This is a genomic window from Acinetobacter sp. Colony158, assembly GCF_019264745.1.
GTDB lineage: Bacteria > Pseudomonadota > Gammaproteobacteria > Pseudomonadales > Moraxellaceae > Acinetobacter > Acinetobacter ursingii.
In genome coordinates, this window is record NZ_CP078523.1 from 978015 (window position 1) to 1025223 (window position 47209).

At 41.3% G+C, this 47209-nt stretch carries 39 protein-coding genes and 3 tRNA genes; 20 read left to right on the plus strand and 22 right to left on the minus strand.

Annotated elements, in window-relative coordinates:
• From JR005_RS03870 to JR005_RS03885, 4 genes are all read right to left on the minus strand, one after another.
• Positions 1-2735, minus strand: a 2735-nt coding sequence (locus JR005_RS03870; RefSeq protein ID WP_218665585.1) for an efflux RND transporter permease subunit, incomplete at its 3' end; no start/stop codon positions are given.
• On the minus strand, positions 2725-3954 hold the full coding sequence (locus JR005_RS03875; RefSeq protein ID WP_004991790.1) for an efflux RND transporter periplasmic adaptor subunit: 1230 nt from the start codon (positions 3952-3954) through the stop codon (positions 2725-2727). The genes JR005_RS03875 and JR005_RS03870, both read right to left, overlap by 11 nt.
• A complete protein-coding gene (locus JR005_RS03880; protein WP_218665586.1) occupies positions 3954-5357 on the minus strand; it encodes a TolC family protein in 1404 nt (467 codons plus the stop codon). The genes JR005_RS03875 and JR005_RS03880 overlap by 1 nt, the downstream gene beginning before the upstream one ends.
• A 68-nt stretch (positions 5358-5425) precedes the next feature.
• The gene (locus JR005_RS03885; protein ID WP_218665587.1) at positions 5426-5839 is read right to left on the minus strand and encodes a cation efflux protein, CzcI-like; all 414 of its coding nucleotides are present in this window, start codon (positions 5837-5839) and stop codon (positions 5426-5428) included.
• A gap of 249 nt (positions 5840-6088) precedes the next feature.
• Between JR005_RS03885 and JR005_RS03890 the strand changes: the two genes are divergently transcribed.
• The gene (locus JR005_RS03890; RefSeq protein ID WP_004994409.1) at positions 6089-6532 is read left to right on the plus strand and encodes an SEL1-like repeat protein; all 444 of its coding nucleotides are present in this window, start codon (positions 6089-6091) and stop codon (positions 6530-6532) included.
• Positions 6533-6598: 66 nt separating this feature from the next.
• On the opposite strand, the gene ettA is transcribed toward JR005_RS03890, so the two are convergent.
• Together ettA and JR005_RS03900 are read right to left on the minus strand one after the other, a co-directional pair.
• Positions 6599-8260 (minus strand): energy-dependent translational throttle protein EttA, encoded by a 1662-nt coding sequence (gene ettA / locus JR005_RS03895; protein WP_004991802.1) that lies wholly within the window; start codon positions 8258-8260, stop codon positions 6599-6601.
• Between the two features lie 210 nt (positions 8261-8470).
• The gene (locus tag JR005_RS03900) at positions 8471-10192 is read right to left on the minus strand and encodes a thiamine pyrophosphate-dependent enzyme (protein ID WP_004994416.1); all 1722 of its coding nucleotides are present in this window, start codon (positions 10190-10192) and stop codon (positions 8471-8473) included.
• A gap of 305 nt (positions 10193-10497) precedes the next feature.
• On the opposite strand from JR005_RS03900, the gene JR005_RS03905 reads away from it, so the two are divergent.
• From JR005_RS03905 to JR005_RS03920, 4 genes are all read left to right on the plus strand, one after another.
• A complete protein-coding gene (locus JR005_RS03905) occupies positions 10498-11781 on the plus strand; it encodes an O-acetylhomoserine aminocarboxypropyltransferase/cysteine synthase family protein (protein ID WP_218665588.1) in 1284 nt (427 codons plus the stop codon).
• Between the two features lie 282 nt (positions 11782-12063).
• Entirely contained in the window at positions 12064-12954 is an 891-nt protein-coding gene (locus JR005_RS03910; protein WP_004991809.1) for an SDR family NAD(P)-dependent oxidoreductase, read from the plus strand.
• A 163-nt stretch (positions 12955-13117) separates the two neighbouring features.
• Positions 13118-14017: a DUF2167 domain-containing protein gene (locus JR005_RS03915; protein ID WP_218665589.1), complete on the plus strand. Its 900-nt coding sequence runs from the start codon at positions 13118-13120 to the stop codon at positions 14015-14017.
• Positions 14018-14767 (plus strand): hypothetical protein, encoded by a 750-nt coding sequence (locus JR005_RS03920; protein ID WP_218665590.1) that lies wholly within the window; start codon positions 14018-14020, stop codon positions 14765-14767. It begins immediately after the preceding gene.
• Between the two features lie 83 nt (positions 14768-14850).
• Here JR005_RS03920 and JR005_RS03925 read toward each other — a convergent pair whose 3' ends face one another.
• Positions 14851-17205: a Tex family protein gene (locus tag JR005_RS03925; RefSeq protein ID WP_218665591.1), complete on the minus strand. Its 2355-nt coding sequence runs from the start codon at positions 17203-17205 to the stop codon at positions 14851-14853.
• Between the two features lie 580 nt (positions 17206-17785).
• Between JR005_RS03925 and ompR the strand changes: the two genes are divergently transcribed.
• The 5 genes from ompR (at position 17786) to JR005_RS03950 (ending at position 22883) form a co-directional block, all read left to right on the plus strand.
• A complete protein-coding gene (gene ompR, locus JR005_RS03930; RefSeq protein WP_004991813.1) occupies positions 17786-18550 on the plus strand; it encodes a two-component system response regulator OmpR in 765 nt (254 codons plus the stop codon).
• Positions 18551-18572: 22 nt separating this feature from the next.
• A complete protein-coding gene (locus JR005_RS03935) occupies positions 18573-20030 on the plus strand; it encodes an ATP-binding protein (RefSeq protein ID WP_004991819.1) in 1458 nt (485 codons plus the stop codon).
• 207 nt (positions 20031-20237) lie between these two features.
• Positions 20238-21752, plus strand: coding sequence for an acetyl-CoA hydrolase/transferase family protein (locus tag JR005_RS03940; protein ID WP_004994424.1), 1515 nt, complete (start codon positions 20238-20240; stop codon positions 21750-21752).
• Between the two features lie 148 nt (positions 21753-21900).
• Positions 21901-22320: a GNAT family acetyltransferase gene (locus JR005_RS03945; RefSeq protein WP_151831665.1), complete on the plus strand. Its 420-nt coding sequence runs from the start codon at positions 21901-21903 to the stop codon at positions 22318-22320.
• 134 nt (positions 22321-22454) lie between these two features.
• Positions 22455-22883, plus strand: coding sequence for a hypothetical protein (locus tag JR005_RS03950; RefSeq protein ID WP_004991828.1), 429 nt, complete (start codon positions 22455-22457; stop codon positions 22881-22883).
• Positions 22884-23026: 143 nt separating this feature from the next.
• Here JR005_RS03950 and JR005_RS03955 read toward each other — a convergent pair whose 3' ends face one another.
• The 4 genes from JR005_RS03955 to JR005_RS03970 form a co-directional block, all read right to left on the minus strand.
• Positions 23027-23755 carry a class I SAM-dependent methyltransferase gene (locus JR005_RS03955; protein ID WP_218665592.1) on the minus strand — a complete coding sequence of 243 codons (729 nt, stop codon included), beginning with the start codon at positions 23753-23755 and terminating at the stop codon, positions 23027-23029.
• A 117-nt stretch (positions 23756-23872) separates the two neighbouring features.
• Positions 23873-23948: transfer RNA gene (locus tag JR005_RS03960), tRNA-Phe, on the minus strand.
• A gap of 137 nt (positions 23949-24085) precedes the next feature.
• Positions 24086-24161, minus strand: a tRNA-Phe gene (locus tag JR005_RS03965).
• A 98-nt stretch (positions 24162-24259) separates the two neighbouring features.
• A complete protein-coding gene (locus JR005_RS03970) occupies positions 24260-24649 on the minus strand; it encodes a GNAT family N-acetyltransferase (RefSeq protein WP_004991836.1) in 390 nt (129 codons plus the stop codon).
• Between the two features lie 97 nt (positions 24650-24746).
• Between JR005_RS03970 and hisB the strand changes: the two genes are divergently transcribed.
• The 4 genes from hisB (at position 24747) to hisA (ending at position 27505) form a co-directional block, all read left to right on the plus strand.
• Positions 24747-25340 carry an imidazoleglycerol-phosphate dehydratase HisB gene (gene hisB, locus JR005_RS03975; protein ID WP_004991837.1) on the plus strand — a complete coding sequence of 198 codons (594 nt, stop codon included), beginning with the start codon at positions 24747-24749 and terminating at the stop codon, positions 25338-25340.
• Entirely contained in the window at positions 25340-25957 is a 618-nt protein-coding gene (hisH, locus tag JR005_RS03980; protein ID WP_004991840.1) for an imidazole glycerol phosphate synthase subunit HisH, read from the plus strand. Before hisB ends, hisH begins: the two co-directional genes overlap by 1 nt.
• Before the next feature lie 168 nt (positions 25958-26125).
• Positions 26126-26641: a DUF805 domain-containing protein gene (locus JR005_RS03985; protein WP_119686175.1), complete on the plus strand. Its 516-nt coding sequence runs from the start codon at positions 26126-26128 to the stop codon at positions 26639-26641.
• A gap of 132 nt (positions 26642-26773) precedes the next feature.
• Entirely contained in the window at positions 26774-27505 is a 732-nt protein-coding gene (hisA, locus tag JR005_RS03990; protein ID WP_005001063.1) for a 1-(5-phosphoribosyl)-5-[(5-phosphoribosylamino)methylideneamino]imidazole-4-carboxamide isomerase, read from the plus strand.
• 64 nt (positions 27506-27569) lie between these two features.
• Here the strand turns inward: hisA and JR005_RS03995 are convergent, their stop codons facing one another.
• The 4 genes from JR005_RS03995 to JR005_RS04010 form a co-directional block, all read right to left on the minus strand.
• Positions 27570-31559, minus strand: coding sequence for a Pls/PosA family non-ribosomal peptide synthetase (locus JR005_RS03995; protein WP_218665593.1), 3990 nt, complete (start codon positions 31557-31559; stop codon positions 27570-27572).
• A 409-nt stretch (positions 31560-31968) separates the two neighbouring features.
• Positions 31969-33666, minus strand: coding sequence for an ATP-binding cassette domain-containing protein (locus JR005_RS04000; RefSeq protein WP_218665594.1), 1698 nt, complete (start codon positions 33664-33666; stop codon positions 31969-31971).
• Positions 33667-33813: 147 nt separating this feature from the next.
• A complete protein-coding gene (locus JR005_RS04005) occupies positions 33814-35232 on the minus strand; it encodes an NAD(P)/FAD-dependent oxidoreductase (RefSeq protein ID WP_218665595.1) in 1419 nt (472 codons plus the stop codon).
• Between the two features lie 30 nt (positions 35233-35262).
• Positions 35263-36591, minus strand: coding sequence for an APC family permease (locus tag JR005_RS04010; protein WP_218665596.1), 1329 nt, complete (start codon positions 36589-36591; stop codon positions 35263-35265).
• A 99-nt stretch (positions 36592-36690) separates the two neighbouring features.
• Between JR005_RS04010 and JR005_RS04015 the strand changes: the two genes are divergently transcribed.
• A complete protein-coding gene (locus tag JR005_RS04015; RefSeq protein ID WP_004991869.1) occupies positions 36691-37050 on the plus strand; it encodes a helix-turn-helix domain-containing protein in 360 nt (119 codons plus the stop codon).
• Between the two features lie 323 nt (positions 37051-37373).
• On the opposite strand, the gene JR005_RS04020 is transcribed toward JR005_RS04015, so the two are convergent.
• From JR005_RS04020 to JR005_RS04030, 3 genes are read right to left on the minus strand one after another with little or no spacing between them, the layout of a single operon-like run.
• Positions 37374-37769 (minus strand): DUF4870 family protein, encoded by a 396-nt coding sequence (locus tag JR005_RS04020; RefSeq protein WP_004994447.1) that lies wholly within the window; start codon positions 37767-37769, stop codon positions 37374-37376.
• A 32-nt stretch (positions 37770-37801) separates the two neighbouring features.
• Entirely contained in the window at positions 37802-38431 is a 630-nt protein-coding gene (locus tag JR005_RS04025) for a DUF1294 domain-containing protein (RefSeq protein WP_218665795.1), read from the minus strand.
• A 12-nt stretch (positions 38432-38443) separates the two neighbouring features.
• Complete coding sequence (locus JR005_RS04030; protein WP_218665597.1) at positions 38444-39394, minus strand: homoserine kinase; 951 nt, start codon at positions 39392-39394, stop codon at positions 38444-38446.
• A gap of 113 nt (positions 39395-39507) precedes the next feature.
• Between JR005_RS04030 and hisF the strand changes: the two genes are divergently transcribed.
• A complete protein-coding gene (gene hisF / locus JR005_RS04035; protein ID WP_005001040.1) occupies positions 39508-40266 on the plus strand; it encodes an imidazole glycerol phosphate synthase subunit HisF in 759 nt (252 codons plus the stop codon).
• 63 nt (positions 40267-40329) lie between these two features.
• On the opposite strand, the gene JR005_RS04040 is transcribed toward hisF, so the two are convergent.
• Entirely contained in the window at positions 40330-40977 is a 648-nt protein-coding gene (locus JR005_RS04040; protein ID WP_218665598.1) for a sterol desaturase family protein, read from the minus strand.
• Between the two features lie 105 nt (positions 40978-41082).
• On the opposite strand from JR005_RS04040, the gene JR005_RS04045 reads away from it, so the two are divergent.
• Both JR005_RS04045 and aqpZ read left to right on the plus strand, forming a co-directional pair.
• On the plus strand, positions 41083-42084 hold the full coding sequence (locus tag JR005_RS04045; RefSeq protein ID WP_218665599.1) for a helix-turn-helix transcriptional regulator: 1002 nt from the start codon (positions 41083-41085) through the stop codon (positions 42082-42084).
• Between the two features lie 139 nt (positions 42085-42223).
• The gene (aqpZ, locus tag JR005_RS04050) at positions 42224-42913 is read left to right on the plus strand and encodes an aquaporin Z (protein ID WP_218665600.1); all 690 of its coding nucleotides are present in this window, start codon (positions 42224-42226) and stop codon (positions 42911-42913) included.
• A 50-nt stretch (positions 42914-42963) separates the two neighbouring features.
• Here the strand turns inward: aqpZ and JR005_RS04055 are convergent, their stop codons facing one another.
• Together JR005_RS04055 and JR005_RS04060 are read right to left on the minus strand one after the other, a co-directional pair.
• Positions 42964-43206, minus strand: coding sequence for a hypothetical protein (locus JR005_RS04055; RefSeq protein WP_004994464.1), 243 nt, complete (start codon positions 43204-43206; stop codon positions 42964-42966).
• Between the two features lie 69 nt (positions 43207-43275).
• Positions 43276-44349 (minus strand): DNA/RNA non-specific endonuclease, encoded by a 1074-nt coding sequence (locus tag JR005_RS04060; protein WP_218665796.1) that lies wholly within the window; start codon positions 44347-44349, stop codon positions 43276-43278.
• 259 nt (positions 44350-44608) lie between these two features.
• On the opposite strand from JR005_RS04060, the gene JR005_RS04065 reads away from it, so the two are divergent.
• On the plus strand, positions 44609-45046 hold the full coding sequence (locus JR005_RS04065) for a hypothetical protein (protein WP_049174006.1): 438 nt from the start codon (positions 44609-44611) through the stop codon (positions 45044-45046).
• Positions 45047-45111: 65 nt separating this feature from the next.
• On the opposite strand, the gene JR005_RS04070 is transcribed toward JR005_RS04065, so the two are convergent.
• Positions 45112-46992, minus strand: coding sequence for a potassium transporter Kup (locus tag JR005_RS04070; RefSeq protein WP_004991903.1), 1881 nt, complete (start codon positions 46990-46992; stop codon positions 45112-45114).
• A gap of 123 nt (positions 46993-47115) precedes the next feature.
• On the opposite strand from JR005_RS04070, the gene JR005_RS04075 reads away from it, so the two are divergent.
• A tRNA-Ser gene (locus JR005_RS04075) sits at positions 47116-47205 on the plus strand.
• Positions 47206-47209 lie beyond the last annotated feature (4 nt).

Here is a 47209-nt window from a genome sequence, read left to right on the forward strand (position 1 = left end):
TCTTTAAAATTATGAAACACAGCCATTAACAGCACAAAGATCATGATTAAAGCCAAAGGCACCACGATTTGCATTCGCGCTTTAGCAGAAGCTAGATTTTCAAACTGTCCACCAAAGCCTAACCAGTATCCACTTGGCAGTTTTTGCTGCGCCAGTTCTGTCTGCATTTCTTTGACAAAAGAGCCTAAATCACGATCACGTACATTGGCCGTCACCACCACGCGACGTTTCCCATTTTCACGGCTCACCTGTGCCAACCCCAAAATATTTTCGACTTTTGCAATATCTTGTAATTGGATCAAGCCGCCATTGGGAAGTTGAATCGGTAATTGCGCCAATTGCTGAGGGGTACGCATTTCATCATTTAAACGAATGACAAAATCAAAACGTCGGTCACCCTGTAATATCTGCCCAACTGCCTGTCCACCAATACTTGCCGCGACAAGATCCTGAATAGACCTGACAGACAGACCATATTGCGCAGCTAAAGCATGATCAATGTCGACATTCAACAAAGGTAAGCCATCGGTTTGCTCGACCTTAACCTCAGTTGCACCCTCAATTCTTCTCAGTTTTTGCGCAATTTTTTCAGCTTCCTGATTTAAGACTTGTAAATCATCGCCAAAAATTTTTACTCCAATATCGCTACGTATACCTGAAATCAATTCATTAAAACGCAGTTCAATCGGCTGGGAGAACTCACTGTTATTACCTGGAATATGTTCAACATATGCCTGCATCCGACCACGCAACCCATCAATGCTTTCTTTCGGATTAGGCCATTGTTCATGCGGTTTTAGTAATACAATCGCATCAGAAATATTCGGTGGCATGACATCGGTTGCAACTTCAGCTGTTCCTGTTCTGGCAAATATCGCTTTCACCTCAGGAAAATCCTGAAGTAATTGTTTCTCAACCTGTTCCTGTATTTTTAAAGATTCTTCAATCCCCGTACTCGGCGCCCGCATGAGTTGTAAGGCAAAATCCCCTTCACTCAATTGAGGGGCAAACTCACTCCCTACTCGAGTAAAAATAGCAGCACTCATGATTAAAATACCCACTGCCAAAGTCGCAACAACATATTTAAACTGATACGCCCAATTCAACACATCGGCATACTTGTTTTTTAGCGCAAACATCCAGCGGCTTTCTTTTTCTTTGACTTCACCAGTAACCCATAACGCCACAGCGGCAGGCACAAAAGTGACGGATAAAATCATCGCACCCACCAATGCTAAGACTACTGCCATTGCCATTGGGTGAAACATTTTGGCTTCCACACCAGAAAGTGCAAAAATAGGTAAATACACCACCATGATGATCAATTGACCAAAAATCAGTGGTCGTCGTGCTTGTTGAGCCGCCAGAAAAACTTCTGTAAAACGTTCTTGGCGGGTGAGTAGACGACCTTTGGCGTGTTGAGCTTCAGCCAAACGTCGAATGCAGTTCTCCACAATCACCACTGCACCATCGACAATAATGCCAAAATCCAGCGCGCCTAAACTCATCAAATTGGCACTGATATTCTGCTCCGCCATGCCTGTAATGGTAAACAACATCGATAGAGGAATAATACAAGCCGTAATTAGAGCTGCTCTAAAATTCCCCAGAAAGATAAATAGGATGACGATGACTAGAATTGCACCTTCAATCAGATTTTTGGCCACCGTTTTGATGGCTTTATCCACCAGTGAACTGCGGTTATACACTGTTTCGACCACAACGCCTGTGGGTAAAGAACGCTTTACTTCCTGCATCTTACGATCAAGCGCTTGAGCAACGGTTTTACTGTTCTCGCCCATCATCATCATGGCAATACCGAGTACTGTCTCTTCACCGTTATAGGTCGCACCTCCAGTTCTGAGATCATGTCCAATCAAGACAGTTGCAACATCTGCAACCCGAATCGGCAGACCATTTTTTTGACTCAGCATTACATTTTCGATGTCCTGAATCGTATCTAATGTGCCAGGGACGCGAACAGTCAACTGCTGACCATTTTGTTCCAAAAATCCTGCACCACGATTTTCATTATTTTCAGTTAAAGCCGTTTGTAGATCTGTGACTGGAATCTGTAATTGCTGTAACCGCTTTAGATCTGGTGAAACAATATAAGTTTTATTGTAGCCACCGATACTATTGACCTCAGCCACACCTGCCACACGCTGTAATTGAGGACGCACGATCCAATCCTGAATTTCACGTAAATCCATCGCCGTATAAGCACTGCCGTCTGCTTTTTTGGCATTCGGTTCTGCCTTAATGACCCATTGGTAAATCTCGCCTAATCCAGTTGAAATCGGTGACATTTGCGGATCAATATCGTCAGGTAAAGCACTTTGAGCTTCTTGTAAGCGCTGATTAATCAGCTGTCTTGCCCAATAAATGTCCGTACCCTCTTTAAAAATAATGGTCACCTGAGATAAACCATAACGTGAAATAGAACGGGTTTGCTCAAGATTTGGCATCCCTGACATCGCATTTTCAATTGGGTAGGTAATGCGTTGCTCGACTTCAGCCGCAGTAAAACCATTGGCCTGAGAGTTAATTTGTACCTGTACATTGGTAATATCAGGAACAGCATCAATAGATAATTTTTGATAGCTATAGAGTCCTACCGCGATCCATGTCAGGGTAAATAACATCACCCAAATGGCATTGCGAATAGAAAACTGAATGATACGGTCAAATAAACTTTGTGCAGATGGCAAAGCAATTTCTGGTTTAGTGTCCATGTTCAGCCTCTCCTTTTTCCATTTCTGATTTCAAAAGGAAACTGCCTTGACTGACATATTGCTGTTGATTGCTTAGACCAGATTTGATCTCGATCCATTGACCATCACTTGAATAATTACCGACCTCAACCGCTACGGGCTGAAAATGAACACTATTTTTTTCATTTTTTGCAACAAACACCACCGACTTACCATCGATTTGCTGAAGAGCGTTGCGAGTCACTCGAAGTACAGGCTGACTGTCCTTCGCCTCTAATAAAACATTCACCATCAAATTTGGACGTAATTCCTGTGCAGGTGTGAGTACTTTGGCACGGACTTGCAAACGTCCCGTCTGGCTATCTGCTTCAGCACTTAAAGTCTGAACCTGCGCCTTAAAGCGATTCTGAGTTTGTAATGACTTAAAATGAATCTGTTGATGAGGTTGTATGCTGATACTCTTTTCACTTGGCATGATAAATTCCAGCCACAGTTGATCAAGTTGATCGATCACAAACAATTGTTTATCTGAAGTAATGTATTCCCCTACCACGATATCTTTTTGACTGATCACACCACTTAAAGGCGCTTTTAAAGCATAACGTCCCTGACTTCCTGCATTTGCACCCAAAGCTGAAAGGCGACTACGTGCGGCCTGTACCTGAATTTGCGCCTGACGATAGGTGTTATAGGCTTTTTGATAATCCTGACGTGCCGAAATCCCTTGATCAAACAACTGCTTTTCACGTTGGTAATCCTGCTGTGCCAAGGTCAATGCTTCCTGAGCAATACTCAAATTTGCTTGTTGATCGACCAGTTCTGGAATAAATACAGTCGCCAAAACTTGCCCTTTTTTCACCTGCTGCCCCAACATGGCATTGACACTTTCTACGCGTCCCGTAAAAGTTGAAGCAACATGCGCTTGCTGATCGGTATTGGCAACCAGTTTGGCAGGATATTCCAAAGATTGAGAAACCTGCCCCTGCTCAACCTGTGCCAGCTTCACACCAAACTCTAGCATCTGCTGCGAGGTTAACGTGAGTTTTTGACTCTCTTCAGAATGCTCCGCTTCGCCTGCCTCATCAGCATGTGTGGATTCTGCTTTGCTGTGTTCGCCTTCATCGTGTGAATCTGTTTTGCTCGATGAATCCTTAAACACAATCCATGCACTCAATAAAACGCAAATGCCGATGACCAACCCTGCCCAGAGCCATTGTTTTTGAATATTTTTAGTTGACATTATTCAGCTCCTGAAATGGCATTAAAATTACGCGTGTTTTGCCAAAGTGTTTGATTGATTTGATTCAGTGCATCGCTGGACATGACTTGCTCAGGCGCAACACCCAGTGCCAAGCTTTCGGTTTCTATGGCTTTTTGCCATGCACTTTTAAGAAGTTGAACCTTTTTTAAGCGCTGTTCCTGCAACTGTGCAGTGGCTTGTTGTACATCGGTAATTGCATATTTCCCCACTTTAAAACCGATCAACATTTTGCGTTGCACATCTTCAGACAAAGGAATTTGCTGATCATTCATCAAGTCATATTGCTGCTTTAATCCAGCCAGTTCACTCTGTAAAGTTTCAATGCTATTCAGGTTTTGCTGGGTATAAAAACCTTGTTGCTGCGCTAGAAAATCTTGCTGTGTCTGTGCAATTTGTAATGAATACTGCTGTCGATCAAAAATATTCAGCGGAATGTCCAGTCCAACTCGAAACTGTTGTTCACTATTATTCGTCTCCGCACTTTTATTCGTCACCATGCCGACATTCAACGTGGGATTTGGACGGCGTTTTGCCTTGAGATAATTCACATTGGAACGTTGCTGCTGTAACTGGAGTTGAATCGAACGTTGCAGTAAATTCTGCTGTAAATGTGCTGCGACATCTGCCTTGCTTTGACTAGGCCATGCGTTTGCACGATTGAAACCTAAATGATCAGGATAGGCCGTTTCTCCCCATAAATTGGCCAAACGTTTTCTGGCAATATTCAGATTGAGTTCGACTTCTTGAGCAGCACGCTGATTTTCAATATGCGCCATCAGTGTACGATCCTGATCAAGTTGGGCAATACTTCCCGCCCGATAACGTAGTCGTGTAGCGTCTAAAATATCCTGACTATTGGCCAGTTGCTGTTGTGCAATTTGATTTTCCATTTCAAACACAGCAACTTGTGACCATAGATACTTCACCACCAGTTCAAGTTGTGCTTCATACAAGCTTTGATTTAAATCAACTTGCTGACGCTGAACCTGCGCGAGTTGAGTCGCCGCTTTACGCTCACCAAACACATCTAATTTTTGTGAAATACCAAATTCCAGTTCACGATCCTGATCCGACTTAAAACCCGTTTGCTGAATAGAAAAAATGGGATTTTCCCAAAGATGACTTTGTTGAATATGTGCATCAGCGATGCTCTGTTGCACTTTCCAGACACCTAGTTTCGATTGATATTGCCGTACTTTTTCGAGTACCTGAGCAAAACTCATGGAAGATTGTTCGAGTGCAGAAATGTTTTTGTGCTGAGTTATCTCAGTGTCAGCCATAGTGATGGCTGAATATGGCAATAATGCTGTGAATACGACAATCGACATTACTTTTTTGGCTAATATCGCACGTCTTGCCTGTTGAATGATATGTACATACATAAAATAACCCTTTCGCTTTAATCTTGTTTTGATCATTGAAAAGGTGGGTTATTTTTCGGCTACCCCACCTATAGCGGGGTTAAAACAGGAGGTGGATTTAATCCAATAAGATGCGGCGACTGATAGGAATTCGCCCAATCGTAGACTGAGCGAGTTAGGTGACCCGTTCTGGAGGGTTCCAGTGCATTTTGTTCAGTTTCAGCCACTACGATATGCAGACAGCTAGGTAAATGATCATGATGATCCATCCAGATCGCAGTAGGGTGTGTGGTGGTTTTGAAATTCGCAGTTTCTGTTTTTAGCTGATGATGGTCAGATACCTGCCCGACACTGATATCAAGATGATGCCCAAAATGATATGGAATCGCATTATATTCAGAACCCGAAGCCGTTTCATGCGCGCAAAAAGCCGCTGCCACGTTCCATAAACTCTGAAACATGAACAAACTCAGCAAAATTGCCATCAATAACGAACGCTTCATAAGCACCATAAACTCGAAATGCGCCCTAATATAACAATAGCAGTCGGTGTAATAGAATTACATTTCACCAAAATACTTAATGTTTTATAACCAAACCACGTCACTTTGAACGCTATTTATGTGAAGTGTAATACTTTTTAAAAGTTGACCAACAAACTCATTGCTTGTTACACGAAATTTATGCATTCATTAAAAAACTGGATTATATTGAAAGTGTTAGCTTAATTGATGAGCAACAAGGAGCGTATTATGAAGTTTGATTATCTAAAAACAGTATGGACACTGTTGTTTCAAGCACAAGACTCTAAAAATGATGTATTTTTACTTTTAGATACTGATGCAGAGCAAGAATATCAACAGGGTCTCTATTTTGAACAATTGGCACTAAACGACCAGTATCAGCAGTACATGCGTCATCAGATTTATCGTCGTGTCCACGATCATGTTTCAGCTCATGCAACCAGCTTTGCTTATCTCAATGAACGCAATGCCATCTGGTGTTTTTTACGATCTGCTTTACGTGGTCATCCAGAAGCTGAGTATAAAATGGGGCTTGGTTATTTAAATGGTCAACTGGGTCTGGATCGCGATTATCGTAAAGCTGAAACATGGCTGAAACGTGCCGCCAAAGATGGTCATCCTGATGCCAAACGCTGCTTGTACGATGCTTATAGCCAACTTGCCTTTTCTTAGTTCTTTTCAAAAAAAACTTTAAGCAAAAAAAACCAGCTCGAAAGCTGGTTTTTTATTGATAGGCAATTAACCTGTAATTTTTCGATATTTACTACGCTTTTGTACCGCATCGTCGCCTAAACGCGATTGGCGATAAGCTTCGTATTCAGCGTAGTTACCTGTATAAAATTCAGGTTGTTCATTTTCGAATGACAAAATATGGGTCGCAATACGGTCAAGGAACCAACGGTCATGCGAGACCACCATCACTGTACCCGGGAATACCAAAATAGCATCCTCAAGCGCACGTAAAGTTTCGATATCCAAATCGTTCGATGGCTCATCCAGCAAGATCACGTTAGCACCCATCTGTAGGATTTTGGCCAGTTGTAAACGGTTACGCTCACCACCCGACAATTCACCTACACGTTTTTGCTGATCCTGCCCTTTAAAGTTAAAGCGACCGATATAAGCACGTGAGGCAATTTCGTAATCACCGATTTTTAAGATATCCAAACCGCCAGAAACTTCTTCCCAAACGGTTTTGTCATTATCCAAAGTGTCACGAATCTGACCCACATAGGCCACTTTCACCGAGTCACCCAGTGTTACCGTACCTGTATCAGGTTGCTGTTCACCCGTCATCATACGAAATAGTGTGGTTTTACCCGCACCGTTTGGCCCCACAATCCCCACAATCGCAGTCGGTGGCACAGTAAAGGTCAGATTTTCGTACAGTAAACGACCATCAAATGACTTACTGATCCCTTCCACTTCCACCACTTTGTTACCCAAACGTGGGCCAGGTGGAATGTAGATTTCAGAGGTTTCATTACGTTGCTGGAATTCTTTCGAGTTCAACTCTTCAAAGCGTTCCATACGTGCTTTGTTTTTCTTTTGCTGACCCTTGGCATTTGAACGAACCCATTCAAGTTCTTTCTTCAATGCCTTGGCAAAAGATTCTTCTTGTTTTTGTTCCTGCTCTAAACGGGCATTCTTTTGTTCCAGCCAAGAAGAATAGTTGCCTTGATAAGGAATACCATGTCCACGGTCAAGCTCCAGAATCCACTCGGCCACGTTATCTAGGAAATAACGGTCATGCGTAATCGCCACGATGGTGCCAGGGAAATCTTTCAAGAAACGTTCTAACCAAGAGACAGATTCGGCATCCAAATGGTTAGTTGGTTCGTCGAGAAGCAACATATCTGGCTTAGACAAAAGCAAACGACACAATGCTACACGACGGCGCTCACCACCAGAAAGCAAAGAAACGTCGGCATCCCATGCTGGAAGATTCAAAGCATTCGCTGCAATTTCCAGTTGGTTATTGAGATTGTGTGCATCCCAAGTCTGGATAATCGCTTCCAGTTTTTCTTGTTCTTTGGCCAGTTTGTCAAAGTCTGCATCGGGATCTGCATATTCTGCAAAGACCTGATCTAAACGCTCTAAAGCATCTAGCGCTTCACGTACGCCATCTTCTACGTTGCCACGCACGTCTTTATTTGGATCGAGTGGTGGCTCTTGCTCAAGATAGCCAATTTTAATACCCGGCTGTGCACGAGCTTCACCTGAGAAATCTTTGTCCACGCCCGCCATAATACGGAGCAAAGTCGATTTACCTGCACCGTTTAAGCCGAGCACACCAATTTTAGCACCCGGAAAAAATGATAATGAGATATCCTTGAGGATTTCGCGTTTCGGCGGCACCATCTTAGATACTCGGTTCATCGTATAAATATATTGGGCCACTTAGGACTCCTCAATAGAAAAACCAATACATCGCAGTGAGCGAAAAATAGCAGTTATTATATGCTGAATACGGCAAAAAAATAAGGCGTGATTGAGTTTAATCCGACTTTATGACTGAGAAATGTCGACGAAGTTGTTTCCTGATATAAAAATGCATGACTCAAAAATCATGCATTTTTAATGAATCGCGAGACTGTTTCTACTCAGCCTTTATTTGACAAAATTATTGACCAATAAATTTTTGACATCATCGACGCGACCAGACATCAACGCCTTAATGGCATAGAGAGAGGTTGAAGAGACCTGATTCAAATTTGGATCGGGTGGCATCACCAATTCCATCGGATTGGTATGTACATCCAGTAAGGCGGGGCCATCATGTTTTAAGAAATTTTCCACTGCCTGCTCCAAACCATCCCCGTGGGTCACAGTTTGTCCATGCAGACCGATGACACTCGCCAGCTTGCCAAAGTCTGGATTGAGCAGATCGGTATAATGATCGAGCAAACCTTCCACTTTTTGTTCGAGCTCGACAAAATTTAGTGAGCTATTGTTAAACACCACGATTTTGATCGGCAATTTTTCCTGAATAGTGGTGAGTAAATCACCCAATAACATGGCTAAACCGCCATCGCCACAGAGTGCGATGATCTGACGTTGTGGAAACGCTTTTTGTGCGCCCAGTGCCTGAGGCATGGCATTGGCCATGGTGCCATGTAATAAACTGGTAAATGTACGGCGTTTGCCATTGACATCCACATGACGTAATACCCATACCATTGGGGAACCCCCATCACCAAAGAAAATCGCATCATCATCGGCATAACGATTGAGCAAAGACACCAAATATTGTGGATGGATCAGACCCTCTTTACCCACTCGCTCTTCTTTATGTCGAATTTCATCGCTTTGGTGTTTAAGTTCTAGACAATGATCCAGAAAAGCTCGATCCTGTCGCGTTTGCAACAACGGTAACAAAGCATTCAAAGTAGATGAAATTTTACCGACCGCACCTAGCGTTATCGGATGGCGTCGTCCTAAATGCGTTGGATCAATATCGATTTGTAAAATCTTGGCATGGCTTGGATAATATTGTGCCCAAGCAAAATCGGCACCCAGCAGGATCAATAAATCACAATCCATTAAAGTGTGATAACCCGCTTTATTGCCAAAAATCCCGGTCATGCCCATATTGTAAGGATTATCATATTCGACAAAGTCTTTGGCACGTGAAGTGTGTGCAATCGGCGCTTTTAATTTTTCAGCGAACGCGACTAGCTGATCATGAGCGCCTTCACAGCCTGCACCTGCATAAATCCCGATTTTTTGATGCTGTGAAATTAACTCAACCATTTGCTGAAGTTCAGCTTGATTTGGCAAAATATCAGGTTCAGCATGGCGCGGCACAAAAGGCAAACCTGCTTCAGCCGAAGCTTCACTGATATTGGCGGGGACAATTACTACTGCAACACCACGCTTATTGATCGCAGCCTGACATGCCATACTCATAATATGCCGAGCTTGTGAAGCTTGGGTAATTTCTTCACAAAATACCGAGTTTTTTTCGTATACCGATTTAAAATCAACATATTGAGGAAAATCAATAAATCCCGCCATTTCAGTCGAAATTTGACTGGCAATCAAAATGACCGGGGCGCGATTGCGATGCGACTCGTACAAACCATTAATAAAGTGCAAACTACCTGGCCCACAAGACCCCGCACAAGCTGTCAAATGTCCACTCAATAAAGCATCCGTACCCGCAGCAAATCCACCCACTTCCTCATGACGAACATGAATCCATTCAATACTGCTTTTTGACATCGAATCGGTCACATGATTCAAGGTATCGCCCACAATGCCATAACAACGCTGTACACCAGCTTGCTCAAGCACTTCGATAATAATATCAGATACTTTTTGCTTACTCATTAGTTGACTTCTCCAGCTTTTTTTATCATGAATTAAACCAATTTTTTTTATAGTGTTCCTGCCGTTTTGTCCTCGCCAGTAGGTTTTTGTACTTTTATTTAGGCACAATGTAATCGGAAACTTAAAATAAAAACCCCGACATTTACAGGTTTTATTGAGGACATGTGTATGGATGAATGAAGCGCATACACAGCCAGTTGTTATGAAATAAAAAGATGACTGTTCCTAAAAAATAGATAAATTAATCATAAAGAATATGTTAAAACACAACCTTGCTTGATTTTTATGCATCACTGGAAAATAAAATGACACAGACCTATAAAGATGAAACGCTTGCTATTCATGCAGGCTATTCCCCAGAACCGACCACCAAAGCAGTGGCTGTTCCAATTTACCAAACCACCTCTTATGCATTTGATAACACGCAACATGGGGCAGATTTATTTGATCTAAAAGTTCAGGGGAATATTTACACGCGGATTATGAACCCGACCACCGCCGTACTGGAACAGCGGATTGCGGCGCTTGAAGGGGGTATTGGCGCATTGGCTTTGGCTTCGGGTATGGCCGCGATTACTTATGCTATTCAAACCATTACGGAAGCTGGTGATAATATTGCGTCCGTATCGACCTTGTATGGTGGAACCTATAATTTATTTGCGCACACCCTACCCAAACAAGGCATTGAAGTTCGTTTTTTTGATTACCAACAACCTGAAAGTTTACGTGCATTAATTGATGATAAAACCAAACTGGTCTTTGTCGAATCGATTGGCAATCCACTGGGTAATGTTATTGATCTGGAAGCGATTGCCAAGATTGCACATGAATATGGTGTACCTGTAGTCGTGGATAATACCGTCGCCACGCCTGTACTTCAGAAATCGTTTGATTTTGGCGCAGATATTATTGTGCATTCACTCACCAAATATATTGGTGGTCATGGCAATAGCATTGGTGGTGTGATTGTAGACAGCGGTAAGTTTCCATGGGGACAATATCCTGAACGTTTTAAAGTGTTGAATACTCCCGATCCAAGTTATCATGGCGTGAATTATGTCGAAGCCTTAGGCCCAGCCGCCTATATTGCTCGTGCCCGCGTGGTCCCACTGCGTAATACAGGTGCTGCGATTAGTCCACTAAGCGTGTTTTTGATTTTACAAGGACTTGAAACCTTGTCTTTACGCATGGAACGTCATACTGAAAATGCACTTAAAGTTGCCGAATATTTACAACAACATCCCAAAGTCAAATGGGTCAATTATGCGGGTTTAAAAAATCATCCTCAGCATGCACTGGCACAAAAATACGTGAAAGGTAAACCCTCTGCGATACTTTCCTTTGGGGTTCAAGATGGTCGTGAAGGCGGCACACGTTTTATTGATGCATTGCAACTGTTTACCCGTCTGGTCAATATTGGCGATGCAAAAAGTCTGGCCTGCCACCCTGCGACCACCACTCACCGCCAGTTAAATGCTGAAGAGCTTAAAGCCGCAGGGGTAAGTGAAGACATGGTTCGCTTATCTGTTGGGATTGAACATATTGAAGATTTAATTGCAGATCTGGATCAAGCTTTGGCAAGCGTCTAAATAAATAGTAAAAAGTACTCACTAAGTCCGCTTTAATGCGGACTTTTTTATTATATAAGGGCATTTTTTTATGTTAAAAGTGAACCAAGTACAGTTTAAGATTAGAGCAATTACTCTAAAAACATTTGTAAATTCATAGGCTTAACTATAGACTTTTTTAAAATTAAATCCAATAATAATTACCTAGACTTTGGTTGAATAGATTCATTCACCAAAACGTCTAAGGCGGTAAAAAAACAAGTAAAGCTTTTGGATTTAAGCTCAAAGCTCAGGGAAAAACGCGTGAATAAAAAACTTGAAACTCTTTTCCAAGAGAATGTCAAAAATAAAGTTATTCTGATCACTGGTGCATCTAGTGGTATCGGTTTAACAGTCGCAAAGAAAATGGCATCCGCAGGTGCTCATGTGCTATTAGTCGCACGTACTCAGGATACACTACAACAAGTACAGACCGAGATTGTTCAAGCAGGCGGTAAAGCATCAATCTTTCCATGTGATTTGAGTGACATGGAAGCCATTGATCGTGTTGCCAAAGAAATCATACAGAAAGTCGAGCATATCGATATTCTGATCAACAATGCTGGGCGATCTATACGTCGTGCTGTGCATGAATCTATCGACCGTTTCCATGATTTTGAACGTACCATGCAACTCAATTATTTCGGTGCAGTACGTTTGGTTTTAAATGTTTTACCTCATATGATTAACCGTAAAGGTGGTCAGATTATTAATATTAGTTCGATTGGTGTATTGGCCAACGCAACTCGTTTTTCGGCTTATGTGGCATCTAAAGCTGCGCTGGATGCGTTTAGCCGTTGTCTATCGGCCGAAGTGCATTCGCATAAAATTTCGATTACCTCGATTTACATGCCTTTGGTTCGTACGCCGATGATTGCACCGACCAAAATTTATAATTATGTTCCTACTCTTTCACCAGATCAGGCCGCAGATCTCATCGCTTATGCCGTTGTAAAACGTCCTAAACGTATTGCGACGAATTTAGGTCGTTTGGCCTCAGTCACTTACTCTTTGGTGCCTGAAGTCAATAACTTATTGATGTCGATTGGATTTAACCTGTTCCCAAGTTCAGATGCAGCAGTGGGCAAAAAACAGGAAAAACTGAACTGGATGCAAAAGACCTATGCTCGAATTTTCCCTGGAGAGCATTGGTAAGTTTCACATCATGCCGCTGTGATCATGTCATGGCGGCAACTCTACAAAATAAAAACAAAATAAAATATATTTTAACAAATGATAAAATTAGTTTAAAATTCACACATAATTTATTTAAATAGATTATTAATTCATCAAAAATTTAAAAAAATGTGAGTACATTATGTCTACAGCCAAAAAAAATTCGGCATTAAAACCGCTTTGCTATGCCATTCTTTTGAGTATGAATTTTATTGCAACCCCTAATTTTGCAGCAGAACCAGCAGACACACAAACTACCTCCTCATCGGCTCAACAAGAAAATCCGATGTCAAAACTTGATTGGCATATTGGTCCTGAAAAAGAAAATATTGCGCAAGTAGCCTCAATTAAGACCTTAAAAGATGAAGGTTTCTTGGACACGACAAATTCAGACAAATTTCTGGAGCTGACAGACAATTTAGCAACAGGAAGCACCAATATCTTAGTCGCGGCAGATAATTCATGGTGGGCAACCTTTGATTTTGATCCATCAGGCTATGTTAAAGATGATGAGAAAATCGATGCCGATGCGTTACTTAAGCAACTCAAAGAATCTGATGCCCCTGCCAATGAAGAACGTCAACGCTTAGGCCTGACCAAACTTTATACAGTGGGCTGGTCTGTCCCTCCTCATTATGACGAACAAACCAAACAACTGGAATGGGCACTTAAAGTACGCGATGAAAATAACAACGACACGATTAACTATACCATTCGTCTACTCGGACGCACTGGAGTCATGAGTGCGACATTAATTTCCGATGAAGAACATTTAACCAACAATATTCAAGAATTTAAGCAAACTCTGACTGGTTTTGACTTTAATGCTGGAGAAAAATATTCAGAATATAAAGCAGGAGATAAAGTTGCAGAATATGGTCTAGCAGCACTGATTGCAGGTGGAGCAGCTGTCGTTGCAACCAAAAAAGGCTTGTGGGCAGCAATTGCAGCTTTTTTTGCAGCCGCGTGGAAATTTGTAGCGGTTGGTGTGGTTGCAGTAGGCAGTTGGATTGCATCTTTGTTTAAACGCAATAAATCCTAAATGTTTTTAGATACTGACTATCTGTTTGTATTCACTTTAGTCGGGTTATATATATATGACTCGGCTCAACTTTGTTATTTTAATGAATTCTTTGTAAGTAAAGGATTACGACCCTCTTTTTATGTTCAAACTGTTTCTCTCAATTATTCATTTGGAAAAAAGTTTTTATTTATTCCATCACTATTCTTTCCATCAACCTTACTGTTCAAAGTCAAATGGCAAACGCAGAACAAGACAGCACCTATTGTTCCAGCCGATATTGAGATAATTTACAACCTAGCTCAACAACTTAAATTGATTCAATTTTTAAATACAATTGGCGCTATTTTGACGCTTATCGCACTGCCTTTATCAATTATTGGCAAAGCATCACATACTCTTATTGCGCTCATTATTATTGTTATTTATGCCATTAATCTCATCAATATTTTAATGATTTTTTTGCAACGCAAAACACTGTCTCTTCGTCCTAAAACTCTATTGCTACTGTTTTTAGATAGTCTTTTTTGCCCACCTTTTGCTCTAAACCTTGTCAAAAAAATAAGTTTAAATTATGCCATTCAAACAGAAGGATTAAAGCTAGCGCAAAAACTTTTACAGCCACCCCAACTTGAAGTTTTAATCACCCAAATTATCAAAGATATCGCCTTATTAAAAACAAATCATAACCTTTCCAATGAACAACTAACGCGACTCCATGAGAAAGAATATGAACTGAATCAACTATTAACATCTTCTAAACAAGAATAAAAAACCTCTCATTTGAGAGAGGTTTTTTATGATTCAATTTGAATGTATATCACATCAAGCAAAGCAATATACAAATTCAGAAATTACTTCGATCCCTTAATCCCTGCCTGCAATAACAATGCACCGAATCCACCAATTTTATTGTCTTGTGGTTTATCCTGTTTAGGACGTTGTGGTTTTTTCGCCTGATCATTTTGACGCGCCGCTTGCGGACGTTTAGCTTGTGGTTTGCGTTCTTCGCGTTGCTCTTGTTGATCACGACGTGGTGGGCGCTGTGCTTTTACAGGAGGCTGCGAACCTTCAGGACGCATACTTAAATTGACACGATTGCGTTCAGCATCGACGGTGAGTACCCGCACTTGTACAATTTGGCCCGGTTTCACCACTTTATGCGGATCGGAAACAAATTCGTTGGCCAATTCAGAAATATGAACCAAGCCATCCTGATGTACACCTACATCGACAAAAGCACCAAAGTTAGTCACATTCGTCACGACACCTTCAAGCTGCATACCTTCGGTTAACTGAGCCACTTCAGTAATGTCTTCACGGAATTTAGCCGTGCGGAATTCTGGACGTGGATCACGACCTGGTTTTTCAAGCTCTGCTAATACATCCTGAACGGTAGGTAAACCAAACTGGTCATCGACAAATTCATCCGCTTGAACTTGGCGAATAATTTCACTATTACCAATAATATCTTTCACCGTGGTTGCTTTGGCTTCGACTATTCTTTCCACCAAACCATAACTTTCTGGATGTACCGCAGAGGCATCTAATGGCTCTGAACCATTCTGAATGCGCAAGAATCCTGCTGCCTGTTCAAAAGTACGTTCGCCTAAACGTGGCACTTTTTTCAAAGCTTGACGATTTTCAAAACGACCATTTTCTTTACGATATTCAACAATCTGCTGGGCAATGGCTTTATTTAAACCTGCGATATAACCCAAAATTGCAGATGATGCAGTATTGACATCAACACCAACGGCGTTTACACAATCCTCAACCACTGCGTCCAAGGTTTTAGCCAAACCTGTCTGGTTCACGTCATGCTGATATTGCCCCACACCAATTGATTTTGGATCGATCTTGACCAGTTCAGCCAAAGGATCCTGCAAACGACGGGCAATTGAGACCGCACCACGAATGGAGACATCTAACTCTGGAAGTTCAGCCGCCGCCAATTCACTGGCTGAATACACCGAAGCACCCGCTTCGCTGACGCTAACCCGAGTCAGTTTGAGGTCAGGGTTTGCGGTCATCATTTCTGCAACCACCGCTTCTGTTTCACGGCTCGCCGTGCCATTGCCAATTGCAATCAAATCGACATTGTATTCACGGCACAAACGCGCCAATTCAGCGATCGAACCTTCTTTGTCTTCTTTAGGTGCAAATGGATAAATCGTGCTATGTGCCAAGACATCACCCGCATCACTCACTACCGCCAGTTTCACGCCAGTACGAATCCCAGGATCAACACCCAAAGTGGTACGACCACCTGCTGGCGCAGACAAGAGTAAATGACGCAAGTTTTCAGCAAAAACCTCCATTGCTTCTGCTTCAGCAGCAAGACGTTTTTCAGTCAGCAACGAATGTTCAATTTGCGGGCGGATTTTACCCAACCAAAATAATTTAGCGGTTTGCTTTAAAAAATCCTGACGTGCTTGAGGTTGAATTTGTTCAAGACTATATTCAGTTTCAATTCGCGCCAATGGTGCTTCATCTTCACCATCGACTTTTAAGCCTAATACATTTTCTTGACGACCACGGAGCATCGCCAATAAACGATGCGATGGAACTTTATTTAAGTTTTCAGAAAACTCAAAATAGTCACGGAATTTTTTACCGACTTCTTTTTTCTCATCAGACGCCACCGCACTTTTCAAAATCGCAGTTTTGGCAAAGAGTGCTTTGAGCGCTGTGGTTAAAGCAATGTTCTGTGCCCATTCATCAATGATAATATGCTGTACTGCATCTAGTTGACTTTCAACATCTGGATAGTCTTCATGACTAAATCCTGCTAAAGCCTCTACAGGTTCAACATTTTCATTTCGGATTTTTTCTGCGGCAGGACCCAGACCCGCTTCTTTGGCTTTAAACGATTTACTGGTACGTTTTGGTCGATACGGCGCGTAAATTTCTTCCAGCGCATTTTTGGTTTCAGCCGCATTCACCCGTGCCAACAAATCTTCTGAAAGTTTGTCTTGTTCTTTTAATGATTCGATGACTTTTTCACGGCGCTCATACAAATCACGCAAATAAGCCAAGCGGGTATCTAACTGGCGCAGTTGTGTATCATCTAAACCCTGCGTTACTTCTTTACGGTAACGTGCAATAAATGGAACGCTCGCACCTTCATCAATTAAACGAATGGCAGCTTCTACTTGGTTTGGACGTACGGCAAGTTCGCTTGCCAACTGCTGAACTAAGTCAGTCATCGTATTTGATTCCACAAGGCTAAAGTTTAAAAGCAATGATTATAAAGACCGAGACTATAAAATCCACAATTGTTTTGCGTATTAAAAACGAAATTTTGAATCAAACCTGTGTTTTTTTCAATTTTTAGACATTTTTATTTGATCTGGTTCAAGCTTTAGCCTAGACAGTCACATTTTTCCTAAACTTATTTACTCAAATCAAATGCTCAACGCTTCTGCCAATCCCATTGCAGTGAAAAGGAAGAGTTATGTTTTTTGCAAACGCGCATTTATATATTTGCATCATGCACAGCATCAATGCTTTTCCCCACAACAAATAAACTAAAAATGATTAAATTTAATTGAACAAACAAGGATTTAATCAAAAAAATGACACATCTCGCATGCTAAAATCACCTAAACCTAAAGCTGCAAAATTCAAGTACCGAAAAATCGCTTTAACATGTTGTTTTTTGGTTTCAAATCACACGGAAAATTGTAATTTTGAGCAAATTGATACATAGTCTTAAACAGACTATCCGCATTATACTGCAATGATCCAATAAGCTATAAATATTGACTTAAATTAAGGGAGTACATCATGAGTTTAGTTGTACCTGCTGAAAATAATGAAGCTGTACAAAACGAAACCGACCGTGTCGAACGCATTTTGGTGGTCGATGATGATGTGCGTTTACGCACCCTTTTACAACGGTTCTTGGAAGATAAAGGTTTTGTGGTCAAAACCGCACACGATGCCACTCAAATGGATCGCTTGTTACAACGAGAATTATTTTCATTGATTGTGTTAGATTTTATGTTACCTGTCGAAGATGGCTTAAGTATCTGTCGCCGTTTACGTCAGTCCAATATTGATACGCCCATTATTATGCTGACTGCACGGGGCAGCGACTCAGACCGTATCGCAGGTCTGGAAGCAGGTGCCGATGATTATCTACCGAAACCCTTTAATCCAAATGAATTACTAGCTCGTATTCGTGCGGTATTGCGCCGTCAAGTGCGTGAAGTTCCAGGTGCGCCTAGCCAGCAAATGGAAGTGGTCAGTTTTGGCCCGTGGTCTCTGGATTTATCAACGCGCACTCTGACCCGTGAAGGTCAAGTCGTCACTTTAACGACAGGTGAATTTGCCGTCCTCAAAGCCTTGGTACAGCATCCACGTGAACCTTTAACGCGCGATAAACTCATGAATCTAGCGCGTGGTCGTGAATGGGGAGCGATGGAACGTTCAATCGATGTGCAGGTTTCGCGTTTACGTCGTTTAATTGAAGAAAATCCAGCTCGTGCACGTTATATTCAAACTGTTTGGGGCATTGGTTATGTCTTTGTTCCTGATGGTGCGGAATAAGTTGGCACTGTAGGATAATGCATTGAAGCTCGATCCCGTTAATCCACAGGACTATACAGATTTTGTTGCCTACTCAGAGCGTAAACGCACGCGCTGGGAGCGCTTTCTCGACAAAATAAAACCACGCTCTGCTGCAATGCGTACGGCAGTGCTGGTGGTTTTTGTGGTGATTTTCAGTCTGGTTATGTCACTGTGGTTTTTCTGGCGAACGCTTTATTTACCTGAAATTCAGCAACATGCCCGTTATCTCGCGGTTGAACTGGAACTGGTCAATAATCCTGATATTCGAATATTTCATCGTAATAATGAAGTCGACATCGATACTTGGCTCAAAAATCGGATCGGGATTGAATACATCACCAATCCCAAAGAATATCCCAATGTCCGTGATAAAGTCATTGCAGATTTCTTCACCAATAATGTCGAAGATAAACTGGCCAAAGAGCTAAATGTTAAAGACGTAACTGTCTATTTTCAGTTCAAACCGAGCCCGCGTATCTGGATTCAAACACCAGAAATGAAAGGCAACTGGGTCCGTGAACCGCTGAAAACCTATGCCAATTATAGCCCTGAGCTTATTTTTGGTTGGTTATTGGGGGTTCCTATTATTGCCTGCATCATTATTTTAACCCTTGTGCGTCAGTTAAACCGCCCATTACGTCGTTTACAAAATGCCGCCAATGAATATAGTAAAACAGGTAAAGCACCCTATCTGGAAACCAATCATGGCCCGCAGGAAATCCGTGAAGTGAATCAGGCGTTTAATCATATGATTTATACGCTTGAACAAACTGAACGGGATCGCCGTATTATGTTGGCAGGTATATCGCATGATTTAAGAACGCCATTGACCCGTATCCGTTTAACTGCAGAAATGCTGCCCGATGAATTTTTCCGGGAAGGCTTAATCTATGATGTCGATGATATGGATGCGATTTTAAATCAGTTCATTTCTTATATGCGTGATGGATCAGATGAAGAACTGCGCGAAACCAATATTAATATCTTATTACAAGAATTGGTGGTGCAATTTAAACCACTGGATATTCGTTTTGAGGCACAGGATGTTCCGATTATTCCTGCACGTAGCCTTTCTTTAAAAAGACTGATTGCCAATTTGATTAATAATGCCAAACGTTATGGTGCAGAACCGATTGAACTGAGTGCCCATGTTGAAAATGAACATATTTTAATCAGCGTTGCAGATCATGGCGAAGGCATTCCAGAAGATCAGATTGATGACTTGATGCAGCCTTTTGTTCGGGGAAATGCAGCACGTACCGTACAAGGAAGCGGTTTGGGACTGTCGATCGTGAAACGAATTGTGGATATTCATCAGGGTGAATTACTAATTCATAATCGCCCAGAAGGAGGACTTGAAGCCATCATTTCACTGCCTCTACCTAAACATTTGCAAGATGACACAGCATCGGTCAATCCACTTAATAAAATTAAGCAAAGCCTCACCGAACGCTTCTAATACTTTTGTCTAAAAAAACAACAAACAAATGATGCAGATCATTAACTGATCAATTTTTATTTTAGTATAATCAAATAGTTAAAAACATCATTAATATTTATACCCACATTTATTATAAAAATTAGACCTTAGCCTAACATGCCTCCATATCGCTTGTAGAGTAGGTACAATCCCCTCCTATGTAATCCACAAGATTGAGAGTAAGCCATGTCTTTAGATCGTATCCGATTAGCCTCCCTTCATGACAAAGTCATCAGCGCAGATCAAGCCGCTGAGTTTATCCAAGACGGTATGACAGTCGGTATGAGTGGTTTTACTCGCGCTGGTGAAGCCAAAGCGGTTCCGCAAGCACTGGTTCATCGTGCTAAAGCCAATCCTTTAAAAATTACCTTAATCACGGGTGCAAGTTTAGGTAACGATCTAGACAAACAGTTGACCGAAGCTGGTGTTTTAGCGCGTCGTTTGCCTTTCCAAGTGGATAACACATTACGTCGTGCCATCAATAATGGCGAAGTGATGTTTATCGATCAGCATTTGTCTGAAACTGTTGAACAAATGCGTAACTTACAATTAAAACGTCCTGATGTAGCGGTGATTGAAGCGATTGCAATTACTGAAGATGGTGGCATTATTCCAACAACATCAGTCGGTAACTCTGCCAGCTTTGCGATTTTTGCGGAAAAAGTCATTGTCGAAATCAATACCTCTTTAAGCGAAGCTTTTGAAGGCCTACACGATATTTATATTCCAACTTATCGTCCTACGCGTCAGCCTATTCCATTGACCAAAGTCGATGAACGTATTGGTACTACTGCCATTCAAATTGATCCTGCGAAAATTGTCGGGATCGTATTTAATGACACCGCAGATTCACCATCAACCGTGACTTTACCTGATGATGAAACGCAAGGGATTGCCAATCACCTGATTGCCTTCTTTGAAAAAGAAGTTGCAGAAGGTCGTTTACCGACAAACCTTGGTCCATTACAAGCAGGGATTGGTTCAATTGCCAATGCGGTACTGACAGGCCTCAAAGATTCAAACTTTGAAGATTTGGTCATGTATTCAGAAGTATTACAGGACTGTACCTTTGAACTAATTGATGCTGGAAAAATGAAATTTGCATCAGGTAGTTCAATCACCCTTTCTGCAAAATGTGGTGAAAAAGTCTTTGGTAATATTGAAGCCTATAAAGATAAACTGGTATTACGTCCTCAGGAAATTTCAAATCACCCAGAATTGGTACGCCGTTTGGGAATTATCGGGATCAATACTGCACTTGAATTTGACATCTATGGCAACGTGAACTCAACTCATGTTTGCGGTACCAAAATGATGAATGGTATTGGCGGTTCAGGTGACTTTGCCCGTAATGCGCATTTGGCTATTTTTGTGACCAAGTCGATTGCCAAAGGTGGTGACATTTCTTCAATCGTACCGATGGTATCGCATGTGGATCATAGTGAGCACGATGTCGATATTTTAGTCACTGAGCAAGGGCTAGCAGACTTACGTGGACTTGCACCTCGTGAGCGTGCACGTGTGATTATTGACAATTGTGTCCATCCACTTTACCAAGGGGCGTTAAACGATTACTTCGATCGTGCTTGTGCCAAAGGTGGTCACACTCCGCATCTACTACGCGAAGCGTTGTCATGGCATGCAAATTTTGAAGAAACTGGTCATATGCTGGTGGCAGAAGCTCAAGCAAAATCTGCTTAACTTTTAGCATCCACACTTACAGCATTCACCTTTAAAAAAAGCACCCGACTGCCCTTGGGTGCTTTTTTTTTGCTGTAAGAGAAGCAGACTTATCAAATAGACAATTTTCGATTATCTTAAAGCAAGACAATAACAAGTAGAAAATTCCATGTTTATGATTCGCCAATTTATTCAGTCCGATCTAGAGGACGTGATTCATCTCTGGGAAATTTGTGGGCTGACTCGTCCATGGAATAATCCCGAGCTGGATATTTTTCGTAAACTGGTTCAGCAGGATGATCTATTTTTAGTGGCCATAAAAGATGAACAATTAATTGCCGTATTAATGGGGGGTTATGACGGACACCGTGGCTGGATGAATTATTTGGCAGTACATCCGCAACATCAGCGTTTAGGTATTGCGACTGCATTGGTTCAACAGCTGGAAAAACGTCTCATTGCACGCGGTTGCCCTAAACTTCAATTATTGGTTCGTCAGGATAATCTTGATGTCCAAACTTTCTACGAAGAACTGGGTTATGAAGAAGTGGATGTGGTGTGCATGGGCAAACGTCTGATTCAGGACTAAATGAGATTCGCTTTAGTGCAATGAAAGTCCTCAAGGTTTAAATGCCAAATAAATATCGATGATATGACAATTAATCTAGCAATAGTCTGATTAAAATTGAATCTGAATGATGATTCATCAGGGGGATTCAAACAATGAAGATAAAACTATTAGGTTGTGCGATGCTTGCTCTTACTGCATCCAATTTTGTTCAGGCTGAAGTCAATACCAAACCATTTACCACGACAGAACTGAAAGCATTAAGCTGTACTGATCTAAGTGTTGAAAAAGCCAATGCCAAACGAGAGCTTGCAGCCGCTGAAAGAAACATCACCAACATTCAAACGGATACTCCAAACAAAACCATCAGTAAATGGGCGGGTGTTGCAGGTGGAGCGCTCAGTGCTTTTGGTGGAAAATCTGAACATGCAGCTAAAGCCAAAGATATGGCAAACAATTTGGCTGGTTCAGAAGACACTTCAGATGAAAACAATCTAAAACTACAGCAAGCCCTGAAAAATAAGGCTCAAACTAATATTGAAAATATCGAGACTTATCAAAAAAGTAAAAAATGTAAAATTTAAAATTTAAAAATCTCGAAAATCATAAGAATGATGAGTTTTCAGCGCCAGATCTCAATGATCTGGCTTTTTTTATGTCTTAGATTTGACTGTTATCGCAGTATTGTCATGTCTAAAGCGGTTATGCGTCATTGTTTTGCTATTGATTACCCGAGCTTTCCTACTCTTAACAAAATAGGAAATTCAATTTGAAAGCTTTGATCGGATGGACACAAGGCTCGTATTCGATTTAAAGGATCTGCATCATTTTGCTGGATATAATGTTTGATTGCCGACCACGTGTACAAATAATCAATCAATTGTTCAGAAGACCACGCTAACTGAATTTTAAAATCAGGCATGGCAATTTCCTTAAATGGAAACGGAATGGTCTGATACTGCTCGTCCACATAATGACGTTCAGCATCCCAATAATCTTTGAGGATGACCCGATATAAATATTGAATCGCTTCGTTGAGTTGCGTATGATCGACCTGAATCAAACCATAACCCAATACAGCAAATACCCCTTCGGGTTTTAAAGTTCGTTTGACTTGTGCATAAAAGGCCTCAAAATCAAACCAGTGAATCGCTTGGGCGACGCTGATGAAATCAAAACATTGCGCTGGAAAACGAGCCTGTTCTGCCGTCTGTACCTGATAACTGACATTTTCAAAATAAGGGGCGTGTTGCAATTGATTGGCGCTTAAATCTGTTGCCACAATTTGCTCAAAATAAGGCGCTAAAAGTTGGGTGAACTGACCTGATCCCGCGCCGCAATCCCATGCAAAGTCGTATGCAGGCACATGTTTAAGCAGCTCTTGAACCACTGCCTGTGGATAAGTTGGCCGTGCCTGTTGATAAAGCTGACTTTGGGCTGAGAATAAATCTTTCATCCTCCGCTCCTTGATTTTAGATGCTTATACTTGACTATAAAATAAAAATGAAAGCACATCACTAAAATTGTCAGACAATAAAAAAGCCCTAAACAATGTCTAGGGCTTTTTTGAATATGGTGGCGTGAGGCAGGATCGAACTGCCGACACACGGATTTTCAATCCGTTGCTCTACCGACTGAGCTATCGCGCCGATGGCGTGTATTAAGCCGTATCTCAGGCAATTAGTCAATCAAAATCAGCATCTTTTTCATCAAATGTCTTTTTTTTACCCAAAAAAAATCCCTGATGGGATCAGGGATCGAAAACACAAATTTGGTTTTTTAAATATGGTGGCGTGAGGCAGGATCGAACTGCCGACACACGGATTTTCAATCCGTTGCTCTACCGACTGAGCTATCGCGCCGATGTGGGCGTATTAAACAATGTTCGACCGCCTCAGTCAAGATACAGCCTGCATTTTTTGCCTGAACGTTTAAATTTAAAGCAGTATTTTCGCAAAAATTATCCCTGAACCGATAATTTACCAATATGCGCCAGACAACGATGAATCGCCCCACAACCTGGTTCAAAAAATTTAACTCCTTTTTCTTCTTCCATACGGCAAACTTCACTCACCAGACGTTCCGCGACCCCTCGCCCCCGATTGGCAGGATGTACAACAATATATTCCAGAATCTTGCTTTCACCTTGTCCTGTACACCAGATTGCACCTATAATCTTGGTGTTAAATTCAGCGGTATAGACTGTGGTATACTGCGCCAGATTTTGTTCTAGCTGCTCGACCGCATCTTGCCCATCGCCAAATTCAGGACTTGTGTCATACAGTCGCTCAAGCTGGCTGCGCATTTCTTCGTTTTCAAGTGAAGTATAAGCATGTACGGTTATAGGCATGGATTAACCCTCCTGAGCAATCTGTGTGCTGTCACTTTTGTCACAGCGAATTGAGCTTTATATTCATCATTTTTAACGTTTTTTGAGGAACGTGTCCATGACAGAGCGTATCAGTGAAGTGGTAAGAAATACCAATGAGACCAAAATCCGGGTTCGTTTGAATCTTGATGGTTCTGGTCAGGGTACACTGAACACTGGAGTTCCATTTTTAGACCATATGATTGATCAAATCAAGCGTCATGGTTTATTTGATATTGATATTCACTGTGATGGCGATCTTGAAATTGATGATCACCATACCGTTGAAGATTGCGGAATTACGCTGGGTCAAGCATTTGCACAGGCATTAGCTGATAAAAAAGGTTTGCGCCGTTATGGTCATTTCTATGCGCCATTAGATGAATCACTTTCTCGTGTCGTGGTGGATTTATCTGGCCGTCCAGGTTTATTTATGGATATTCCATTTACCCGCGCGCGCATTGGAAGTTTTGATGTCGACTTATTTTCTGAATTTTTTCAGGGCTTCGTTAACCATGCGCTGATGACTTTACATATTGATAATCTCAAAGGCAAAAACAGCCACCACCAGATCGAAAGTGTGTTTAAAGCCTTTGCCCGCGCACTTCGTATGGCCTGTGAAGTTGATCCACGTGCATCAGGAACGATTGCTTCGACCAAAGGGAGTCTGTAATGACTCGTGTTGCTTTACTTGATTATGGCATGGGAAATCTTCATTCGGCAGCCAAAGCACTCGAACATGTGGGAGCAACGGTCGATGTGACCAATGACCCAAAACTGATTGCGCAAGCAGATAAAATTGTTTTTCCTGGGGTTGGCGCCATGCGGGATTGTATGCAAGGCATGCATGAGGCTGGAATTGATGAGGTCGTGCGTCAAGCGGCTTTTAATAAGCCTGTTTTAGCCATTTGTGTCGGTATGCAAGCGCTTATGCAACGTTCTGAAGAAAATGGCGGAACTGACGCGCTTGGAATCTTTGCAGGTCAGGTCAAACATTTTCCTGAAATCGAAGGTTTAAAAGTGCCGCATATGGGTTGGAATCAGGTTCATCAAGCCGATCCATCTCATCCTATGTGGAATAAGATCGAACAGGATGCTCGTTTTTATTTTGTGCATAGTTATTATGTTGAACCGCAGCAAAGTGAATTAGTTGCCGCAACCTGCGATTATGGGCTGCCATTTTGTACCGCCATTCATCAAGACAACTTGTTTGCAACCCAATTCCATCCTGAAAAAAGTCATACAGCAGGCTTACAGCTGTTAAAAAACTTTGTGGAATGGAAAATTTAAAGCAACGTCTGCACACTCACACTAGATCAAGTCAAAATTGACTTGATCTTTTAAATCCATCACAAAAAATATAAATATTACAATTTATCTTTCATTTTTCTTTTATACTTTAGACTTGATCTCAAAACTGCCTTATTCAAAATAGTTGAACGTTTCAGGGAAAATAAGATGCGCTCTTCAGTTCAGGGTACTTGTCTCGCCAATGATTCGCCATTACGCCCCGAAGGTCGTTTTGGTCGCTTATCATTTGCAGCTTGGAGTTTACTGGGAAGTCTTTTTTTTCTAATCGCGTGTAGTACCATTGGTTTTGGTCTGATTCAAATGAGCGAAAAACAAAGCAGCTATTCAAATCAAACCATCCTGTTTATGATTTGTTCTATAGGCACGCTGACTGCGATTTTTGTTTATTATCATTTTATTTTTATGATTCGCCGCTTACATGATTGTAATCAAAGTGGTTGGTTATCTTTACTTTATATGGTTCCGCTCATCAATATTGTGTTTATGGTCTATTTACTCTGTGCCAAAGGCAATACGCGTCTCAACGATTTTGGCCCAACACGCTATACCTGTAAGTGGGAACGATTCTTTGGCTGGATTTATATTATTCTTGTTCCATTGAGTCTGATGATTGGGCTTTTAAGCATTCTGCTCATTCCGACCTATCAAACTTATCTGCAATAGCACAACAGCAACTCTCCAAACAAAATCATCCAGATTAAAACGAAATCTTCATTCTGTTGACTTAGCAATTGCGATAGAGTTTGCTAAGATGAGGCAATTTTTATTTTCCCAGATGAAGCAAGGAGCGAAAGCATGCTGATCATCCCTGCAATTGACCTGAAAGATGGTAAGTGTGTCCGTTTAAAACAAGGCCGTATGGAAGATGATACGGTTTTTTCAGATGATCCTGTCGCAACTGCTCAACATTGGGTCAATGAAGGCGCGCGTCGTTTGCATTTGGTTGATTTAAACGGTGCTTTTGCGGGTACACCGATTCATAAACCTGTGGTCGAAGCGATTGCCAAAGCACAACCTGAACTACCAATTCAAATTGGTGGTGGTATTCGCTCGCTTGAAACCATTGAGCATTATCTGGATGCTGGCGTATCTTTTGTCATTATTGGAACCAAAGCCGTTCAAGATCCTGCGTTTGTAGAAGAAGCATGCAAACAATTTGGCGGTCATATTATCGTCGGGATTGATGCTAAAGATGGTTTTGTAGCAACAGACGGCTGGGCCAATGTGACCGATGTCAAAGCCACTGATTTGGCCAAACGTTTTGCCGATGCGGGTGTCTCTAGCATCGTGTATACCGATATTGCCCGTGATGGCATGATGCAAGGGGTCAATGTCGAGCAAACTGTCAATTTGGCTCAATATTCAGGGCTTCCTGTGATTGCTTCTGGTGGTGTGACCAATCTTGAAGATGTCCGTTTACTCAAAGGCCAGCCTGGTATTTTGGGTGCGATTACGGGTCGTGCCATTTATGAAGGGACATTAAGCCTACGTGAAGCGCAGCTTTTATTGGATGAACAAGCGCTGTAAAAAAGAGTAGACATAAAAATGGGCGATTCATTCGCCCATTTTTATGCTGCAATTCAGACCCGTATTAGCCAGCCACCCATGGTTGTGCAGGCGAACCGATCCAAGCGGATTGAGTTGGAATTTTTTCACCTTTCATGACCAGTGTCAGCGGTCCAAGTAGCGTTTGATCGGCAACTTCAGCATTATAGAGTACGATACTCCGACAATGGACGGTGACATGGCTGCCAATTTTCACCTCACCAATTTTCATGATTCGATCTTCAAATAAATGTGTTTGAGGGCCACTAAAACTATTCAGTTCACTGTTATCTCCAATACTTACGCAATCGAACTCGGTGATATCAGCAGTATCCAGATATACATTTTTACCGACTTTGACCCCCAGTAAGCGCAATAACATTGGCAAAAACGGTGTACCACGTACATAGTTGAGACAGTTCTGAATGGCAATCGACTCATATAAACTGGTAATACCTTCACTGACCCAGACAAACATCGTCCACATGGGTGCTGAACGGGTTTTATAATGACCAATCAACGCCCATTTCAAGACCACGATGAGAAGAAAACTGACAATACCATAAGCAATACCTGACAAGGTTAAAGCCAGTAAGCCATAGAGCCAGCCTTTTGTGACCACCGTATTGATTACAGATAACACGATCATATAACCAACACCAATTGCAAACGCAGAAGGCAGCACAATACGCAAACCTTCAATAAAACCACGCATCATCCGTCGTGCAATACTAGGTTTAAAGGTCAAATGTTCAGGAAAATCCGCAACCGTTTCACGTGCAGGCAGCCGTAACGCAGGTGAACCAAACCATGTTTCACCACTTTGTAATTGATCTTTTTCAGGAATTTTTGATTGAACACCAATCAATACCCCATCAGGTAAATCTGTACCATCGGCAATATAAGCACTATTTCCGACAAAGCTACGACGACCGATTGTTGTCGGCTGTAAAATCATCCAGCCACGAGTAATTTCTTCATCACCTAGCATCACCGCATCGGCAATAAAACTTTCATCGCCCAATGTGAGTAACTCAGGGATCACACCTGTGGCGGTTGAAACTTCACTGTCTTTCCCCACTTTGGCACCCAGCAAACGAAACCATGCAGGTGCATAAACCGTCGCAAACAATCCATGCAAAGTTTGCAAACTGGTTTCCAAAATTTGAGTGGCAAACCATTTACGATAATAAGTCGAGCTATGCAACGAATAGGTTCCAGCTTTGAGACTTGGCAACAGGATTTTACGCACCAATGCCGCGAATAATGCTGTGGCGATAATCATCAATACGCTGGCAGGAATGGCAAGCAAGAAATAATGCAAGGCAGTAATCGCACTATTGCTGCTTGCCCAGTCACTAAAATATTTGACATCGAGCCAATCGACCAAAATAAAATTAGGGAAGATCGGGATAAAAAATAAACAGGAAATCAGTATCGCACTCACTGCATAGTAAGCAGCTTCCCACATTTTACGCAGAGTACTTACTTTTTCACGTGGCAATAATTGCGCTACATCAATACGGCTATGATATTTTGCTGGTGCGCCATCCCAGATTTCATGTGCAGGAATAGTTTGACCATTTGGCAATGCCGATAAAGCTTTTAAATGGGCATAATCTTCAAGACAGGTATTTTCTTCCAAAACACTATAAGACCCGACATAACTTTCCTGTTTTAAATGTATGCGACCTAAAACCAGATGACCTTGCTCGACTTTGGCATTTTCCAGATTGACATGTGAACCAACACTGACACCATCATCGATTTGCAGCAAGGCTGGCATGCGGATAAAGACTGAACCGATATGCACGTTCTGACCAATTTTAGCGCCCAAAGCACGCAAATACAGACGATTTAGACTTGAACCCGCCAATAAATAAACAGGCGCAATGTTGGTCAACCGATCTGCCAGCCACCATCTAAAATAAGTTCTACTCCAGAGTGGATATTCACCCGCTTTAACACCCCTTAACAATAAGCGATTACCTACAATGGAGAGCGCAAAACTGGCAATCATACTCAGTACATATACGCCCAGTGAAATCGCAATTGCATGGGGAATACTATCGCTCGGGCTACCCGTAAAATAGTGATAACTAAAAAATGGAGCAAGCCATTGTAAAATGGTCAGCGCAATCAATACAGGGATGACCACAAGCTGCGCCACACCACACAGCACACGATGCAGGCTATTTACCTCATAGCTATTCACTTCACGCATTTGCTGTTGCTTGGTCTGGGCCAACATAAACTGGCTAATCGCACCAACTTTACGATTTTGGTAAATATTTTGGATCGTGATTTGCGCATATTCAGGATATTCACGTAGCTCAGACGTCAATACAGCAGCCAAAAGTGAATGTCCACCCAAATCATCAAAGAAATCGGCACTGAGGCGAATCGCCTGATTTGGAAATAATTTCTGTAAAATAGTAAATAAAATACTTTCTGCTTCATTTTGCGGTTCGTCTGAAACTTCTTTATCTATAGAAGTCGTCAACTCAATTTTACGCAATGCATTTCGGTCAATTTTTCCAGACAATAAACGTGGAACTTGCTCAACAATTTCAAAACGGTTGGGAACCATATACGCTGGCAATCTGGACTTTAAATATGTCCGAATATCTTTCACCTGAATCTGGCTTTTAGCCTCTTGATCAAGCACGATAAAAGCGACCAGTTGATCCATTTCGTCATCACGGCGCAACACCACAGCCGCTGTACCGATTCCATTTAAATCACACAAAGCGGCTTCAATTTCACCTAGTTCAACACGGAAACCACGAATCTTGACCTGATCATCAGCACGTCCCAAACACTGGATTTGACCATTTTCATCAAGTCGTGCCAAATCACCTGTACGATACAGTTTAAGTTCGTGCTCGTTTTGCGCCCATTGATTATCAATGAATTTTTCAGCGGTAAGTTCTGGACGCCCTAAATATTCACGTCCCACGCTTGGGCCAAACACACAAAGCTCACCCACTTCGCCCTGCGCTAATAGCTCAAGCTGATCATTTAGAACCAGCATGCCGTAATTCGGCAAGGGAACGCCAATGGTCACAGGTTCATTGGCGTAGACACGTGCCAAACTGGACGTTACAGTTGTTTCTGTCGGGCCATAGGTATTAAAAATCTGATGATGTGGTAAATCCCAACGCGCCACCAAAGCTTCGGGACACATTTCACCGCCCAGATTGATGATTCTTAAATTCGGTACATCTTCTGGAAATAGCGCCAATAAGGTTGGTACGGCATGTAAAACTGTAATATTTTCTTGTTGAAGGGTTTTACATAGACGTTCAGGATCAGTCACCAGATCTTTGGGTGCAATCCAGATCGTGGCACCGACCAAATAAGAAATCCAGACTTCTTCAAAGGACATATCAAAAGCGACAGAAAAGCCCTGATAGACTTTATCTTGGTGACGTACGCCCAAGACTGAATTTTCTGAACGCAGAAAGTGACAAATATTGCGCTGCTCGATTACAATCCCTTTCGGCTTGCCCGTTGAACCAGAGGTATAAATGATATAAGCCGCATCATCCAGTGCAGCACGTTGCTGAATTATCGGGTGTTGTGTTGGCTGATTCAGTTCATCCGCAGTCCATACAGTTTGTTGCAGTTGTGCCAGTAAACCCGCCCACTCCTGACTGGTCACAATCCCTACGGCTTGAGCATCATCCAGACAGACCTGAATACGATCGACAGGAACATCCATATCAAAGGGAAGCCATGCAGCACCTGCTTTACAAATCCCCGCTTGAGCAATCAGTAAATCTGCCCCACGTGGTAACCATAGTCCCACGCGATCACCTGCTTTGACACCACGCTGGATCAACTGCTGCGCAATTTGATCGACTTGCTGTTGTAACTCGGCATAACTGATCTTTCGATCCTGATCAATCAGGGCAATATGGGTCGGATATTGCTCTGCTGTATGGTCTAAAATGTCTGAAAGAACTTCAGTTCGAATAAACTCTGGTCGTTGATCACCACGAATCACAGAGAGGGTATGAATAATTGCATTCATAGGATGTCCAGATGTTCGCCATCGCGTTATTTATCCCAAATACTTACTTAATAAAAACTCAGGATAAAACTCTTGTATTTATATGCAGTTCATCAGAAACATATAAAATTCAAACAATGACCTAAAACTGATTTTTTTATTCAGGCTTATTGTTTTCCTGTTGATGCTAGGTAGAATTGCTTAATAAATAATTAAAAAAACTTTTCTATCGCATTTATTTTTCAACAGTCAATGATTAAAAATGATATTCAACTAATTGTTATATATTAGTTTTATAAAAATATAGAAGAAATAATGAAGTCTAAATTACAAAATAATCTGAATGGTTTACTTGATCTGACATTTTTTTAGCATCTTAATCAAATTTCTCATGGATCACACTTGATCATCATCCCTTGTTTTCAGTGGTCTAGTTAAACTGTTGATCTAAATCAATCACGTCATCCATTAAATCAATACATTGCTGCGAATGTGAAACTATAATCAAGGATTTCACCTGTTTCTTTAGTAACTCTATTATTTCCAATGCGGTAGTGATATCTAATGCTGAGGTTGGCTCATCTAAAATCAATAATTGCGGTTGCCTTAAAACTCCACGTAAAATACTTATTCGCTGTTTTTCGCCCCCTGAAAAATTTTTATATATATCTCCCATATCATCATTTATTGTTATTTTGTTCTTTTCAAGAATTGAGTTTAATTTAAATTTTTCCAGCCATTTTATCAACTCAGCATCTGTATAATCATAAGGGCTATTATAAACTAGATTGTCTTTTAAACTGCCAGAAAAAATAACAGCATGCTGTCCGACAAAACTGACTTGATTAAAAATTTCTTCAGAAAAATGCTTTGAAATATCCAAATCCTGATAATAAAGTCGCCCAGATTTAATCTTTGAAATCCCAATTAAATAATTGATAAGTGAAGTTTTTCCGCGACCTGTCTGACCGACAATCGCATAATGAGTATCCACCATTAGCTGTAAATTAAAATGCTGTATCTCATGTTTACCCAAGTTCAGTGTGGCATCCTCAAATTGATATAAAACAGAAGTGCTAGACCCTGTTGATGTCCAAGGCTGATAATGGTCGCGCGATAAATCAAAATATTGTCGATAAGTTTTCAGCGCTACAATATTGCCATTTACCCGCATCAGGCTTTGCGAGACCATTAAAAAAGGCAAAGTCAACTGAATAGTATAGGTACTAATCAGGACAAAATCGCCTGAACTAATTTGCTGATGCTGGGAAATATAGGCGGTGTAAAACATAAATCCGAGTAAAAATAGAAAAATTAAAAGAACCTGTATCATCATTAACCCACCAATACGAAGATTGGTATTTTTGACGATGGCTGCATAGCTCGATAAACTTTGTTTTAAACGATTCTGTTCATAAACTTGTGAGTGTTTAATTTTAATTTCATAGCTTTGAGATACTTTCTCTAAAATAGCTGTATTGATTAAATTACGTCCCTGATAAATTTCATTAAAATAACCACTACTTTTTTTACTAATTAATATAGAAACAATAAAAATCAGGAGGGCCGTCCCCACAAAACATGCACTAAACACGATATTAATCGTTTTAAATAACACCGCAAAAATAAATAAAAGTTGAAATACAATCGGCCCTAATAACATAAAAAAAGCAAAAGTCATTTCGCTCATCGCCGATGCGCCACGTTGCAAGTCGGTCAGGAAGGCGCCTATTTCCGTTTGATCTTGATGTTGTTTTTGCAGGGCTAAAAAGTTTTCGACGCCAGAATACATCAGTGCCGTCTCAAAGTTTACCGACATGATCATGCTAAATAAATTTTGACACCATGATAGCAATTGCGACATGAGCCATGCTGCGGCATAAGCCAGCACCAATAAATAAAGTTTTTCTATATTAAATAAATGAGCAATTTCAATATGATGGTTTTGTTCAACCTGATCGACCAGTAACTTCATGAGATAGGGAAACAAAGTCCCAAATATTGCAACGAAGACCACCAGTAAAAACATCAGGATAAAATCGAGTTTCAGGCGTGAATATCGCTGCATCGCAAGTTGACAGGCAAAGCGATAATTCTTTATCCATTCAAGACGTTTCAGTACATTCATAAAGATAGCGAGTGATTATTTTCAATTCATTCTGCATATAACTGAACATAACAAGCTTGCATCAGGCAGCACTTGATAGCCTGATGATATTCATAGATCAGGCAATACATTTTAGTACATATTGCCTGAGTTAAGCCTGTTTTGAGACTAAAACGATACCATTTTGCCTGGATTCATCGCAGCACCAACGCCATAAAATCCTTTTGCCATTGGAATAACTAAAGGTGCCAAAGCTCTGCCCCATAGAATATCTTGATGCTGAATCTGAGTCAGCATCTCAAAGTCATCTGACTGCCCACAAAAATCATCTGCAATGGCTTTGCCAATGCGGACAGTTTGTGCTACACCATGACCGCTCCAGCCATGTACAGCATAGACAGGAAATTTATCCCCTGATTTACGGCTATCAGTTGCACCGTTGACGGTCAAATCAGTTGTGCCACTCCAGACAAAATCGAGTTCGACCTGTTCTAATTGTGGAAACACATGCAATATGCGACCTTTCAAATATTGTGCTGTTTTCTCAGCATTCCAGCAAGTTCCTGTGCCTTGTCCACCAAAAAGGAGTCGATTATTGGAAACTCCACGGTAATAATCAATTTGAAATTGGGTGTCATATACCGGATGATCCTGTGGCAATAATTGCTTTAATTCAATATTAAGCGGCGCAGTGGTACAGACATAGGTATAAAATGGAATGGTGGTTTGATTTTTTTGTTCCAGCAATTTAAAAGACGCATGATGCACGGCCAATACCACACTTTTTCGCGCTTTAATGCAGCCTGTAGTGGTCTGAACATAAATCCCGTCCTCCCGTTCCTGTATCGAGACCACTTCGGTATGTTCATACAATTTCCCACCTTGCTGACAAAATCCATAAATTAGTCCACGATTGAGCGCTAAAGGATGAATATGTCCGCCTAAGCGATCAACTAATCCCCCAAAATAACGATCGGACTTCACATATTCATAGAGTTCATGTTTACCCACCACCTGCGTATGGTTTTCACCCAGATATTTTCGGGCATCTGCTCCTTGTGTCAGTGCAACCAAATGTCCTTCATGAACTGCGGCGGTAATATGCCCATGTTTACGTGCCGCATCAATTTGATAACGCGCCAAAATCGAATCAATCAACTGCATAGCTTCAGTTGAGGTAAACTGCCATAATTTTTTGGCATCAGCATGACTGAGTTGCTCAATCATTTCTTCTGCCTCCCAACGTGCAAGACCGGGGGTAAGTTGTCCGCCGTTACGTCCTGAAGCACCGCTCCCTATCCGATTTTTTTCAACCAAAACGGTGTCAACGCCTTGTTCAGCCAGATGTAGTGCCGTAGATGCACCGAGTAAGCCTCCACCAATGACCAAGACATCACACTCAAGATCAGTTTGTAAACTTTCAAATTGATGCCAATCTGCCAGAGAGCTTTCATAATAATTGGCAGCATGCTCGATATGCCCATGTTGTGGAGCAATCCAGTTCCACTCTTTCTCACTTGTCATAGCTTGACTAACTTTAAATTCCACATCATTCAACAACACGGGTTTCATTAACAGATTTTTCATTTGTTCAACTCACTTTGATTCAGATATTCATTAAGCATTGCTCATGACAACACTTTGCTTTCTCAATTTTTTATAGATAAAAATAGCAATTCCCAGACTGAGCCAAACACAACCAAAATGCAGTGCGGCAGCATCAAGGTTAAACCACAGACAGACAATGGCCGCGACAGAGAAGATCGGAAGCACAAGATTTTTAAAAATATTGTTCCAGCCTTTGTTCTCACCTTTCTTGATGTAAAAATGCATAAAGACCGAGAAATTAACCGCAGTAAACGCAATAAGTGCACCGAAGCTAATCAGACTGACCACCGTTGCCAAATCCAGCAACATGGCAGTCATGGAAATCGCCCCAATAACCAAAACGGAATACAGTGGTGTACCGAGTCTGGCATTAACGCTGCCAAAAATCTTTTTGTAGAAAATACCGTCTTTACCCATAATATGAATCAATCGCGCGGCACTGGCATGGGTTGCCAAACCTGAAGCCACCGTATTCATAATCTGCCCGCATAAAAAGATCGCCTGAAATAATGCTCCGCCCACATACAACACAATCTCTGGCAAAGCTTCACTTGGATGCTTAAAACGTGTGTTATCTGGAAAGTACAACTGAATAAACCATGAAGCACTGATGAAAATAACACCACCTGCCAACGTGGTTAAAATTACCGCTTGAGGAATCACTTTTTTGGGTTGCTCGGTTTCCTGCGACAATGTCGTGACTGCATCGAAACCAAGAAAAGAAAAACATAAAATTGATGCGCCTGCGATCAATGGAAGCAGTTGAGGATCTCCATTCCAAAGTGGGGTAAGCGTAAGCACATGCTCATAGCCTTCGGTCGTCCCAATTCCTTTAATCACCAGATAAATAAATACCAACATCAACACAATCGGCGCAAAAACAAACAATAAGCTCAAGTTCGCCAAAATCTGAATGCGAAAACAATTCACCAATGTGACCAAAGCTGCTGCCAGCATCACCCAGAACCAATAGGGCATCGCAGGAATCAAGGCATGTAAATAAATCCCTGCCAATAAAGCATTAATCAACGGCAAGAGAAGATAATCCAGTAAGGCACACCATCCCACAAAGAAACCTGCGGTTGCCCCACAACTTTCAGCGGTATAGCTATAGGCCGAACCAGGTCGTTCTGAACAACGACTAAATCTTGCATAGCTAATCGCAGTCAATAACATGGCCACCAGCGCCAATAAATAAGCCAAGGGTACTCGTCCGTCTGTAGTTTCAGAAACGATGCCAAAAGTATCAAACACCGTCATAGGTGTCATATAAGCGATGCCGACAATGACCACTTGCCACAAGCTCAACTTTTTGGTTGGAAATTGCTCATTTTCCATTTTATTGTAACTCGCAATAAAATAATGTTCAGTGATTATTCTTTTGCAACAACTATGCCATATAATAAAAAAATTATTTTGAACCAATCTGAGAATAAAATGCCACGCTACTCGATTGAAACGCGTAAAGCCGCGATTGCAGCCTACAAAAAAACCGACTATAAGCTCGCTGTCTGTAAAGAATTCAACATCTCCAGAGTCACACTGGATGCATGGATTAAGCTTGAAGAAGAGACAGGAAGTTTGAACCCCAAACCCACCAAAAAACGTGGTGCACCCGCACATATTAAAGATTGGGATGCATTCCAAGCATTTGTAAAAAATACAAAATTTCAAAATATTAGTGATTTAATTCCCTTATTTGAACAGGAGTTTGGCTATTCAGTTTCCTATGCGGTCTTGGTTCGTGCAATCCATGTTTTGGGTCTACGTCGTCGTAAAGGTCGCTTCTATGGTTAGAACAAATACAAAATTTAGCGACAAAAAAAAACAGAGATTTTTTGTAATTTTAAAATATTAAAAATGTAAATTTAATTTATTAAAAAAGTAAAATATTTAAATTAAAAAAGTAAATTTAAATAAATAAAAATGTAATGTTTAAATATTAAAAAAGTAAATATATAAAAATTAAAAGGTAAATTTTATAAATCAAAAATGTTTAGTTATTATTAACACTGTTTTCAAAATAGCGCAGCAAAGTGAGCAAGCATTGTTCAAATTGCACTATTATTAAGCAAAAAAAGAGAAGCAATTCGCTTCTCTCGACCATGACAAATTCTAAACTATTGATACATTGCTTTATTATCATTTAAGGCGATTAGGCCGCGTATTGCACGATAGACAATCCAGATCCAAGCAGCGCCAATCACAACTACGCAGAAAGTACTCGCAGATAAGGCGACACCTGCAAACAAGTTATCATTATCACCAGTAAAAAATAAAAAAAAGAACGGTACAAAAGCGATGATGTTCCAGAACAAATACCACCAAAATGTGCGAATTTGCCAAGTAAAGTGACTAGCAAGCCATGTCCCTTCAACATCACGACGTTTTACGTAATTAATGATGAGGGCCACGATTGCTAACAGCCCTGCACTAAAAATAGCGGCGATGTATAAAATATAAAGAACCAGCGTTAAGGTTTTATTGGATTGCAGTTGTTCTAAAGAGTTGTTCATAGAGACACCTTTGGATTTATTGTATTGATCCTCTAACGTAGTACTACATTTAACGGAGAAATCAGCCAGAGTAATAAAAGTATATTTAACACTATGGTACAAAAATAAATTTTCCTAAAGGGTTGTTTTTGTGTTTTATGTCGCAATTTTTGTTGCGCTAACCCCGCCGCAGGCCAACCGCCCAAAAAAGAAATAATATGCAGAGTTTGTTCAGGCACACGCCGATTTCCCAGTTGCGCGGCTTCTTTATCTTGCGCATACAACCAATAACTCAAGACATTCATCAGCGCAATAAAGATAAAACTATAAGCAGGTAATAGGTGTATAAAGCTGAGAAGGGCAACAATGACAATATAAACCACTGCTGCAATTTGCATCGGTTTAAGTGAAGATGTACGAGCGGTGGAAACTGAACGTTTCTTATTTGCAGCTAAAGCACGAGTTTGTGCCGCCTTTAAATAAATCACCTGCTTGGCACGATAACGTCCTCGCTCATCCAAAATCACCAGATATTCGAGCGCGCAGCCGACGATTGGTCGTGGTCCAGAACGGGCAAAATCCTTGATATGTAAAAAAACACGGTCTTTATCCGCATCATTGGGTTGAATAAAACCGTACCCTTTTTCATCAAACCATTCAATTAATCGTCCCTGATCACGCATCATGGTTTTCCCTTAATCTGTTAAAGCGGCTAAACGATTTTGCAATAATTGTCGCATTTCTAAAGGATTTTTTTGCAAAATATCTTCACTCTCTCGCACTTCCTGCGCATTACGCTGCGCGACTTGCAATCGTAATAACCAAAATCGACAAGCAGCCATCGCCAAATAAACCCTCAAACAGGCATGTTCATCTGAAGTCAGTGTACGAACCGTTTGATAGCCTTCGATAAATGCATTGAATTGATCCGAATTAAGCTGTACCGTCGGATGTTCGGTACAAAAATCATTGATCGCAATGGCAATATCAAATAATAGATCATCTTGATTCATTTCAGAAAAATCTAAAATCCCCTGTAATTGATCTCCCTCAAACAGAGTGTTATCTCGAAATAAGTCGGAATGAATCCAGCCCTTTGGCAAATCACAATGTCGCTCACGCTGTTGATTAAATAAGCGATAAACACGATCTAATAATTCTAGATCCTCTTGACTCATATAGGCTTTAAGCTGATCTGCAACACTTGTCCAATAAGCGTGGTTGCGATAACTTTGACGTTCAAATTGAACATTCTGTAAGGCTAAATGTAACTGTGCCTGTGCTTGACCAATCGCAAATATTTGCTTAAGTGTTGGTGGAATAGGATGCTTTCCCGCGATTCTTGGAGCAATTTGAGCAGGTTTATCGGCAATAATATGAATAAATTGTTCCGCATAACTTAAAGGTACAGCAACAGGAATATCTTGCTGGCCTAGATATTGTAATACTGGCGGCAATTCATTTGCGCCTTGCAAATCCAGTTCTTCAAACACCGTCAAGACGTATTGTTGATGATCCTGCGTCACTAAAAAATAATTGGTGTTTTCAATTCCTCCCTGAATGGGAATCAAGTCCATCACCTCTAATCCATAAAGCGAAGCAAATGCTTGAACTTGTTCTAAACTCAACGGCGTATAAACCGACATAGAAAACCTGCGTGCAACAATTATAAGTTTGATAGAATAGCGCTACAGTTTACCAAGATTCTGCTCTGTCTCGTGAACTTTATTGATTTTGACCAATATCGCTGGATGTCACCATGCTTGCAAAACGTATTATTCCCTGCCTTGATGTCGATAATGGCCGTGTCGTCAAAGGTGTCCAATTTTTAGATATTCGTGATGCAGGTGACCCTGTTGAAGTGGCGCGTCGCTACAATGAGCAAGGCGCTGATGAAATCACGTTTCTGGATATTACCGCAACACATCATGGGCGCGACACCACTTATCGTACTGTAGAGCGTATGGCAGAAAGCGTATTTGTGCCATTAACCGTTGGTGGCGGTGTGCGTAAAGTCGAAGATATTCGTGCGTTGCTCAATGCAGGCGCAGACAAAGTCAGTATCAACTCTGCCGCGGTGTTCAATCCTGAGTTTGTACAGGAAGCCTCTCAACGTTTTGGGGCGCAATGTATCGTAGTCGCGATTGATGCCAAAAAAACAGGCGAAAATAAATGGGAAATTTTCACCCATGGCGGTCGCAAGCCGACGGGTATTGATGCGCTTGAATGGTCGGTCAAAATGGCAGAATATGGCGCTGGCGAATTATTAGTGACCAGTATGGATGCAGATGGGACTAAAGCAGGTTATGACATTGCCCTGATGCGTGCCATTAATGATCGAGTTTCGATTCCCACCATTGCTTCTGGTGGTGTTGGAAATTTACAGCACATGGCAGATGGTATTTTACAAGGTGGCGCAGATGCCGTTCTGGCGGCCAGTATTTTCCACTTTGGACAATATACCATTCCTGAAGCCAAAACATTTTTAGCGGAACAAGGCATTGAAATGCGCCTCTAACTTCTAACACATCTCTTGAAATAATATAAGGGCAGTTCAGTTTGACTTAACTGCCCTTTATTTTTAAGCGACGGAAGTTTGCGTTTGCATCTCTTCTGCGGTCGAAGCCTCTAGCAATTTTGGCTTTTGTTCAATGTATTGGGCTGGAAAAAAGCGTTCAACGGCGGTGGTCAACTTTTCAGACCATTTTTCAGGTAATCCTAAACCTAAAGGATTGGCCTCTTTTAAATCCGCAGATGAAACAACTCGTGTTCCCAAAATATAATCAAACCATGGCCGAGTCACGCCCCAATTTGCATCCTGATTTGAGTTCATGTGATGATCATAATGCCAAGGAACACGGCGTTTTGCCCAGTCAGGTTCAAGATGGGAACGACGGTGTACATAAAAATAATTGCCTGCACTATAGCAAAATGCCAACGCCATACCTTTTGAAAATGGATAGGCAGCTGCACTTGAAACAATAGCGACTACAGCTAATGCACCAAGTTCATTACGAGTACGCCAGTGATGCAATCCTTCCACATAGCATTCGTCATGAAACTCTGTTTTGCGCACTTCGCGATGATGCGCCCAATGTGACTCCATTTGCTTTGGTGTGGGGCTAAAACGTGGCTGACCTTTTCGATGTACACCATGTAATAAATACTTGTGTGCTACCCATTCAAAGCCATTGGCTAAGACTAAACCGGCTACAAAACCTTTTATCATTTTAAATAATCCTCCCTTTTGACTTGAATATAAGAATTTTTCTATGCTATGTATTGACTCATTTTTATCATTCATTGACAAAACACGACAAAAGAGCACTAAAGGATGGCTTTAATAAAAAATTATGCGGGATCAGTCTATGGAGGGCTGGGACATTTATTAAAATTATATTGTGAATCACAACATCTTGTTGTTCCGCCGAAGCTGCTTGAAATTCAAAATCTGGAACGTTTCGATTATGTGATCTGGCGTGATTTGCTGGAACAAATTCAACAGTTACAACCGCAAACGGGTCTGGGGCTACGTATCGCAAAATATGTACAACCCAAGCACTTGGGTATTTTGGCCTATCTGGCATTATCCTGTGAAAGTCTGGGTGAAGCACTCCATCGTTATCAGGATTTTCATCGACTGGTTTATGATGGCAGTCCCTTAAAAGTTGAGTTCGTATTGCCTTATTTTTCAATCCGCTGGGAAGAGCCCGAACTGCATCCGACTCAACTGACCGATGAAATCGCGATTGCTTTAATGGTTGAATTTTTACAGCAGTTTATGTGTAAAGAAAAAATCGAGCTACATGAAGTTCATTTCATCAATTCTGCGCCCAAAGACTTACACATGTATGAGCGCTATTTTCATTGTCGAGTACGCTTTTCTCAAGCCAAGACACAAATCCTCATTCCGATAAGTGAAGCTAATAAAGTGATTGGGAATGCAGACCATACCCTACAACAATTATTGATGCGTCAAGCACAAGAACTATTACAAGAATTACCTCATTCCAATCAACTGGATCAGCGTTTACAACAAGCTATTTTGAAAGGCTTACAAAAGAATGAATATCAAATTGATCAAATCGCAGCGCAATTGGGCTTATCGGTACGTCAATTACAACGTCATTTACAACAACATAATATGACTTTTCAGCAACGAACCCAACAAATCCGCTATATGCTGGCGCTTGAATATTTAAAAGATCCTCATTTGAGCTTACAGGAAATCGCATTATTGCTCTGTTATTCAGAACAAAGTGCTTTTCAACGTGCGTTTAAACAATGGAGTGGACTGACACCACAACAATGGCGACAGCAGTACGTTCATCATTAAATTTAAATAAGACATGAAATAAAAAATTTATCTTCTTGGTTAAATTCTCAGATAGAGATAAAAATAAAACCATAATCGCATAAATATTAACCACAGCAAGCGATTTATAAGTTCAAAAACAAAAGTAAGAGAAAACAAAATGCATAAATATTTAGCAGAGTTCTTAGGTACATTCTGGCTGGTTTTCGGTGGTTGTGGCAGTGCAGTATTGGCCGCCGCATTCCCTGAACTGGGTATTGGCTTTCTAGGTGTTTCATTTGCCTTCGGATTAACTGTATTAACAGGTGCTTATGCCTTTGGGCATATTTCTGGTGCGCATTTTAATCCAGCGGTAAGTGTTGGCATGTGGGTTGGTGGGCGCTTAGATGGCAAGGAGGTCATTCCTTATATTGTTTCACAGGTCATTGGTGCGGCTGTTTCGGCGTTTGTGCTGTATATCATCGTACATGGACAAGCAGGCTTTTCAGGTACAGGTGGTTTCGCCACTAATGGTTATGCTGAGTTATCACCGAATCATTTCTCATTAGGGTCTGCATTCTTAATTGAAGTCGTACTTACCGCTTTCTTCCTGATCATTATTTTACTATCGACACATCGAAATGCGCCTGCGGGTTTTGCACCTATCGCCATTGGTTTAACTTTGACTCTCATTCACTTGATCAGTATTCCAGTCACCAATACCTCTGTAAATCCTGCACGTAGTACAGGAGTTGCTCTTTTTGCCGAAACCGCTGCTTTAAGCCAATTATGGTTATTCTGGGTTGCCCCTATTTTAGGTGCGATTGTGGGCGCGTTCATCTATAAAGTGGTGATCAAAGAAAAAGACTAAGATTTAAATGTCACAAAAAAACAGTCTTTTAAAGACTGTTTTTTTCTTCATTATAAAAACGGATTATCAATCTCTTGTTCAGTTTTGGTCTGAATTTTCTCGGGAAGTGGCTGTTTCTCAAGTTCAGTCACCATTGCATTCACCAATGCCTGTAATTGTTTTGCCAGTTGCAAGCCATGTTGATCTTTGGTGATCTGCAAATTGCCATATAAACTCACACAATCGATCTGATTTTCGAGTGTTAAGTCCTCAATACTGGATGATTCATTTCCATTCTCAAACGGTTTAAACATTTATTGACGGCTCTTTGTTGTTTTCTATCATTTGAAATTAACCTATTTTGTAATTTCTGCACGATTGATTTATCTCAAAATTTGTAAAAAATAATGCAACAGTGCATCGACCAATTGTTTGATCATCGCTTGTTTGGTGTCTTCATCAATCCCTTGGGCTTCAATAGGTACCGCTTGCTGTTTTTGCTGAGTAAATTGTTTCTGCACGGCGGTCAGGGTTTGCTGCTCAACATCTTCCGCGCACTGGCTTTCACCATCCCAATGTAAATAGCTCAATGCTTTTTGTGCTTTGACAGCATTGGCACTGAGGGGAAGTTGGTAAACATTTCGTTTTTGTTCTTCGGTTAATTGTGGAAACACGTTCATTCCAAGCTTTTCTTCAAGATAGCATACGCTGACCACCCTAACCTGTAATGAGTTATCGTTCGGCGCATAATATGCACCAATTGCCCCTGTTTTTGGTAAATAAATGATCTTATATACTGCACTTGGAACGATCACTCCCCGTCCAATCGTTTTTAATTTTTTTCCTTCAAAGACTGGTCCTGTCACCACATAAACGTCCTGTTTCTGCTTTGTCACCAATGCACGGGTGGCTTCTTCAAGTTCACGCCAAACTTGTTGATTATTTTTAGGCGCTTGCGGCACCATATTAACAAGTGAAAAACTATCGTATTGTGCTGTGGTATTACCCATATCGCCATTCGGTGCCATGTGTCCACGGTCATAACCCGAACCACGATAGTCGCTTAATAAAGCTCGATGCATGTCTGGAATTCGAGTTTCTTCATGAAAATTATCTTCGCGCTTAATTCGATTACTTAAACGTTGTGGAGTCAATTTTTCTGCTACCCAAAGCGGTGTTTTTGAAACACCTGAATACATGACATTAAAATCATGAAAACACAGGGCATAACTATTTTTTTGTAGACTGTCTTTTGCTAAAACTGGAGGAATATCGCGATAAAACTGACTGAGACACGCGCTATTATTTGAAATCGGACTTATCCATTGTGAAACTTTACCCTCACCAAAAGCAATCACAAAACTGCCTGCCGCAACTGAGCCCAAAAAAAATTTACCAATATGTTGTTTGATCCAAGAGAAATCTGAACTTGCTCGGGTCTTTCTTCGTGCCACAATCTTCTACATCAAATCAAGAGTCTAAGTAAAAGCTTAACAATTCAAGTTTTCACTGTATATTCAGTCAGATCTCATTTGATTAAAGCAACAGCACAATTTGCTTAATAAACGATCTATGCGCGTAACAGTTTGTCGTTTTATTTTTATCTTTGACCATGTGATTGGTCATGTTTCGTATATTTAATTGAAACAACAAGAATGGCTATGCGAAGGTAGGCTCACGATGAACATGAAAAATGATTAAATTTAGGAGTCTCTTATGCGCACTCAATTCATTGCTGTAGCTTTCGTAACAGCCTCATTGAGTATGACTGCTTTCGCAGAACAACCAGTTCAGGCGGGCGAAACTCTAGAAAGTTTATCCAAAGCCAAAGTGACAACGACGGTAAATGGGCAACCTGGTTCACTTGCAGATTTAGTCAACAGCGGCAAAGTTCAGCTTATTTCTGCTCAATCTAATCCAGTGCAAACTCAGCCCATGAACTCACAAGACGTTCAGGCTGTCACACCACATCAAAGTGAAATGGCAGACCCTGCTGCTACACCAGCCCCATCGATCGATCCAAATGCACCAGCGCAAGCGATGCCTGAATCTGCTCAACCAGAAGCACCTGCAATGCAAGCAGCGCCAGCAGATGTGCAGGATCAAAATAGCAATGCGGCTCCTGAGCAAATCTCAGCGCCAGTGACTCAATAACTGCTCGCTATCCAATAAAAAACCAGAGTCATTGTGACTCTGGTTTTTTATTCATCAATTTGGATTTAAATTTCAATCTGGCTACCCAGTTCTACCACACGGTTAGGTGGAATCTGATAAAAATCGCTGACAGGACTGGTATTTCGTTGCATTGAAATAAACAGTTTTTCACGCCACGGCGACATGCCATCTCCAACCGTATGAATCAATCGATCACGTGAAATGAAGAAACTGATCTGCATCATATCGAAATCAAAGCCCCATTCATCATAAGCCTGTTCGAGTGCCTGAGGAATATTGGGCTGATCTTTGAAACCGTAATACATAAAGATACGATAAAAATGATCATTCAATTTTTCAAATTTAATTCGATCCTGCTGCGCCACATAGGGAATATCCCGCGTATATACGGTCACCATGACATTCCGTTCATGCAACACTTTATTGTGCTTGATATTATGTAGCATCGCATGTGGCACAATATTCGGATTACCTGTCAGGAATATCGCTTCGCCTGGCACAAAATGCGTTTCATTACTCGAACCAATACTCTGGATAAACAGGCTCATTGGCAATGCATCTGTTTCCAGACGATGATAGACAATTTCACGACCACGTTTCCAAGTCATCAAAATCGTAAATACCACAATACCAATGACAATTGGCACCCAACCGCCTGCTAAAATCTTGAGCGAAGTTGATGCCACAAAAATACCGTCCAAGGCTAAAAATGGAATCGCAAACATCGCCACTTTCCACCACGGCCATTTCCACGCGCCATAAGCCAATACAGAAATCAAAATCGTGACGCACAGCATGGTCATAGTAACCGCCACACCATAAGCACTGGCCAGATTACTGCTGCTTTCAAATAAAATAATTAAAATAAAAACTGAGATATACAGTACCCAGTTAATAAACGGCACATAGATTTGCCCCTGCTCGACATCAGAGGTGTGAATCACACTTAAACGCGGTAAATAACGCAATTGAATGGCCTGATTGACCATTGAAAATACGCCAGTAATCACCGCTTGCGACGCAATTACCGCAGCAGCTGTAGCCAAACCAATCATCGGGTATAAAGCCCATTCGGGTACCAATAAATAGAATGGATTTGAAACCGCTGCTGGATCACGCAGTAACAATGCACCTTGACCTGCATAATTAAGTAATAAACACGGGCAAACGATAATAAACCATGCCAACCGAATAGGCAGACGACCAAAATGCCCCATATCGGCATATAGTGCTTCGCCACCAGTCATGGTTAAAACCACAGAACCCATCGCAATAAAGGCAATAAAAGGTTGGTGAATCGCAAACTCAATGGCCCATAAAGGATTTACGAACAATAGAATATGCGGTGTCTGAATAATGCTCCATAGCCCCAATAAGCCAATAGAAATAAACCAGACGAGTGTGATTGGACCAAAAAATTTCCCCATGGTCGCCGTACCATGTCGCTGTACCACAAAGAGTGCAGTCAAAATTCCTAGACCAATCGGCATCAGCCATTTATCAAATGCAGGCGTGGCAATGCTCAAACCTTCAATCGCAGAAAGTACTGAAATTGCGGGGGTAATGATACCATCTCCAAAAAATAGCGAAGCCCCGACAAAACCCAAAGCAATGAGACACATTTTCTGATTTGGAGTGAGTTCTTTTATTCTCAGTAATAATGCCAAAAGCGACATGATACCGCCTTCGCCATTATTGTCTGCACGCATCACAATGGTGACGTATTTAAAACTAATGGATAAGGTGATACACCAAAAAATCAGGGAGAGAATACCAAATACTGTCGCTTCGGAAATCGTGACATGCGCACTGGTAAAGGTTTGTGCAAATGCATAGAGTGGACTGGTTCCAATATCACCAAATACCACGCCTAACGCTGCTAGCGTAATCGCGGGCAATGCGGCTTTTTTTGCAGGACTTTGCATACTCAATCTTCAATATTTGAACAGTATTTTTGCGCCATATTAACATTAAGTTATTTTTTTTTCTGCAAATCAATTGTTTTAAGCTTGGCAGCATGTCTTTTTTTAGCTATTATCGCTCGCCTTGGTGAGGTGTCCGAGTGGCTGAAGGAGCACGCCTGGAAAGTGTGTATACGTTTACGCGTATCGAGGGTTCGAATCCCTCTCTCACCGCCAAAAT

What these genes read in the sequence shown, in the direction of transcription:
- JR005_RS04025 (WP_218665795.1), bottom strand. Translation starts at nt 38,431, where the DNA reads ATGCGTGATCAGGGACGATTAATTGAATGGTTTGATGAAAAAGGGTAC.
- hisB (WP_004991837.1), top strand. Translation starts at nt 24,747, where the DNA reads ATGACAGAGCGTATCAGTGAAGTGGTAAGAAATACCAATGAGACCAAA.
- JR005_RS03880 (WP_218665586.1), bottom strand. Translation starts at nt 5,357, where the DNA reads ATGTATGTACATATCATTCAACAGGCAAGACGTGCGATATTAGCCAAA.
- JR005_RS03875 (WP_004991790.1), bottom strand. Translation starts at nt 3,954, where the DNA reads ATGTCAACTAAAAATATTCAAAAACAATGGCTCTGGGCAGGGTTGGTC.
- JR005_RS03900 (WP_004994416.1), bottom strand. Translation starts at nt 10,192, where the DNA reads ATGAGTAAGCAAAAAGTATCTGATATTATTATCGAAGTGCTTGAGCAA.
- JR005_RS04065 (WP_049174006.1), top strand. Translation starts at nt 44,609, where the DNA reads ATGCGCACTCAATTCATTGCTGTAGCTTTCGTAACAGCCTCATTGAGT.
- JR005_RS03925 (WP_218665591.1), bottom strand. Translation starts at nt 17,205, where the DNA reads ATGACTGACTTAGTTCAGCAGTTGGCAAGCGAACTTGCCGTACGTCCA.
- JR005_RS04015 (WP_004991869.1), top strand. Translation starts at nt 36,691, where the DNA reads ATGCCACGCTACTCGATTGAAACGCGTAAAGCCGCGATTGCAGCCTAC.
- JR005_RS03985 (WP_119686175.1), top strand. Translation starts at nt 26,126, where the DNA reads ATGCGCTCTTCAGTTCAGGGTACTTGTCTCGCCAATGATTCGCCATTA.
- JR005_RS03945 (WP_151831665.1), top strand. Translation starts at nt 21,901, where the DNA reads ATGTTTATGATTCGCCAATTTATTCAGTCCGATCTAGAGGACGTGATT.
- JR005_RS04070 (WP_004991903.1), bottom strand. Translation starts at nt 46,992, where the DNA reads ATGCAAAGTCCTGCAAAAAAAGCCGCATTGCCCGCGATTACGCTAGCA.
- JR005_RS03970 (WP_004991836.1), bottom strand. Translation starts at nt 24,649, where the DNA reads ATGCCTATAACCGTACATGCTTATACTTCACTTGAAAACGAAGAAATG.
- JR005_RS03940 (WP_004994424.1), top strand. Translation starts at nt 20,238, where the DNA reads ATGTCTTTAGATCGTATCCGATTAGCCTCCCTTCATGACAAAGTCATC.
- JR005_RS03905 (WP_218665588.1), top strand. Translation starts at nt 10,498, where the DNA reads ATGACACAGACCTATAAAGATGAAACGCTTGCTATTCATGCAGGCTAT.
- JR005_RS04010 (WP_218665596.1), bottom strand. Translation starts at nt 36,591, where the DNA reads ATGGAAAATGAGCAATTTCCAACCAAAAAGTTGAGCTTGTGGCAAGTG.
- JR005_RS03920 (WP_218665590.1), top strand. Translation starts at nt 14,018, where the DNA reads ATGTTTTTAGATACTGACTATCTGTTTGTATTCACTTTAGTCGGGTTA.
- JR005_RS03915 (WP_218665589.1), top strand. Translation starts at nt 13,118, where the DNA reads ATGTCTACAGCCAAAAAAAATTCGGCATTAAAACCGCTTTGCTATGCC.
- JR005_RS03955 (WP_218665592.1), bottom strand. Translation starts at nt 23,755, where the DNA reads ATGAAAGATTTATTCTCAGCCCAAAGTCAGCTTTATCAACAGGCACGG.
- aqpZ (WP_218665600.1), top strand. Translation starts at nt 42,224, where the DNA reads ATGCATAAATATTTAGCAGAGTTCTTAGGTACATTCTGGCTGGTTTTC.
- JR005_RS03890 (WP_004994409.1), top strand. Translation starts at nt 6,089, where the DNA reads ATGAAGTTTGATTATCTAAAAACAGTATGGACACTGTTGTTTCAAGCA.
- JR005_RS03950 (WP_004991828.1), top strand. Translation starts at nt 22,455, where the DNA reads ATGAAGATAAAACTATTAGGTTGTGCGATGCTTGCTCTTACTGCATCC.
- hisF (WP_005001040.1), top strand. Translation starts at nt 39,508, where the DNA reads ATGCTTGCAAAACGTATTATTCCCTGCCTTGATGTCGATAATGGCCGT.
- hisA (WP_005001063.1), top strand. Translation starts at nt 26,774, where the DNA reads ATGCTGATCATCCCTGCAATTGACCTGAAAGATGGTAAGTGTGTCCGT.
- JR005_RS04020 (WP_004994447.1), bottom strand. Translation starts at nt 37,769, where the DNA reads ATGAACAACTCTTTAGAACAACTGCAATCCAATAAAACCTTAACGCTG.
- JR005_RS04005 (WP_218665595.1), bottom strand. Translation starts at nt 35,232, where the DNA reads ATGAAAAATCTGTTAATGAAACCCGTGTTGTTGAATGATGTGGAATTT.
- JR005_RS04030 (WP_218665597.1), bottom strand. Translation starts at nt 39,394, where the DNA reads ATGTCGGTTTATACGCCGTTGAGTTTAGAACAAGTTCAAGCATTTGCT.
- JR005_RS04045 (WP_218665599.1), top strand. Translation starts at nt 41,083, where the DNA reads ATGGCTTTAATAAAAAATTATGCGGGATCAGTCTATGGAGGGCTGGGA.
- hisH (WP_004991840.1), top strand. Translation starts at nt 25,340, where the DNA reads ATGACTCGTGTTGCTTTACTTGATTATGGCATGGGAAATCTTCATTCG.
- JR005_RS03995 (WP_218665593.1), bottom strand. Translation starts at nt 31,559, where the DNA reads ATGAATGCAATTATTCATACCCTCTCTGTGATTCGTGGTGATCAACGA.
- ompR (WP_004991813.1), top strand. Translation starts at nt 17,786, where the DNA reads ATGAGTTTAGTTGTACCTGCTGAAAATAATGAAGCTGTACAAAACGAA.
- JR005_RS04040 (WP_218665598.1), bottom strand. Translation starts at nt 40,977, where the DNA reads ATGATAAAAGGTTTTGTAGCCGGTTTAGTCTTAGCCAATGGCTTTGAA.
- JR005_RS03885 (WP_218665587.1), bottom strand. Translation starts at nt 5,839, where the DNA reads ATGAAGCGTTCGTTATTGATGGCAATTTTGCTGAGTTTGTTCATGTTT.
- JR005_RS04055 (WP_004994464.1), bottom strand. Translation starts at nt 43,206, where the DNA reads ATGTTTAAACCGTTTGAGAATGGAAATGAATCATCCAGTATTGAGGAC.
- JR005_RS04000 (WP_218665594.1), bottom strand. Translation starts at nt 33,666, where the DNA reads ATGAATGTACTGAAACGTCTTGAATGGATAAAGAATTATCGCTTTGCC.